This window comes from Methylocystis sp. (assembly GCF_050246715.1).
In the GTDB taxonomy this organism is placed as follows: Bacteria; Pseudomonadota; Alphaproteobacteria; order Rhizobiales; family Beijerinckiaceae; genus Methylocystis.
Map to the genome: position 1 here is coordinate 53938 of NZ_JBFWVN010000006.1, position 41985 is coordinate 95922.

A 41985-nucleotide genomic window follows, 5' to 3' on the forward strand; every position below is an offset into this window, starting at 1 on the left:
AAGCCCAGCGGGCGCATCACCCAAGTCATCGGCGCCGTCGTCGACGTGCAGTTCGACGGGCATCTGCCTGAAATTCTGAACGCGCTCGAGACGACGAACCAAGGCAACCGCCTCGTGCTCGAAGTGGCGCAGCATCTGGGCGAAAATTCTGTTCGCACCATCGCCATGGACTCGTCTGAAGGCCTCGTTCGCGGTCAGGAAGTGACTGACACCGGCGCGCCGATCTCGGTTCCGGTCGGCGACGAGACGCTCGGCCGCATCATCAATGTCATCGGCGAGCCGGTCGACGAAGCCGGTCCGCTCAACACCGGCAAGACCCGCGCGATCCATCAGCCGGCGCCCTCCTATTCGGAGCAGGCGACCGAAGCGCAGATTCTCGAGACCGGCATCAAGGTCGTCGATCTCCTCGCGCCCTACGCCAAGGGTGGCAAGATCGGCCTCTTCGGCGGCGCGGGCGTCGGCAAGACCGTGCTGATCATGGAGCTGATCAACAACATCGCCAAAGCGCATGGCGGCTACTCCGTCTTCGCCGGCGTCGGCGAGCGCACCCGCGAAGGCAATGACCTCTATCACGAGATGATCGAGGGCGGCGTCAACAAGAAGGGCGGCGGCGAAGGTTCGAAATGCGCGCTGGTCTACGGACAGATGAACGAGCCGCCGGGCGCGCGCATGCGCGTCGCGCTCTCCGGCCTCACCGTCGCCGAAGATTTCCGCGACCGCGGCATGGACGTGCTGTTCTTCGTCGACAACATCTTCCGCTTCACTCAGGCGGGTTCGGAAGTGTCGGCGCTCTTGGGCCGCATTCCCTCGGCGGTGGGTTATCAGCCGACGCTCGCGACCGACATGGGCGCGCTACAGGAGCGCATCACCACGACGACCAAGGGCTCGATCACCTCGGTGCAGGCGATTTACGTCCCCGCCGACGATTTGACCGACCCGGCGCCCGCCACCTCCTTCGCGCATCTCGACGCCACGACCGTGCTGTCGCGTTCGATCGCGGAGAAGGGCATCTATCCGGCGGTCGATCCGCTCGATTCGACCTCGCGCATGCTGTCGCCGGCGATCGTCGGCGAAGAGCATTATGACGTCGCGCGCAAGGTGCAGTCGACGCTGCAGCGCTATAAGTCGCTGCAGGACATCATCGCGATTCTCGGCATGGACGAGCTCTCGGAAGAGGACAAGCTCGTCGTCGCCCGCGCCCGCAAGATCGAGCGCTTCCTGTCGCAGCCCTTCCATGTCGCGGAAGTGTTCACCGGTTCGCCCGGCAAGCTCGTCGCGCTTGCCGACACGATCAAGGGCTTCAAGGGCCTCGTCGAAGGCGAATATGACCATCTTCCCGAGGCGGCTTTCTACATGGTCGGCTCGATCGACGAGGCGGTCGAAAAGGCCGCCAAGCTCGCCAAGGAAGCGGCTTAACTTTTTACGAAGCGTCATGGCCGGACTTGTTCCGGCCATGCGCTGATCGGTTTTCGTGGATGGCCGGGTCGAGCCCGGCCATGACGGGCTGGAACGCAGAGCGCCGTCGGAGAAAGTCATGGCCGCATTCCACTTCGAACTCGTCTCTCCCGAGAAGCATCTCTTCTCCGGCGAAGTCGAATCGGTCGTCGCGCCGGGCGCCGACGGCCAGTTCACCGTGCTCAAGGATCATGCGCCGGTGATGACCACGCTGAAGGCGGGCGTGGTGACGGTCGCCGGCGGCGACGGCAAGGTCGAGAAGCTTTTCGTGCGCGGCGGATTCGCAGACGTGAGCGCGTCCGGCTTCACTATCCTTGCCGAACAGGCGATTCCGCTGGCCGAAATCGACGTGGCCAAAGTTGACGCCGATATCCAGGACGCGCGCGAGGACATCGCCGACGCCAAATCCGATGACGCACGCCTCGCGGCGTCCGACAAGCTCGCTCAGTTGCAGGAATTGCGCACAGCGATCGGCGGCTGATTAACGGGAAGTCCTCGGCCGAAGTAAATAAAGCGCAATACGTCGGCGCCGTGGCGGTTTTGCAAAAATCAGCGTGAAAGCGTTCAGAGGGTGTCTTCAGCGGTACTTCCCTCCATAAAAATTATCTATCTGCTCAAGCAGATGCATGAATTCTGTGGGGGGAATGCCGCTCTCACCTTGAAACGGATAGTCATAAATAACGATCAAGCCAAGTAGAATGCCCAAGCTGGATTGATAAATTATCAGGGCGCATTGGGAGAATGCGTCTCTTTTGGTGAGCAACGCGAAATGAAGAACAAAGAGAAATTCAAGCAGCAATACTGCAATAAAAAATACGGCCGGCAATTGCGTGCCTCTGTTCTTAATTCTGAGATACCGCGCAGAAGCCGCCTCTTTCGTCAACGGTAGCAATTCCTCTTTTATCTTTTTCTCTAAAAGATTCTGCGGGGTGAATTTGAGTAACGAGTCAAGGAAGTCGTCGAAGAGTTGCTCTGTTTTCTCATCAATCTCATTTGTAGACATGTACTGCCACTCTCGGGAGATTACTGAGTTCAAATACTCTTGGAACTGAGGCTTGATTTGATCAGTTCCTTGGGAGGACAAAGGAACAATCGCCTTCTGGATCGCATAGAGCGAACGCAATTCATTATTTGTGATTTCCTTAATATTTTTGACAGTCGAAATGGATTGTATCAAAACGAAAATAAGGAGAACTGCATTGAGGGAGAGCGTCGTCCCAATGATCGTTACGCTAAAAAAAGAATTGCCATGCATGCCAATTCTATCAAACAATAGTTTGAGTGGATAGAAAAAAATAAAGCCAGAAATAATATAAAAAATCCAAACGACGCAAACAATGATCAGATCATTAAAACCATATAAATTTCCCATGACGCCGGCCATTCATTAACCCCAGTGAAAGCGCTAAAGCAGGAGATTCGCCGATAGTTCCAAGGATTAAATCGGCTCTGCTTTATGTGTAGCGATAGGGTTTCAAATATTCCGTCAATCTCCATAAAAAACAACAGCTTTGTCTGCAATTTGGAAAAACTCTCAACTCTCCGCCGCGCGCTCGCGCCTCAAACTGAGTTGAACCGTTCCAGCTCGTAAAATAAGCGATGATGGCGGCGCCGATTGCGAAACGTCCGAATGCAGAGCAATCTATGCCTCGTCCACCTCTTCGGACGGCGCCTGCTCCGCGAGCTCCTCTTCGATGATGTCGCCGCGCCGTTCTGTGGTCGCGAGTTCGGATCGCGATCGCATAACTTCGCGGATTGCTTCTCCAACTTCCGGATTTCGCTTCATCAGCGTCTGCAGATCATAGGCGTCGAGGATGAGAAGCTTTGTGCGGGCGGTCGCCCTCACGTCGGCAGTGCGCAACGTCTTTCGCAGCACGGCCATTTCGCCAAAAAACTGCCCTTCGCCGAGCCTGACATTGTCATGCGCCAATTCGACTTCGACCTGGCCTTCGGCAATGAAATACATTGAATGGGCAGGATCTCCCTTGCGCACAATCACTGCGCCGCGCGGGATGGACTGCGCCCGAAGGTAGCGCATGATTTCGGCGATCCCCGCCGCGTCGAGGCCGCGAAACAGCGGCACGCTTGCGACCATCGTCCACGTGACGACGAATTCGCGGCGGTGAATCTCTTCTGCGAAAGCAGTGGCGAGGATGCCTACCGGCAGACCCAACAGCAGGAATCCCGTCACCATGGCGAAAGAGGCGATGAGCTTGCCGATCACCGTGAGCGGAGTCACTTCGCCATAGCCTACGGTCGTCACTGTTTCGAGCGCCCACCACATGGCGTCGGGAATGGTGCCGAATTTTTCGGGCTGCGCATCATGCTCGGCAAGATGCATCGCCGTCGAATAGAAGAGCACCGCGCCAAAGAGAAGGATCAGCCAGGCGAGAAGCGCCTTGCGTTCCGCCTCGATCACCGCAAGCAATGTGCGGATGCCGGGAGAATAGCGCGCGAATTTGAAGAACCGCAGAAGGCGCAGCATCAAAAACACGCGAAGCTCAGTGGAAAAATAGAACGACAGATAGAAGGGCAGAAAGGCGACCAGGTCGATCAGCGCCCAGCCAGACTTGATAAAGGCGAGGCGCGCCGCCATCGGCGAGCGATCTGCGTAAAGCGCATGTTCGGGCGCGCACCAGACGCGCAAAATGTATTCGAGCGTGAAGGCGGCGACCGCGACATATTCGATCGCGTCGAAGACGACAGCAAAACGGTCGCCATATTCGGGCACCGATTCAAAAATGACCGAAATGACTGACAGCAGGATGAGCCCGATCAGCACACGATGAATGACTCGCGCCACATGATCATGGCTGCCGCCGTCGAGGACGACATGTACGCGGCGCCGCCACAAAGCCAGACCGCGCCGCCGGTCCGGTTCCTTCATGGCGCCGTCGCTTTTCCGCGCAGCGCGTCCTCGACGGAGGCGAGCGCCTGATCGATGGCGGTGGCGTCGGGGCCGCCCGCCTGCGCAAGATCGGGTCGGCCGCCGCCGCCCTTGCCGCCGAGCTTGACGCTGGCGACGCGAACGAAATCCACGGCGCTGTATTTTTCGGTGAGATCGTCGGTGACGCCGACGACAATGCCGGCCTTGCCGTCGGGCGAGGCGCTGGCGATGGCGACGACTCCCGAGCCGATCGCCTTCTTGGCGTCGTCGACCATCGACTTCAAGTCTTTCGCCTCGATGCCTTCGACCGCGCGCGCGAGAAGCTTAACGCCGCCAATGTCGCGCGGCTTTTCCGCGGCGCCGTCGCCAGCGCCGCCGCCCATCGCGAGTTTGCGCTTGGCGTCGGCGAGTTCGCGCTCGAGTTTCTTGCGTTCGTCGAGCAGGCTCGCGAGCCGCGTCGGCGCTTCTTCGACAGGCGCGCGCATCAGCGCCGCCATGTCGCGCAGCGCGCGCGACTGCGAGACGAGCTGGCTGCGCGCGCCCTCTGCCGTGCGCGCCTCGATGCGGCGCACGCCGGACGCCACCGCGCCTTCGCCGACAATCGCGATGAGGCCGATGTCGCCGGTGCGGGCAACATGGGTGCCGCCGCAGAGTTCGACCGAGAAGGGATGCGCGACGCCGGCGTCCGGCCGGCCCATCGAGACGACGCGCACCTCGTCGCCATATTTCTCGCCAAAGAGCGCGCGCGCGCCGGAGTGGATGGCGTCGTCCTGGGCCATCACCCGGGTCTCGACCGGCGCATTGTCCTGAACGATCTCATTGGCCAGCGTTTCGACCCGCGCCAGCTCCTCTTCAGTGAGGGGTTTTGGGTGGGTGAAGTCGAAGCGCAACCTGTCGGGCGCGACGAGCGAACCTTTCTGCGCAACATGCTCGCCGAGCACCTGGCGCAGCGCCTCGTGCAGAATATGCGTCGCCGAATGATTGGCGCGAGACTGTTTGCGCCGCTCGTGATCGACGTCGAGTTCGAGCGCCATGCCCGGCGCGATTTCGCCTTCTTCGACGACGCCTTCGTGGACGATGAGGTCGCCGAGCTTTTTCAGCGTGTTCTCGACGCGAAAACGCACGCCGCGGGCGCGCATCGCGCCGACGTCGCCGACCTGTCCGCCCGATTCGCCATAGAACGGCGTCTGATTGAGCAGGATCGCGCCGCGCCCGCCTTTCTTGAGCGAGAAGGCCTCGGCGCCGTCGTGAAGAATGGCGGTGACGACGCCTTCGCTCTTCTCGGTTTCATAGCCGAGAAATTCCGTCGCGCCGAGACGCTCCTTCAAGGCGAACCACAGCGCCTCGGTCGCGGTCTCGCCGGAGCCGGCCCAGGCCTTGCGCGCTTCTTCGCGCTGGCGCTCCATCGCCGCGTTGAAACTCTCCTTGTCGACCGAGATGCCGCGCGGGCGCAGCGCGTCCTCGGTGAGATCGAGCGGAAAGCCGTAAGTGTCATAGAGCTTGAATGCGGTTTCGCCGGAGAACTTGTCGCCCCGGCCGAGCGCCGCCGTCTCTTCGTCGAGGATCGCGAGGCCGCGCGCGAGCGTCGCGCGAAAGCGCGTCTCTTCGGTGAGCAGCGTGTCGGCGATGAGCGCCTGGGCCCGCACCAGCTCGGGATAGGCTTGGGCCATCTCCGCGACGAGCGTCGGCGCGAGCTTCCACATCAGCGGGTCTTTCGCGCCGAGGAGCTGCGCATGGCGCATGGCGCGGCGCATGATTCGGCGCAGCACATAGCCGCGGCCTTCGTTGGACGGCGTCACGCCGTCGGCGACGAGGAAGGCCGAGGCGCGCAGATGATCGGCGATGACGCGGTGGCTCGCGCCCTGCGGGCCGTCGACCGGCGCGCCGGTGAAATCGGCGACGGCGCCGGTCAGCGCGCGAAACAGGTCCACGTCGAAGACCGAATGGACGCCCTGCAGCAGCGCGGCGATGCGCTCCAGCCCCATGCCGGTGTCGATCGACGGCCGCGGCAGCGGCGCGCGCTCGCCAGGCGCGATCTGCTCATATTGCATGAAGACGAGATTCCAGAATTCGAGGAATCGGTCACCGTCTTCCTCGGGACTGCCGGGCGGGCCGCCCGCGACGCCCTCGCCCTGGTCGTAGAAGATTTCCGAACAGGGGCCGCAGGGGCCGACGTCGCCCATGCTCCAGAAATTGTCGGATGTCGGAATGCGGATGATGCGGTCGTCGGAGAAGCCGGCGATTTTCTTCCACAGATCATAGGCCTCGTCGTCGTCATGATAGACGGTCACGAGCAGTCTTTCGCGCGGCAGGCCGAGTTCGCGGGCGACCAGGGTCCAGGCGAGTTCGATGGCGCCTTCCTTGAAATAATCGCCGAAGGAGAAATTGCCGAGCATCTCGAAGAAGGTCAGATGCCGCGCCGTATAGCCGACATTGTCGAGGTCGTTGTGCTTGCCGCCGGCGCGCATGCATTTCTGCGCCGAGGCGGCGCGCGCATAGGCGCGCTTTTCGACGCCGGTGAAGACATTCTTGAATTGCACCATGCCGGCGTTGGTGAACATCAATGTCGGGTCGTTGTGCGGCACGAGCGGCGACGACGCGACTTTCTCGTGCCCATTGCGCGCGAAAAAATCGAGAAAGGCGGTTCGTATCTGGTTGACGCCACTCATGCGGTCACGGCTCGCGAATGCGCCCCTTTCGCGAAGCGGCGGCGCCGATGCGGGAGAGGCGTTTAAAACAATAACCTGGAGCGGCTTTTCGTTTCAACGAAACAGGCGGCGGTCCGAGGTTGCGGCGAAGGCTGCGGCAGGCGGCGCCTTCGCGCGTGCGCGATATGACAGTTTCGGCGGCAAACGGCAATGGCGGGAAACGCGCCGAACGATCGGCGCGCGGCGGTCGTTGGTCGCGACATACCCGAAGCCGCGGTCAGGCGAGATTCGGCCGAGAGTCGGCGACGAGGCCTATTCCTCGTCGTCCTGCGCCGCTTCGAGAATGCGTTCGGCGATCAGCCCGGCGTTTTCGCGGATCGCCTGTTCGATGCGCTGCGCCGCTTCGGGATGCTGCTTCAGATAAGTCTTGGCGTTCTCGCGGCCCTGGCCGAGCCTCTGGCTGTCATAGGAGAACCAGGCGCCGGATTTCTCGACGACCCCGGCCTTGACGCCAAGATCGATCAATTCGCCCATCTTGGAGACGCCTTCGCCATACATGATGTCGAATTCCACCTGTTTGAACGGCGGCGCGACCTTGTTCTTGACCACTTTGACGCGGGTCTGGTTGCCGATCGTCTCGTCGCGCTCCTTGATCGCGCCGATGCGGCGGATGTCGAGCCGCACCGAGGCGTAGAATTTCAGCGCATTGCCGCCGGTGGTCGTTTCGGGCGAGCCATACATCACGCCGATCTTCATGCGGATCTGATTGATGAAGATGACGAGCGTGTTGGAGCGGGCGATCGAGGCGGTGAGCTTGCGCAGCGCCTGGCTCATCAGCCGCGCTTGCAGGCCGGGCTGCACCTCGCCCATCTCGCCCTCGATTTCCGCGCGGGGCGTCAGCGCCGCCACCGAATCGACGACGAGCACGTCGACGGCGCCGGAGCGCACCAGCGTATCGGTGATCTCTAACGCCTGCTCGCCGGTGTCGGGCTGGGAGATCAGCAATTCCTCGAGATTGACGCCGAGCTTGCGGGCGTAGACCGGATCGAGCGCATGTTCGGCGTCGACGAAAGCGCAGACGCCGCCCGCCTTCTGCGCCTCGGCGATGACATGGAGAGTGAGGGTGGTCTTGCCGGAGGATTCCGGCCCGTAGATTTCAACTACCCGGCCGCGCGGCAGGCCGCCGACGCCAAGCGCGATGTCGAGCCCGAGCGAGCCGGTGGAAATCGTCTCGATCTCGACGGCCTTCTGGTTCTTGCCCAGCCGCATGATCGAGCCCTTGCCGAAGGCGCGCTCGATCTGCGACAAAGCGGCGTCGAGCGCCTTGGTCTTGTCCACGGACGTCCCTTCCACGAGGCGGAGGTTGGCTTGGCTCACGGCTGAAAATTCCTTCTGGCACGGTTACGTAGGCGCAGGCAATTGCTGCGAGGGCGCCAGCGCGTAAGCGGCGAGGGGAGAATGGCCGCGCTTGACCCTGACGCCAAATGTGCATGATTTGTTCTTTTTTGCCAAGTTCTTTTTTGTTCATAACGGGCGGGAGCCGTCGCCTTAGAAGGCGAACGGGCGCACTGGACGCAAAGGCGCAGAGCCGCATTATCGGCCGGCTCGCCTTGTCAAATATCGCCTCGGTCGTTTTGGAGTGCGCCGCCTCTATAGGAGTCGCGCCACTCGAGCGCTCGCGAAACGCGCCACCTTACAGCCGGCGTTCCCGGCGTCATGCCGCGCTTTCGCGGAATCGATGGCGCTCGCTTTCCATCGTCCCGCGACGACCGTGCTCCGTCCGACGACGATCGCCCATCCGCTGGCGCAGGGCGGAACCTAAATTCGAATGTCGCTAAAGGACTCGATGCGACGGGCGCCGACCGTCGCGGCTTCCTCTCTGTCCGCGTCCATCAACGGTCCGAAGTCCAGCTGCGTCAGTTTCGAAATGTCGGCGACCGACACCTGAAACACTTTGACGTCCTCGTCGGTGAATCTTTCTTCGATGCGATCAATGTTCAAAATTAAATTTCGCTGGCTCATGATGAACGCCAGGATTTTGAGTCCGTCATCCTCCCTGGTGACGAGAATTTTCCAAAAATACTTTGGTATGGGGAGGCCCCCAAACTTCGGATCCGTATGCGCGGGAGCGTTGGGATCGGGCAATTGGCTTCCCTCCGCGTCCGGCCCGTCGAATATTGGCCCATTCATGACGATGCCCTTTTCGCGATTGCGCAGCAATGTGTCGCGCGTGTAATCCTCAAGACCGAGCCACAATCTCCTTCCCTGATTGAACGAAAAGAATTGCGGCGAGCAATTGGTGAAGTGGAAAGAGTCGTTGCCGTGCTCTTTCGCTTCGTCGACGCTGCTCCCCCATGTCGCGTCGAGCCGCCGAACCAGATGGCCTCGATCGAACGGATTGGCGGTCCGGTCGGCCTCGAATGTCGATTGCCGGCCATAAAATTCATTGCCGGTCTGAAATGCGGCGTCGATCCGCGGATCGAAAAACCAAGAATCGCCCATGCGCCTGCCGACATCTTGCTGCTCGCTTGCGTCGATGTTGACGACGCTGAAAAATGCGAGCTTTCGCCGCTTGTTCATAACGACGCTGTAATTGAAATATTTCAGCTCCGACTGCGCGGCTTTTCCCTTGAGGGTCGCGACCTCCGATTTCAGAGAAGCGGGGATTTTTGGAAGCGGCACGCTAAATTTGCCTGAACCCAGAAAATTCGGCTGATATCCAGGCCGCGAGCCCAAGGTGGTTTGATCGATTGTCACCGCCTCCACGGTCAATGCGTCCAGAGCTGGGACGGGGATCGCATCGGCTTTGCCGGTCTCGACGGGGCTAATGGTCGCTTTCGGACTGGTCGCCGCCAATCTGCGTAGCTCGATCGGGATACGAAGGGGCACGACAAGGGAGGCTGTTTCGCCGTCGTCCTCGATCCACATTTCGGCGCGTTCGTTCTTCGCGGCGATTGGCGCCATGACAGACCTTTCGATCGTCGCTTGCGCGCGTTCTCCGCTTTCCAGCGCCGCCTTCACGAGAGGATGCGAACCCATGGAGGCCTTAAGGTCCGCAACAATTGAACTGACCCGCGCGCCTTCATTCGCGATCCAGTCGATCGCCGTTTCGTCCCTCGTCTGGTTCCAGACCGTGCCGTCGATGCAAAGGATTTCTCCTTTGGCGTTCTTTTTCGGGACGCCGCTGTGATGAAGCGCGACGACCTGCCAAAAGCGATTGAAGGCGGGCGATCCTGACGATCCGCTCGTTGTGTCGGTCATATACCAGACGAAGTCGCCGAAATATTTGAGGAGCTTATTCTCGCGGACGCAAATCTGCTTTGTCTGCCCGCCTGGATGCTGGATGATGGTGAGATATTCGCCCGGGTCGCCTTTGCCGGGGTCGCCGTTCAGCGGCAGCCAGCCCCAATCGGACAGGCTTCGTCCGCCGTTGCGCGAGACCGGCGCGACGGCGACGACGGAATAGTCCAGCTTGTCATTTGTGTAAAAGAGCTTTGCGGGCTCGAAGCCGAAATGCACGCTCGCTCGCTCCTGGCCGTCGAGATCGAGTTCGTAATCAAAATCGGCAATCGAGTTGACGGCGTCTTGGGCGGCGCCGAAGACATGATGATTGGTGATCAGGACGCCGGGCCCAATCAAAAAGCCGGAGGCATAGCCGAGCAGATTTGAGTTGGCGTCATTCAGCTGTATGCGGCATACGGCATGCGAGGCGCGGACGCCCTTGAGCAGATAATTGACGCTGTCGAGATCATTGCCGTTGATGATCCGCTCAAGGCCAATTTGCGCCCTTATCGGGTCGCCGTCATATTGCGCCAGAAGCTGGCGTCGGCGAACTTGGAGCTTGACGCCCGACATATCAATCGGCCGGCCATCGCCAAGTTTTTTATCCATTTCAGCTGGCGAAAAATCGGCTTTCTTGAAGCGTTGCTCGGAGGACGCCATGACAGAAGGCTTGATCAGCATATTTCTTGCTCCTGAAAATTTGACGATCCATTCCATAAAACAGCGCGCTGAGTGTTGTCCTAAACCGGACGCATATCAATAGCCTTGCCCAGCCAAGAGCGTTGGGCTGGAGGAGTCGGCGCTATATTTGAGCTATAACGCAATTATGCGTCCAACCGCTTCGAAACTCGCGGCGCGCGACAAGCGTGCTCGAAACGCATTAAGACGTCATGCGCCGTGAAATTCTCGCCTCCGCCCCTTCGCTCCCTCTCTTCCGCGAGCGGGCGCCGTGGTTTGGCGGCGATCTGCAGACGTTGCGCAACATCATCATCGGCGGACCGGCGGAGCTTCCCGGAGGCGAGCGGTTGCTGCTCGCCATGCCGGACGGCGACAGGCTCGCGGCGCGGCTCGATCGGCCGGCTTCAGATACGGGCGCGCCGCTGATCGTTCTGGCGCATGGGCTCGCCGGCTCCGAATCGAGCCTGCACGGAATCGCCACCGCGCGCTATCTCGTCGACGAGGGCTGGAAGGTGCTGCGACTCAATCTTCGCGGCTCGGGGCCGTCGCGTCCGACCTCCGGTGGCCGCTACCACGCCGGCAAGACCGAGGATCTGGCCGCGGCGCTGCGCGGCCTGCCCGCCGATCTCCTGCGCAACGGGATCGTGCTGATCGGCAATTCGCTCGGCGGCAATCTCGTGTTGAAATTCATCGGCGAGGGCGGCGATGATTTACCGATCCGCGCCGCTGTCGCGGTGTCGACGCCGATTGATCTCGCGGCGACCTGCGCGCGGATGATGGCGCCGCGCAATTTCGCCTATCATCGCTATATGCTCGATCAGATGAAGCGCGAGGCGCTGGCGCCGGACGCCGAACTCACCACGGCTGAGCGCGCGGCGATCGCCGGCGCGCGCAGCGTCTATGAATTCGACGACCTCTTCGTCGCGCCGCATTTCGGCTATCGGGACGCGCCGGACTATTATGAAGCCAACGCCGCGAAGAATTTCCTCGCCGGCGCCGCGCTGCCGACGCTGATCCTGCATGCGCTCGACGATCCCTGGATTCCGGCGGAATGCTATAAGGCGATCGACTGGTCGCGCCTGCCGATGATCGACGCCGTGATCGCGCAAGGGGGCGGGCATATGGGCTTCCATGACGCGGAGAGCCTCACGCCATGGCATGATCGCGTGACAGCGCAATGGCTCGCGCGGCAAGGTCTCGGCCCTCGAGGCCTGCTCAAGACGGAGTAGGGGCGGCGGAATGGATGCGCGCCAGACGATGCTGTTCGGCGATAAGGCCGACGACTATCGCGCCTTTCGCCCGCAATATCCGGATGCGCTTTTTTCCTTTCTGGCGGGCGTCGCGAAAGCGAACCGCCTCGCCTGGGATTGCGGCGCGGGGAGCGGGCAGGCGGCGTTGGGCCTGTCGCGCCACTTCGCGCGCGTGCTCGCGACCGATGAAGATTCGCGCCAACTCGCGCGCGCGCCGAAAGCGCCGAATATCGATTATCGTTTGGCGCGCGCGGAAGCCGATCTCGGCCTGCGCCAAGAGGTCGATCTCATCGCCTGCGCCTGTTCGATCCACTGGTTCGACCTTCCAGGATTTTATGAGAATGTGCGGCGCGCCCTGCGGTCCGAGGGAATCGTCGCGGCATGGACCTATGACTGGCCATGGACGCACATCGCGCCGATCGATGCGATTCTGAGCAGGCTCAAGGACGATATTCTCGGTCCCTTCTGGGGCGAGAACGCGTCGCTCTATTTCAATCGCTATGAAACGCTGCCGTTTCCGTTCAGAGAGATCGAAAGCCCGTGGTTTCATACGCCGGTCGCGCGCACGAAAGGCGAATTGGTGAACTTTCTCAGGACCTGGTCGGCGGTCGAGAAATACCGGCTGCGCCACGACCGCGATCCCTTGGCGCTGATCGATCAGGAGCTCGAGGACGCTTGGCGCGCGCATCCGCCGACTCTGCCGTTAGTTGTGCCGCTTTACATGCGCTGCGGCGTCAACGCGCCATAAGCTAAAGAATTGACACGCGCTATTCTGCGTCTCGCCTTGAACTTTCCCTAAATTTGCCCGTTTCGTGACGACGATGAGCAGATCGTCGCGTTGAGCCGATGCCATGTGTCTCCGTTAGGAGATCGTTCAGCATAAGGATTGCAACATGCTCGAGGCCGGCAGAATTTACAAAGTCACGACGCTCGTGAATAGCGAAGGCGCCTGGGACGAGGAAAGCGACCTTTGGACCGTCACGGCGGTCGAAGGCACCTGCGCCAAGCTCAGCAATGACGCTTGCGAGGATCGAATCGTCGATACCGCGTCCTGGAACTTCGTCAAAGCCGAAGCGGTCGAATAGCAGCGACCGAACGCTGAGCGTTACAGGGAACGGTTTGTTCCGGCGGGAATTGCGCTTCCGGCCGTCGGCCGCGCGTTGCGCGCACGTCGGGAATGGCCGGCAAGCCGGTTAGATTGAAATTGTATCGCCGGCGTCGCGGCTCGCTTTGGCGAAGGCGTTCGCCTTATCCTTGGATTAGGGCTGCTCCATCAACTCCTCCGCGGAAAGCCGCTCGAGCGCCTGTCGGCTCTTCTTCGACGCATAGCTTGGATAGGCAAGCCAAACGATCCCGGCGAGGCAGATGAATGTCATTGCGCCGAGCAGGAAGGCGTCGTTGAGCGCAAGGATTGCCGCCTGCTGACGGATAAGCTGCGCCGCCCGGCTCTGCGCGGCCCCGGGCGAGAGGCCCATCGCCTGCATGCGGTCCAGAAACGCGGTCAACAGATCGAGCGAGGCGAAGCGCCGGCCGCCGAATTGATCGGCAAGGTCGAGCTGATGGAACGGCGTTCGGCGGAAGAAGACAACGCCCAGCAGCGTAATGCCGAAAGCGCCGAACACCGTGCGCAGCATCGCCAGCTCCTCCGCCGCGCGGATCAGACGTTCGCCGGCAAGACCGGTCATGGCGAGGGTCGCGAGCGGCGCAAAGAACATCGCGAGCGAGAAGCCGAAAAAGAACATCGGCGTCGTCACATTGTCGAAAGAAGCGCTCTTGTCGTAATGGCCGAGCCAGACGAAAGTCACGGCGAAACCGGTGAAGTTGAAGAACGCGATCAGGCGCGCGTCGACATTTCTGGTCAGTTCATGCACCACGGCGGCGGCGGCCATCGCCAGAAAGATCATGGCGAGATAAACCATGCCGGCGAGCGAAGAAGTGTAGCCGAGCAGGAGCTGCAGTTGAACGACGAACAGGGAAAGCAGGCCCTGAATCACCAGAAAGCCGACCAGCGAACAGAATGTCGCGATCGCGAAATTGCGGTGCAGAAACAGTCTAAGGTCCAGCGCCGGCCGCCGTTCGCCGAACTCCCAGATGATGAACGTCGGAAGAGCGAGCAAAACGACCAAAAGCAGCCATGCGAGCAAGGGCGAGGCGAACCAGTCGAAATCATTGCCCATGTTGAGGATCGACTGCGCGCTGACAAAAACCGTCGCGAGCAGAAGAAAGCCGATCGTATCGAAGCGCGCGATGCGGCGCTCGAAGCCGCGCTCGTAAAATAGCGCCAAAATCACTGCCGCCACGGGCAAAACGACGACGACATTGGAATAAAACAGCCAGCGCCAATTGAAAAATTCGGCCCAGAAGCCGCCCATGAAGACGCCGATGGTGAAGGGCGCCATGCTCATGACGCCCCAAAAGCCGACGCCGAGCGTGCGCCGGTCATCGGGATATTGCGCGAGCGTCACCGACTGGGCGAGCGGCAGCGCGACGCCGCCGGCGAGACCGAGAAAAAAGCGCATGAGCGCAAAGAAGTAGATCGTTTCGCTCGCCGCGCACATCAGCGAGAGGATGGCGTAGATGACGAGCGCGCCGATCAATACGCGGTAGTCGCCAAACCGTCCCGAGAACCACCGCGACAACGGGAGACCGAGCGCAATGCCGATCATGTGGTCGGTCGTTGCCCAGGTGCCGTAGCTCGGCGTCACGCCCTGGAGGCTGCCGGCGGCGTAGGGCGCGAGCACCGTATAGCCGGGCACGTTCGAGAGCATGACGACATTGGCCGCGCCCGCCGCGCCGTTAAGCAGCAGGAAGCGCCAACCTTTCAGTCGCGTCGGCTCGTTCATGATCGCCTTGCTCCGCACGAGCGCTCCCGCCGGGCGGACTTAGGTGCTTTGGGAGGGCGCAACTTCATCTTTTTCTCGCCTTGCGCGTGCGACTCATTGCGCAAAACGACGCGGCTGTCACCACAGAGGCGAATGGCGAAAGGCGCCGCAAGCTTGTCAATGGCCCTCCAGATCGGCGATAAAGCCGTCTGGAAGGGGAGAAGGCGCGTGACGGGAATCTGGTTTCAGGCGGCGCTGATATTCGGTCTTGCGCTCATCTCCACGACGATTGCAGCGAGATTTCGAATCTCCACCGCCTTGACCGAAATCATCGTCGGCATGTGCGCGCGAACGATTTTCGCCGCGACCGTCGGCGCCGAAATCTTCAGCGCCCAGGAGCCATGGGTTAAGACGCTTGCCGGACTGGGCGCCATCGCGCTGACGTTTCTTGCGGGCGCCGAACTCGATCCCGTCGTTTTCAAGCTGAAGTGGAAAGAGGCGGCGGCGATCGGCGCTGCGAGCTTCCTTGCTCCCGCTATCGGCTGCTGGGCAGTCGCCCATTATCTTCTGAGCTGGGAGAATTCGCCGGCGCTGCTCGCCGGCATCGCGCTCGCCGCCACCTCGGTCGCCGTCGTCTATACAGTGATGATGGAATATGGATTCAACCGCACCGATTTCGGCAAGACGATTCTCGCCGCCTGTTTCATCACCGACCTCGGCACGGTCGTGACCCTCGGTCTGGTGTTCGCCCCCTTCACCTGGAAGACCGCTCTGTTTGTCGTCGTGGTCGGCGCGGCGTTTATTGGATTGCCGCGGGCGACGCCTGTGATCTTTGCGAAGTTCGGCGGACGCCCTTCCGAATTCGAGACAAAATTCCTGTTCTTTGCGCTGATGGCGCATGGCGCGCTCGCGACTTGGGCGGGAAGCGAGGGCGTTCTGCCCGCCTATCTCATCGGCATGGCGCTCGCTGGCTCGGTCGGCCGCGACCACGCGCTCATCCGCAGATTCCGCGCGGTCACCATCGGACTGCTGACGCCTTTCTATTTCATCCGGGCCGGATATTTTGTTTCGATCCCGGCCGTTCTCGTTGCGCCGCTCGGCGTCGCCGCCTTTCTCGCCGTCGAGATGGCGACCAAGGTGATCAGCGTCTATCCGGTCGCGCGCCGGTTCGGCTCGCCGCACAAGGACGCCATGTATACGACGCTGCTCATGGCGTCCGGTCTCACATTCGGCACGATTTCGGCGCTGTTCGGCCTGTCGAACAACATTATCGACGAAAGCCAGTATTCGACGCTGGTCGCGGCGATCATCGCGACGGCGATCGTGCCGACAATGATCGCAAACAGTCTTTATTTGCCGCGCCATTGGCTCCCAGAAAATGCGCCGCCGAGTCAATTGAGTGGCGCAGACCAGGAAACGGAGCCCGTTCTGGAGGGATAATTGCGACTTGATTCCCGGCGTTCACGATGCAATCAACGCCCCTTGTCGCTCGAAGGAGCGCGCCCGCTCCAGCCGCGCGCTTGCGCTCCGCATAACTTCGAAGCGCCGAAAAAAAGGAAGGATAAGGTGAATGCGCATCTTAGTGAGGTTATCGGCTCTGCTGGCGTTATTTGCGGTCGTGCCGACTTTCGCTCAAGGGACGGCAGAGCAGCGCGCGGCTTGCGAAAGCGATGCGCATCGCGTTTGTGACGCGTATATTCCCGACTCCATCGCCATCGAACGGTGCCTGAGAGCCAATGCGGGTTCGATCAGCGCCGCATGCCGCGCCGAGCTCGGACTCGCGTCAGCGGCGCCCGCGGGCGGCAAGCGGCGCAGGCGCTGAAAAGCGCGGCGCTAAGCATTCAGGTCGCGAGGGCGAGTCGATTCTCGGCGAGCCGCGCGGCCTCGGCGCCAGATAACATCGCGCCATTGAAGCCATGTTCGCCGCCGAACGCCGAGGCGAGATAGAGCCCGCCGATCGGCGTGCGCGGCGTGCGTGGAAATCCCATCAATATCGGCGCTTCGGCAGGCAGCGCCGCGAAGCCGTAGACCGCGCCTTCTGGCGTATTGAGATAGCTCGCCATCGAATAGGCGTTGAGCAGCATCCGGGTCGTCACCAGTCCGGAAAATCCCGGATAGTCGCGGTCGAGCGAGGCCTGTATGGCGTCGAGCCAGCGTTCGCGCCGCGCGACCGCTTCTTCGCGCGGCAGATCGCGCCAATTGTCGAGGCGATCGAGCCCGAGCACGCTGACGAGGATCGGCGGTTCGTCCCAAAGACCAGAGTCGACCGCGGTGAAATTGGCGATCGTATGGAGCGGCAGGGCGCCCTTGGGGTCTTCCGCCATCGCGCCCGCCCCGTCGCCATATTGATCGAAGCGGCGCATGTCCGGCGGCAGGACCACGGTCGTGAACTCAGTCAGCCCGACCGTCGAAGGTTTCGCGCTCAAGCCGAAATTCGCCGCAAACAGCGACGTCGAAACCTTGCGGGCGCCGAAAGCCTCTTCCACTTTCGCGCGCGCGGGCGCGTCCATCATCCCCGCCGCTTCCGAAGGCGCGCAATTGGCCATGACCACGCGCGCTTCAATGCGCTCCTCGCCCTGGCCGTCGCGCCGCGCGACATGGCGAATCGCGACGACGGCGCCGTCCGCGTCCGTCTCGATGGCGTTGACCAGTCGGCCCAGGCGCACGACGCCGCCCGTCTTGGTGATCGCCTTCGCCAGCTTCAGGCTCAACTGCCGCGAGCCGCCTTTGATATAGGCGCCGCCGGAGGCGATGTAGCCGCCCTGGGCGAGCGCGTAGAAAATCCACCACAGCCGGCGCGGATCGTCGCCGTAATAGGCGAGATTGGCCCCAAGCGCGCATTTTAGCGCCTCGCAGCCGGCGAAATCTCGCTCCATGATCTCATGCAAGGAGTTCTGCCAACCGGCTGCCGCCGGCGCGACCTCCCACAGACCGCGCGCGAATTTGGCGAAGGAGGCTTCCTCGCGCGCCTGTTTCAACGTCCACAGCGCGTCGTGGATTTGCTCGACTTCGCCGAGAAACCGTTGAATCCCCGCGCGCTTATCGGGGAATCGGTCGGCAAGCGCCTCATAGGCCGGACCAAAGCCGAAAGGCAGTTCGAAAGGCTCGCCGACCGGGCCGCCGCGCACCTTGTAGAGGGCGCCGGTTGGCAGAAATTCGATCTCGTCGAGTATCCCCAGCCGGCGCAGGATGTCATGCTTCACGTCGCGGGGATTGCGTGCGTCGGAGGTCTGGTGGAGCGACGCTTCAACGGTCAGCGGCCCGACCTTATAGACCGAGGCCGCGCCGCCCAGGCTGAAATTGCGTTCGAGCAGGCAGACGCTGTAGCCGGCATGGGCAAGCAGCGCCCCCGCCGTCAATCCGCCCAGTCCCGAGCCGATCACCACGGCGTCGTATTTTTTGTCGCTCATTCTCGAATCGTCATTTTTGCTGGAGGACGATCACTCTATCCCGCCCGGCGCCTCTGGCGAAAGTCGGCGGTCGGCATAAGATGGCTCCCAAGCCGAAGAATCTTTGGAAAATGAGGCGGTGGCGCATGGCCGACGAGAGCTTTCCCGTAACCCATACCGACGCCGAATGGCGCGCGCTGCTCACGCCCGAGCAATATCAGGTCATGCGCGGCCATGGCACGGAGCGCCCGGGCAGCTGCGCCCTCAATCACGAGAAGCGCGCCGGCGCGTTCAATTGCGCCGGCTGTAGCCAGCCGCTGTTTCAGTCCGGCGAGAAGTTCGAAAGCGGCACCGGCTGGCCGAGCTTCTTCGATCCGCTTCCCGGCGCGCTTGGCTCGACCGTCGATCGCAGCTACGGCATGGTGCGCACGGAAGTGCACTGCAGCCGTTGCGGCTCGCATCTCGGGCATGTCTTCAATGACGGACCACCGCCCACCGGCCTGCGCTATTGCATCAATGGCATCGCGCTCGACTTTCAGCCGGAATAGGGCCGAACGACTATTGACCATCGCGATGGGCCGATAGAGTCAAGGATGCGACGCTGACTGCGACAATTTTTTTAAGGGGCGCGTCTCAGCGACGCGCCGCCTGCTCGCCTGCAGGTCCTTCGGATAGGCAAGGATGGGACGGAACGGCGCCTCGCTGCGCGTCACGCGCCTCTCCAGACCCGCCGCATTAGCCTTTCGGATGTATGGGAAGCGTCATGATTCCTGTAACGAATGCGCGGATTCGGCGAAACGGAAGCGGCCCGCCGACGCCTATTCGATGGGGTGGTTGAAGTATAGGCGCGCGACCGGCTTGTCGAATAAGTGATCCAACTGGCGCGCGCCGTCGAGCGAGGGGCGACCGCATTGCGGCGCCGTTGGCGACGAGGCGCCGACTGCGGTTTTGCCGGCTTGACGAGCAATTTTGATTCCCGTCATACGGAATGTCCGCCATTGAATGTTTCAGTAAGCGGATTCAGTGCGCGTGTCGGCTTGTTGCGGCGAACGCGGGCCTTGATGCGCGGATTGGAGAAAACTACGGTCGCAAAATAAAAGGCTGCAGCCTGACATCGGCAGGATTTCAGCCCGGTCGACCGGGGAGCGGTTCGGCGGCGCCGACTCGTTTCTCCAGTGACCGAAATAACGAATTCTGGGCCCTGAGCGACGCTGGCCCGAGAGGGAGTGGACTGCATGTCAGAAAGGTCAGCCGCCGCGCCAGGCGCGAGCGGAAAAGACAATCAGCATCTTGCGCCGAAGTCCGACATCGAGATTTCGCAGGCCGCTAAGATGCGGCCAATCATTGACGTCGCCCGCGACAAGCTCGGCATCCCGGCCGAACATGTGCAGCCCTATGGCCATTACAAGGGCAAAATCTCCCTCGACTATATTTCCTCCCTCGCGGGCCAGGCCGACGGCAAGCTGATCCTCGTCACGGCGATTACGCCGACGCCCGCCGGCGAAGGCAAGACGACGACCACCGTGGGACTCACCGACGGTCTCAATTACATCGGCAAGAAAGCGCTGTGCTGTCTGCGCGAGCCGTCGCTCGGCCCGTGCTTTGGCGTGAAGGGCGGCGCGGCCGGCGGCGGCTATGCGCAGGTGGTGCCGATGGAGGACATCAACCTCCACTTCACCGGCGACTTCCACGCGATCGGCGCGGCGAACAATCTGCTCGCGGCGCTGATCGACAATCACATCTATTGGGGCGGCGAGCCTAAGATCGACTCGCGCCGCGTCTCGTGGCGGCGCGTCGTCGACATGAACGACCGCGCCTTGCGCTCCGTCGTGTCATCGCTCGGCGGCGTCTCGAACGGTTTCGCCCGCGAGGACGGATTCGACATCACCGTCGCCTCGGAAGTGATGGCGATTTTCTGCCTCGCCTCGGATTTCGCCGATCTGCAGCGGCGGTTGGGCGACATCATCGTCGGCCAGACGCGCGAGAAGAAAAGCGTGCGCGCCTCCGAACTTAAGGCGGCGGGCTCAATGGCGGCGCTGCTTAAGGACGCGATCGCGCCCAATCTCGTGCAGACTTTGGAGAACAATCCAGCGATCATTCATGGCGGCCCCTTCGCCAATATCGCGCATGGCTGCAACTCGGTCATTGCGACCAAGGCCGGTTTGAAGCTCGCCGATTACGTCGTGACCGAGGCGGGCTTCGGCGCCGATCTCGGCGCCGAGAAGTTCTTCGACATCAAATGCCGTAAGGCGGGCTTGACGCCTGACATCACGGTGATCGTCGCGACGATCCGCGCGCTCAAAATGCATGGCGGCGTCGCCAAGGACGATCTGAAGGCCGAAAATGTCGCGGCGGTCGAGAAGGGCTTCGAGAATCTGAAGCGTCATATCGGCAATGTCCGCAAATTCGGCGTGCCGGTGCTCGTCTCGATAAACAAATTCTCGTCGGACACCGCGGCGGAGATGGCGGCGCTCGACAAGCTCTGCAAGGCGGAAGGCGTCGAATGCGTCGTCGCCGACAATTGGGGCTCCGGCGGCGCCGGCGCGGCGGACCTCGCCAACGCCGTCGTCAAGACGATCGAGACGCAGCCCTCGAACTTCAAGCCGCTCTATCCGGACGACATGCCGCTTGCCGACAAGGTGCGCACGATCGCCAAGGAGCTCTACGGCGCCGCCGACATCTCCTACGACTCGAGCATCAAGGCGCGTTTCGCCGAATTGGAGAAGGAAGGCTTCGGCAAATTTCCCGTCTGCATCGCCAAGACGCAATATAGTTTCTCGACCGATCAGAACGCCAAGGGCGCGCCTTCGGGCTTCACGATTCCGATCCGCGAATTGCGTCTGTCGGCCGGCGCCGAGTTCATCGTGGCGGTGTGCGGCGACATCATGACGATGCCGGGATTGCCGAAGGTTCCTGCCGCCAACAACATCTATGTCGATGAGTCCGGCCGCATCGCCGGACTGTTCTAACCCATTCCCGGCGCCGCTGGCGCCGCGCCCTCCAAATCCTGCGGCTCGAAAGGAGCATAAGAAATGTTGAATTCCAGAATTCCCGGCAAGAATTTTCTTTTTGTGCCGGGTCCGACCAATCTTCCCGATCGCATCGTGCGGGCGATGGCGGTGGCCTCCGAAGACCATCGCTCGCCGACCTTTCCCGACCTGATCAAGCCGCTGTTCCCGGGTCTAAAGAAGGTGTTTGGCACCGAGAAGGGCCACGCCTTCATTTTCCCGGCTTCAGGCACGGGCGGCTGGGAAGCCGCGATCACCAACACGCTGTCGCCCGGCGACAAGGTTCTGGCGCAGCGCTTCGGCCAGTTCTCCCATCTGTGGATTGACCTCTGCAAGCGCCAGGGCCTGGACGTCATCGTGCAGGAGCGCGAGTGGGGCACCGGCAATGATCCGGAGCTGATCGAAGAGACGCTGAAGGCCGACAAGAATCACGAGATCAAGGCGGTTCTCGCCACGCATAACGAGACGGCGACCGGCGTCACCTCCGACATCGCGGCGGTGCGCAAGGCGATGGACAACGCCAAACATCCGGCGATGCTCTTCGTCGATGGCGTGTCCTCGGTCGCGTCCATGGATTTCAAAATGGACGAATGGGGCGTCGACGTGATCGTGTCGGGCTCGCAGAAGGGCTTCATGCTGCCGGCCGGGCTGCTGCTGATGGCGGCGAGCCCGAAAGCGATCGAAAAGGGCAAGACCAACAAGGGTCGCCGCGCCTATTTCGAATTCCAGGACATGATCGCCCAGAACGCGATCGGCTATTTCCCTTATACGCCCTCCGTGCCGCTGCTCTATGGCCTCAAGGAATCGCTCTCGATCCTGTTCGAGGAGGGCCTCGATCAGGTTTACAAGCGCCACCACCACCTCGCCGAGGGCTGTCGCGCCGCGGTCGCGGCATGGGGCCTCAAGTGCTGCGCGAAGGAGCCGAAGTGGAATTCCGACACCGTCACCGCCATTGTGGTGCCGGAAGGCTATAACGCCGCCAAGGTCATCGAGACCGCTTACAAGCGCTACAATCTCGCGCTCGGCGCCGGCCTCTCGGAAGTCGCGGGCAAAGTGTTCCGCATCGGCCATCTCGGTGATTTGAACGAGCTGATGCTGCTCGGCGCCATCGCCGGCGCCGAAATGGCGATGCTCGACAACGGCATCAAGGTGACGCCCGGCTCCGGCGTTGCGGCGGCGCAGGCGGTCTATCGCGCCAATCCGCTATTGAAGATGTAAGTCGGCAATAGGCAGTCGGCAGTCGGAGAATATCGACTGCCGAAGCCCGATTGCCGACTGCCGACAAGAATGAATGACGTGAGGGGAAACTGGGGACATGTCGCACAAAATCGTCTTTCTCGATCGCGAAACGCTGGACGCCAATGTGCGCAAGCCGAATTTTCCTCACGACTATACGGAACATGCGCAGACGGCGCCCGACCAGATCGTCGAACGTCTGAAAGGCGCCACGATCTGCATCACCAATAAGGTGCCGCTGCGCGAAGCGACGTTGAAGCAGCTTCCTGATCTCAAGCTGATCGCCGTCGCCGCGACCGGCACCGATGTGATCGACAAGGCCTATACGAGCGCCAACGGAATTGTCGTCTCCAACATCCGCAACTACGCCTTCAACACGCTGCCCGAACATGTGTTCGCGCTGCTCTTCGCGCTGCGCCGCAATCTGATCAATTACTATAATTCGGTGCGGCAGGGCCGCTGGGGCTACGCCAATCAGTTCTGCTATTTCGACTATCCGATCTATGACATCGCCGGCTCGACGCTGGGCATTGTCGGCTATGGCGCGCTCGGCAAGGAAATCGAAAAGCGCGCGGTCGCGCTGGGCATGAAGGTGCTGATTAACGACGTGATGGACCTGCCGAACAAGGTCGACGTCGCGACCATTCTGCGCGAAGCCGACGTCGTGACGCTCAACCTGCCGCTCACGTCGGAAACAAAGAACATGATCGGCGCGAAGGAATTCGCGTCGATGAAGAAGAGCGCCTGCATCATCAACACTGCGCGCGGCGGGATCATCGACGAGCAGGCGCTTGCCGACGCGTTGCGCAATGGCGTCATCGCCGGCGCCGGAATGGACGTTTTGACCGTCGAGCCGCCGAAGAACGGCAATATTCTTCTGGACCCGACGATTCCCAATCTCATCATCACGCCGCATGTCGCCTGGGCCTCGAAAGAGGCGATGCAGGTTCTCGCCGACCAGCTCGTCGACAATATCGACGCCTTTGTCGCCGGCAGCCCGCGCAATGTCGTGACGGGGTGAGGACGACGTGCCTCGCTTCCAACTGCCGCGTCATGCCCGCCCTTGTCGCGGGCATCCACGCGGCGCCGCTGCGAAGCAAAAAAATGTTGCGCAACGTCTCGGCGTGGATGGCCGGGACAAGCCCGGCCATGACGCGGCCTAAGGAAAGCCAATGACCAAAAAACTGCTTTTCCTGTTCGACACCGACCCGGTTCCGAGCGTGTTCGACACGGTGGTCGGCTATGACGGCGGCGCCGATCACATCATCGGCTATGGCGCCGTGACGCCTGAAAACGTCGGCGCGCTGGTCGACGGCTGCATCTACACGCGCGGGCCGAAGGAAAAACAAAATACCGCGATTTTCGTCGGCGGCGGCTCGATGACGGCCGGCGAAGCCGTGTTCAAGGCGGTGAAGAAGCGCTTCTTCTCGAATTTCCGCGTCTCGGCGATGCTCGATTCGAACGGCTCCAACACCACCGCGGCGGCTGGCGTGGCGCTGCTCGCCAAGGCGAGTCCGCTCAAGGGCAAGAAGGCGGTGGTTCTCGCTGGCACCGGCCCGGTCGGTATGCGCGCCGCGGCGATGCTCAATATCGAAGGCGCCGAAGTCGCCATTACGTCGCGTCATAAGTCTCGCGCTGAAGCGGCCGCCAAGGCCATCGAGGAGCGCTTCAGCTTCACGCCCGTGGCGATCGAAGCCGCCGACAACGCCGCGCGCGCGGCGGCGTGCAAAGGCGCGCAGATCGTCTTCGCGGCGGGCGCCATCGGCGTGCCGCTGCTTGACGAGAAGGACTGGCAGAACGATTCGACGATCGAGCTTATCGCCGACTGCAACGCGCAGCCGCCGCTCGGAATCGGCGGCGTTGAGGCGACGGACAAGGCTAAGGAGCGCCACAACAAGATCGTCATCGGCGCGCTGGGCCTCGGTGGGCTCAAGCTCAAATTGCATCGCGAATGCGTCGGCAAGCTGTTCGAGGCCGCCGACCAGGTGTTCGACTGCGAAAACATTTACGCGCAAGCCAAAGTGCTCGCCTGAGCGAGGAAAGATATGAGCGCCAAGAACGATACGATCGGAAAATTCCTCGACGAACTCGCAAGTGACGCGCCGACTCCCGGCGGCGGCGGCGCGGCGGCGCTGTCCGGCGCGATGGGCGCGGCGCTGGTTTCGATGGTGTGCAATCTGACGATCGGCAAGAAGAATTACGAAGCGGTGTCGGCCGATCTTCAGCAGACCCTCGCCAAGGCCGAGAAAGTGCGCGCCGAACTGACGGCGGGCGTCGATGAAGACGTTGTCGCCTTCAATACGCTGATGGGCGCCTATGGCCTGCCGCGTGGCACGGATGAGGAGAAGGCCGCGCGCTCGGCGGCGATCCAGGCGGCGCTGAAGGAGGCGACGCTGGCGCCGTTGAAGACCTGCAAGGTCTGCTACGAGGTCATCGCTCTGTCGAAGGAAGCAGCCGACAAGGGCAATCTCAACGTCATCAGCGACGCCGGAGTCGCGGTGCTCGCCGCCAACGCCGGTCTGCGCAGCTGCGCGCTCAATGTCTTCATCAACGCCAAGGCGATCAAGGACCGCGACTTCGCCGAGACGCAGCTTGCCGAAGTCAATGCGCTGCTCGCCAAAGCCGCCGCGGAGACTGAAGCGGTCTATGACACGGTCAAAGCCAAGATCGGTGGCTGAGGAAGCCGCGCTGAAATTGCGAGGAGAGGACTGAAATGGACGTCCACGAGTATCAGGCCAAGGAAATTCTGGCGAGCCACGGCGTCGATATTCCGCCGGGCACGGTCGCCTTCAGCCCGGACCAGGCGGTTTACGCCGCGACTGAGCTCGGCGGCTCGCATTGGGTCGTCAAGGCGCAGATTCACGCCGGCGCGCGCGGCAAGGCGGGCGGCGTCAAGCTCTGCCGCACCTATCACGAAGTGCAGCAGGCGGCGCGCGATCTTCTCGGCAAGCGGCTCGTCACCGCGCAGACCGGGCCTGAGGGCAAGCCGGTGCAGCGCGTCTATGTCGAAGTCGCCGATCCTTTCGAGCGCGAGATTTATCTCGGCTATGTGCTCGACCGCAAATTGGAGCGGGTGCGCGTCATCGCGTCGAAACATGGCGGCATGGAGATCGAAGAGATCGCCAAGAACACGCCCGACGAACTGCTTCAGGTGATCGTCGAGCCCGCCGTCGGCCTGCAGCAGTTTCAGGCGCGCGAACTCGCCTTTCAGCTTGGGCTCAATCTCAAGCAGGTGTCGCGCGCGGTCAAGACGATCATGGGCGCCTATCGCGCCTTCCGCGACAATGACGCAACCATGCTCGAGATCAATCCGCTCGTCGTGACCAAGGACGATAAGGTGCTCGCGCTCGACGCGAAAATGTCCTTCGACGACAATGCGCTGTTCCGCCGCCGCAACATCGTCGACATGAACGACCCTTCGCAGAGCGATCCGCGCGAGGCGCAGGCGTCGGAGCATGCGCTCAACTACATCGGTCTCGATGGCGAAATCGGCTGCATCGTCAATGGCGCCGGCCTCGCCATGGCGACGATGGACATGATCAAGCACGCCGGCGGCAATCCGGCGAACTTCCTCGATGTCGGCGGCGGCGCTTCGCCGGAGCGCGTCGCGACGGCCTTCCGCCTCGTTCTGTCCGATCGGCGCGTGAAAGTCGTGCTCGTCAATATTTTCGCCGGCATCAATCGTTGCGACTGGGTTGCGCAGGGCGTCGTTGACGCGGTGCGCGCTGAGAAGATCGAGGGCGTGCCGCTCGTCGTGCGCCTCGCCGGCACCAATGTCGAAGCAGGCAAGAAGATCATCGCTGAGAGCGGCATTCCGATCATTCAGGCCGACACGCTGGCCGAAGCCGCCGAAAAAGCCGTCGCCGCCTATAAGGGCGCCAAGTAAGCGCCGGAGAACGACACATGAGCATTCTCATTGACGAAAAGACGCCGATCCTGGTTCAGGGCATCACCGGCGACAAGGGCAGCTTTCACACCAAGGAGATGATCGACTACGGCAGCAATGTCGTCGCCGGCGTCACGCCCGGAAAGGGCGGCAAGACTCATCACGGCGTGCCGGTGTTCGACACCGTGCGCGAAGCGGTGCGCGAGACCGGCGCGCAGGCGTCGATCACCTTCGTCGCGCCGGCCTTCTGCGCCGACGCGATCATGGAGGCGGCCGACTCGGGCGTTCGCCTGATCTGCTCGATCACCGACGGCATTCCGGCGCAGGACATGATGCGCGTGAAGCGCTATTTCTTGCGCTTTCCGAAGGACCGTCGGCCGATGATGGTCGGGCCCAATTGCGCCGGCATCATTTCGCCCGGCAAGGCGATGCTCGGCATCATGCCTGGCCATATCTACAAGCAGGGCAATGTCGGCCTTATCTCGCGCTCCGGCACGCTCGGCTATGAAGCGGCGTCGCAGCTGAAGGCGCTCGGACTCGGCATCTCGACCTCGGTCGGCATCGGTGGCGATCCGATCAACGGCTCGTCCTTCCTCGACCATCTGGTGCTCTTCGACAAAGACCCGGAGACCAAGGCGGTGCTCATCATTGGCGAAATCGGCGGTCCGCAGGAGGCGGAGGCCTCCGCCTGGATCAAGGAGAATTTCTCCAAGCCGGTGATCGGCTTCGTCGCGGGCCTCACCGCCCCGAAAGGACGCCGCATGGGCCATGCCGGCGCGATCATTTCGGCGACCGGCGACAGCGCCGCAGAGAAAACCGAGATCATGAAATCCTACGGCCTGACCGTCGCGCCGAGCCCGGCCGAATTCGGATCGACCGTCGCCAAAGTATTGCAGAGCGCCTGAAGGATAGGACCGACGCCGGCGCCGCCGTGCGTCGACGTCTGCACTCATGTCGCGAGAGCCGTTCGTCTCAGACGCGCGAGCGCCTAAGGAGTCTTGATGACCGCCGAGACCCAGACTTTGAGGAGCACGTCTTCGACTGGCCTGCCGTCGGCTTATGCGACTCGTTCGGTCACCGAAGCGTCAGCATTCCTTCGCGAGCAATTGCTCACCGTCATCCACCGCCACACGCCGGAGATCGAAGCCGTCGTACGCGACTCCAAGGCGGGCGCGGGTCTCGAGCCGCGGCAGATGGCGCGCGCGCTTCAGGCGCAGGGCATTCTGTTTCAGCTCGTCTCGATCGCCGAGCAGGCCTACGCCATGCGCCGGCGCCGCCGGATCGAACGCGAAAAAGGCCACGACAAGCTGCTCGGCACCTTCGACTATGTGTTGTCGAGCGCGGCGGCGTCAGGCGTCGCGCCCGATGAGATTCGCGCGCAATTGCAGACGCTGCGCATCCGTCCGGTCATCACCGCCCATCCGACCGAGGCAAAGCGCGTCTCGATCCTTGAAAAATATCGCCGCATCTATCTGCTGCTGCGCGAACTCGAATCGACCCGCTGGACCGACCGCGAGCGCGAAGCGCTGGTGAAATCGATCTATGATCAGATCGAGCTTCTGTGGCTCACCGGCGAATTGCATCTCGAAAAGCCCACCGTCGATCAGGAAGTCGCCTGGGGCCAGCACTTCTTTCACGAGAGCATTTTCGATCTCGCGCCGGAGCTGCTGTCGACCTGCGAACGCGCGCTAAGACGCCACTATCCCAACGAGACGTTCGAGATCGCGCCTTTCTTCCAATTCGGCTCCTGGATCGGCGGCGATCGCGACGGCAATCCTTTCGTGACGAATGACGTCACGCGTCGCACGATGCGCGAAAACGCTTCTGCAAGCTTGAATTACTATCGAACGCGCGTCGTCGACCTTGCGCGCATGTTGTCGATCAGTCAGCGCGCTGCCGACATTCCTGCGTCATTCCGTGAGGAACTCGCTGAACGTCTCGCCGCTCTGCCGGACGGCGCCGCGATCGAAGCGCGCAATCAGAACGAGCCCTATCGACAGTTCGTGTCGACGATCCTGCGTAAGCTCGACCAGACGCTGCGCGCCGTGACTGGCGAACCGGCGAGGGGTCCGCGCTACGCGAGCGCCGACGATCTCATCGCCGACCTGCTCGTGCTTGAAAAGGCCCTAATCGAAGCCAAAAGCGATGCGCTCGCGACCGATCTCGTGCGACCGCTGCGCCGCGCGGTGGAAATCTTCCGATTCAGCACGGTGCGTCTCGACATTCGACAGAACACGACGCGCACGACGCAGGCGCTCGAAGAATTGTGGCGCCTCAAGACCGGCGGCGAAACCCCGCCCGATCTTGAAGCCCCCGAATGGCGCGACTTTCTGCTCGCCGAACTCGCCAAGCCCCGCACGGCGCCGGTCCCGCGCGAAAAACTTTCCGCCGATGCGCGAGACGTCATCGAAATGTTCGAGGTCGTCGCCGAAATGCGCATGCAGCTCGACCGTGAAGCGTTCGGCGGTTTCATTTTGTCGATGACCCGTTCGGCGGTCGACGTTCTCGGCGTCTACCTCCTCGCCAAGGAGGCAGGCCTCTTCCTCGACGAACCCGGAATCGAGATTCTAACGCTGCCGATCGTGCCGCTCTTCGAGACGATCGGCGATCTGCGCGCCGCGCCGGCGATCATGCGCGATCTCTTGCAAGTGCCGGTCGTGCGCCGCTCGACGCGCTGGCAGGGCAATCTGCAAGAGGTGATGATCGGCTATTCCGACTCGAATAAGGACGGCGGCTTTCTGTCGTCGAACTGGGAGCTCTTCAAGGCGCAGGCGCGCCTCACGCAGGTCGGACGCGAGCAGGGCGTCGCCATCGCCTTCTTCCACGGACGCGGCGGCTCGGTCTCGCGCGGCGGCGCGCCGACCGGCCATGCCATCGCGGCCCAGCCGGCGGGCTCAATCCGCGGCCGCTTCCGCGTTACGGAACAGGGTGAAGTCGTCTCGTTCAAATACGCCAATCGCGGAACGGCGGCCTATCAGATGGAGCTTCTGGCGTCGTCAGTCTTCCAGCATGCGCTGAAATCGGAGCGCGAGGAAGCGCTGGCGCCGCACGCGGAATTCGACGAGGCTCTCGAAGAGATTTCCGGCGCCTCCTTCGCGGCTTATGCGAAATTTATCGGCGACCCAGGTCTTGTCGCCTATTTCCAGGCGGCGAGCCCGCTCGAAGAGATTTCGCTGCTCAATATCGGCTCGCGGCCGGCGCGACGCTTCGGCGCGAAAAGCCTCGCCGATTTGCGCGCGATCCCCTGGGTCTTCGCCTGGGCGCAGAACCGCCATTCGATCACCGGCTGGTACGGCGTCGGCTCCGGGTTGAAGAATTTCGTCGACGTGCGCGGCGAGCGCGGCCTGGAGCTGTTGCGCCGCATGTTCGAAGATTCGCGGATGTTCCGGTTGATCATCGACGAGGTCGAGAAGACGCTCGCGCTGGTCGATCTTTCGATCGCCAAGCAATATGCCGGACTGGTCGCGGATGAAGCCGTGCGCATCAAAATCTTCAAGGAGATTGAAGACGAATTCGCTCTAACGCGCGAGATGGTGCTGCGCGTCGCGGGCGGCGTCGAACTGGCGGATCGCTTCAAGGAATATCAGGCGCGGCTGTCGCATCGCCTGCAAACTATCAACGAGGTCAATCGCGAGCAGGTGGCGCTGCTTCGCCGGTTCCGTGAGGCAAAGGACGAAGCGGAGAAAGAGGCTGTCAAAGTGCCTCTGCTGCTGTCGATCAGCTGCGTCGCCGCCGGCTTAGGCGCCACAGGCTAATTCAACAGGAAGGGGTAAAGATATGAGCTTCACTTTAATCGAGCAGGCGACGCCGCGTCTCCATCGTTCGGAGCTTGCCGTGCCGGGCTCCGCGCCGGGCATGTTTGAAAAGGCCGCCCAGTCGAAGGCCGACCAGATCTTTTTGGATCTTGAAGACGCGGTCGCGCCCGACGACAAGGAGCAGGCGCGCAAGAACATCATCCAGGGCCTCAATGACATCGACTGGGGCAAGAAGGTGATGACGCTGCGCATCAATGGTCTCGACACGCAATATTGCTATCGCGACGTCGTCGACGTTCTCGAAAACTGCCCGCGCCTCGACATCGTGCTGATCCCCAAGGTCGGCGTTCCGGCCGACGTCTATGCGATCGACATGATGATCACGCAGATCGAGCAGTTCAAAAAGCGCACCAAGCGGATCGGCATCGAAATCCTGATCGAGACCGCGCTCGGCATGGCCAATGTCGAGGCCATCGCCCAGTCGTCGAAGCGCCTTGAGGCAATGTCCTTCGGCGTCGCCGACTATGCGGCGTCGACCCGCGCCCGCACCACCGTCATCGGCGGCGTCAATCCGGATTACGGCGTGCTCACCGACAAGGACGCGAGCGGCAATCGCGAATATTACTGGGCCGATCAGTGGCATGCGGCGCAGACGCGGATGATGGTGGCCTGCCGCGCCTATGGCCTGCGTCCGATCGACGGCCCCTTCGGCGACTTCGGCGATCCGGACGGCTATATCGCCGCCGCCAAGCGCGCCGCGGTGCTCGGCTATGAAGGCAAATGGGCGATCCATCCGTCGCAGATCGAACTCGCCAATCAGGTTTTCACGCCGTCGGAAGCGGAAGTGAACAAGGCGCGTCGCATCCTCGACGCGATGGCGCAGGCCGCCAAGGAAGGCAAGGGCGCTGTCTCTCTCGACGGCCGCCTGATCGACATCGCCTCGATCCGCATGGCCGAGGCGCTGATCGAAAAGGCCAACGCAATGGCGGCGTAAGAAGGCGGAACGTTGGGCGCTCCCTTCTCCCGCAAGCGGGAGAAGGGAGAAACAGCGAATTGTGAACGGACTTCGAAGCCTATGTCCCAAGACGACCGCCACCTCCTTCGCGCCATGTTCGACGCCGCCGTCGGCGCCGCGTCGCCTGCCGTATGCCTGCCGCCGCATCTTGCAAAGATCGCGCCGCCCAAAGGCCGCACGATCGTCGTCGGCGCCGGCAAGGCGGCGGCCTCCATGGCGGCGGCGGTCGAGGCGCATTGGAGCGGTCCGCTCGAAGGGCTTGTCGTCACGCGCTATGAGCATGGCACGCCGACGAAGCAGATCGAAGTGATTGAAGCCTCGCATCCTGTGCCGGACGCCGCCGGCCGCGAGGCGGCGAAGCGCATTTTGCAGAAGGTGCAGGGGCTTTCCGAAGACGACCTTGTCCTCGCGCTGATTTCCGGCGGCGGTTCGGCGCTGATGGCGCTGCCTGCCGATGGCGTCACGCTTGAAGAAAAGCAGGCGGTGAACAAGGCGCTCTTAAAGAGCGGCGCGAATATTTCCGAGATGAATTGCGTCCGCAAACATCTCTCGGCGATCAAGGGCGGGCGTCTCGCCCGCGCCGCCGCGCCGGCGCGCGTGGTGGCGCTGATGATTTCCGACGTGCCGAATGACGATCTTTCGGTGATCGCCTCCGGCCCCACGGTTCCCGATCCGACGACGCGCGAAGACGCGCTCGCCGTCATCGCCAAATATAAGATCGACGCGCCGCCCGCCGTGCTCGCGCATCTGCAAAAGTCGGCATGCGAAACGCCCAAGCCAGGCGACGCCATTTTCGAAAAGGTGCAGAACATTCTCATCGCCACGCCGCAGGGTTCGCTCGACGCGGCCGCGGCGGTCGCCAAATCGGCGGGATTCACGCCCTGCATTCTCGGCGATCTTGAAGGCGAGTCGCGCGACGTGGCGCTGGTGCATGCCGGCGTCGCGAAACAGATCGCAATCCACGGTCAGCCTTTTGAACCGCCGGTCGCGATCATCTCGGGCGGCGAGACGACAGTCACTGTGCGCGGCAAGGGGCGTGGCGGACGCGACGCCGAATTCTTGCTGGGTCTGACGTTGGCGCTCGAAGGCTTCGGCGGCATAGCGGCGATCGCCTGCGACACCGATGGCATCGACGGCAGCGAGGACAACGCCGGCGCGATCATGACCGCGGATTCATTCGCGCGCGCGAAGCAGGCGGGCGTCGATCTGAAGGCGCTCTTCACCAATAATGACGCCTACACCGCTTTCGAGAAGCTCGGCGATCTCGTCGTGACCAAGCCGACGCGCACCAACGTCAACGATTTTCGTGCGATATTGGTACCAAAGCGGGTGTGAGGACGCATCAGGCCGAATGTCATTCCCGAAGCGCGCGATCGGGAATCCAGAAAGAAACAATCTTTCGCGACGTTGCTCTGGATTCCCGGTCAGGCCTTCGGCCTGCCGGGAATGACAAGCTCGCGCGCCGTCATTGCGAGCCGAAGGCGAAGCAATCCAGAATCGCGCTCGGCGGCGCTGGATTGCTTCGTCGCTGCGCTCCTCGCAATGACGATCGCGAGCGCTCGGTCAGCGAACCTTCTCGGCGAGCCAGATTTTGATGAGCGACTGGTAGGGAACGTCGCGCTTGTTGGCGGCAATCTTGATCTGCTCCAGCAGACCGACAGGAAGCCGCAGAGAAATCGACGTTGTCGAAGGCTTGAGATTGGGCATTCGAACGCGTTTGGCCTTACTCCAGTCGACATGTTCCGCCGAGTCGTGACTTTCCCAATAAGCGCGCTCATCTGCTTCGGTTGCGAAAGTTGGAATAGGCTTAGTCGTCTTGCTCATAGCGTAATCGTTCCTTGCGGCTCATGTCGCGCGCCGAGATCACTCGAATGCGCGTCCCGTTCGAGCGGAGCGTGAATGTGACATGCAGCAGTCGAGATGCGTCCGTTCGGCCCAGAGCGTGATAGCGCGGCTCCCTCTCAATATGCGCCAAATCGTCGGGCACGATCAGCGGTTCATTGACGAAAATCTGTTCGGCCTCCGCTTGGCTGACACCATGTTTTTCTTGGCTTTTTCGGGCGTTGCCGTCATCCCATTCGAACCCGACGACATGTTCGAAATTGACCATCTTTGTATATGTCCATAATATACAGAAAAGTCAATAAAGCGTAGATGCGGCATGTTGCGCCAGCAGAGCAACGCGCCTAAAGGAAGCGCCATGAACAAGCCCTTAAGCCCGCAACCCTTCGATCCGCGTGGCGCGGCGGCGATGTTTGAGCGCTATCGTCGCGACGATTCGCCAAAGCCGACGCAGTGGAACGACACGCTCGATCTTATTCTCGCGCATCGTTCGCATCGCAATTTTCTGCATCAGCCGCTGCCCGAGGGCGCGTTGGAGACGATCGTCGCCGCCGCGCAGTCGGCGTCGACATCTTCCAATCTGCAAGTCTGGAGCGTCGTCGCCGTTGAAGACGAAGCCCGCAAGATTCGTCTCGCCGATTTCGCCGGTGGACAAAAACATATCCGCGACTGCCCGCTCTTCCTTGTCTGGCTCTGCGATCTCGCGCGGCTGGAACATCTCGGGCGCGAGAAGGGGCGCGACGCGGCGGCGCTGCCTTATCTCGAAATCTTTCTCACCGGCGTCGTCGACGCCGCGCTCGCCGCGCAGAACGCCGTCACCGCGCTCGAATCGATCGGTCTTGGCTGCTGCTATATCGGCGCCATGCGCAACAAGCCTGAAGACGTCGCCAAGGAATTGAACCTGCCGCCGAATGTCTTCGCCGTTTTCGGCATGGCCGTCGGCGTTCCCGATCCCGCGGCCAAGGCCGCGGTCAAACCGCGCCTCGGACAAGGAGCGGTGCTTCATCGCGAGCAATATGAATGGGGCGACGCGCAGCGCGAAGCGATCGAGACGCTCGATGCGAAGTTCAAGGACTTCCAAAAGGAGCAGGGCCTACCGGATCAGGGTTGGATTCGCCAGGCGCTGTCACGGGTGCGCGGGACGGAGGTGCTGAGCGGACGCGACCGCATGCGCGCGGCCTTAAATGCGTTGGGCTTCGCCCTTAAGTAAGCGGCGACAAAGGGGCAGGCTGATGGACGCTCATGCGACGAACGCCTATTCAGGCGAGATTTTCGATCTCTGGGACACTTATAAGAAAGTCGTCGTCAAGGATTTGATGTTCCACGCCGCGCTCAGCGCGGATGTCGAGCGCGCCTTGCGCGCGCGCTTCCAAGGCGGCGACTTCTCCTTGCTCGATCTCGGCTGCGGCGATGCACAAGTCTTCGCGCCCATTCTGCGGCGCATCCCGCCGGCGAGTTACAAGGGTGTCGATCTTTCCGACACGGCGTTGGCGCTCGCGGCCGAAAATCTCAAATCTCTGCCATGCCCTGTGCAACTCGAGCATGGCGACATGCTGTCGGCGCTCTCAGGCAGCGAGACCTATGACGTCATCCACAGCAGTTTCGTGCTGCATCACCTCGCGACCGAGGATAAGGCGGAGTTTTTCCGCCGTGCGGCGCGTGCGCTGGCGCCGCGCGGCGTGCTGCTGCTCGTCGACACGATGCGCGAGGAGAACGAAACCCGCGCAGACTATCTGAAACATTATTTCGAATGGATCGAGAAGGATTGGGAGACGCTGTCGCGCGCCGAAAAGGATGCGGTTTACGAACATGTCTCGACCAGCGACTATCCGGAGCCATTGTCGCTTCTGGAGCGGCAGGCGCGCGAGGCGGGTCTTACGCGCCTGGCCGCCGATATCCCGCATCGTTGGCATCATCTGATGCGCTTCGTACGGGCCTAGCCGATGTCGGAAGCGGCGGTCGCCGCCCCGCCAAAGGAGCGCGCGGCTCAAACAATCGACGCCGACCGCGTCGTCGCCAAGGCGGCGCGGCGACTGGTCCCCTTTCTCGTGACGGCATTTATCGTCGCCTATCTCGACCGCGTGAACATCGGCTTCGCGGCGCTGACGATGAATGGCGAACTTGGTTTCACGCCGGAATTCTTCGGCTGGGGCGCCGGCATTTTTTTTGTCGGCTATTGCCTGTTCGAAGCGCCGAGCAATTACATCATGCACCGCGTCGGCGCGCGAATCTGGATCGCGCGGATCATGGTCAGCTGGGGCGTGGTTTCGGCGCTTACCGCCTTCATCTGGAATGAGGCGAGCTTTGTCGTTCTGCGTCTGCTGCTCGGCGTGATGGAAGCTGGTTTTGCGCCGGGCGTCATTCTCTATCTCACCTATTGGATTCCCGCCGCGCAACGCGCGCGCGTGCTCGCCGGCTTCCTCATTGCAGTGCCGGTGTCGAGCGCGATCGGATCGCCGATCTCCGGAGTCATTCTGGCGGCGATGGACGGCGTCGGCGGGATCAGCGGCTGGCGATGGCTGTTTCTGATGGAGGCGTTGCCTTCGATCATTCTCGGCGTCGTCTGCTTCTTCTATCTGCCTGACGGACCGCAGTCGGCGAAATGGCTGACCTCAAGCGAGAAAACGTCTCTGCGCGCCGCGCTCGAGAAGGATGCAGGACAAGACCACGGCGACCACTGGCGCGCGCTCAAGGACATGCGCGTTCTTCTTCTCGGCGTCGCTTATTTTGGAATCGTCATTGCGCTCTATGGCTTGGGCTTCTGGCTGCCGCAAATCATCAAGTCGTTCGGCTTTGGCGTCGTCGCCACGAGTTTGCTGGCGTCGATACCCTATGTTTGCAGCGCATTCGCGATGTGGGCGTGGAGCCGCAGCTCAGATCGCCGGCGCGAGACCGTCGGCCACACGGCGCTTGCCGGCGTCATTGGCGCTGTGGGGTTGGCCTGCGCCGCCTATGCGCCGACGCCCTTGCTGTCGATGATCGCGCTGTCCGTCGCCGCCGTCGGCGCGATCGCGGCGCTGCCGACGTTTTGGAGCTTTACGACTCTGGCGCTCGGTTCGGGGGATGGCGTCATCGGCGTCGCGGTGATTAACTCGATCGGCAATATTTCGGGCTTCGCCGGCCCCTACCTCGTCGGCCTCATCAAAGGCGCGACCGGCGAATTTTCTGACGCGCTGCTCGCGCTCGCCTTGGGGCCGTTGATTACGGCGCTCCTGCTTTGGCGGGCGCGGCGTGCAGCGAATAGTAAATATCCAGCGCGCGGCGTTTAAGCTCGTCGACGGTGATCTCTTCCTTGCGCGTCGAGAATACCCAGACATGGCCGAAAGGATCGCGGACCGTTCCGCTGCGATCGCCGTAGAACATATTTTGCGGCCCGCAGATTTTGGTCGCGCCGGCTTCGATAGCCTTGATGAAGATCGAATCAACGTCCGGCACATAGACATTCAAACTGATTGACGACCCGCCGAGCGCTCTTGGCGACGTCAGCCCGCTCTCTTCATAGACATCGGAAAGCATGACGATCGAATCGCCGATCATGATTTCGGCATGGGCGATGAGACCATTGGGGAGTTCGACGCGGACGCGCTCCTTGGCGCCGAAGGCGCTTTTGTAATAGTCGAGCGCCTTCGCTGCGCCGGAGATGCAAAGATAGGGCGTCACTTTGCTGTAAGGCGCCGGAACCGATTTGTCGGTCATGTTTTTCCCCCAACTCTGCATCGCCCCCTCCGCATTAAGTTAACGCGCTCAGGCTCAAGGCAAGGGGGCGGCTCCCTACAATCCTTCGATCGTCTCGCGTTTGATCTCGAGTTCCAGCCATTCCTCCTCGGCAGCCGCGAGTTCCGACTCCACCATCGCGAACATTTCGCTCGCCTTGGCGAATTTCGGCGCGTCCTTCTCGTAAAGCTCAGGATCGTCCAGCAGCGCCTGAAGCTTGGCGCGTCTCGCGTTCAACTCCTCGATCTTGCTCGGCAGAGTCGCGAGCGCATGCTGTTCCTTGAACGAGAGCTTCAGTTTCGTCGCCGTCTTCTCGCGCGGCGCGGGCTTTTCTTTGGTCTCCCGCGCCGGCGCCGTCACGTCCCGCGACTCGACGCCCTTGCCGCGCTGCGCGACCATGTCGCTGTAGCCGCCGGCATATTCGATCCAGCGGCCGTCGCCGTCGCTCATCAGCACGCTCGTTGCGACGCGATCGAGAAAGTCGCGGTCATGACTGACGACAATGAGCGTGCCGGGATAATCGGCGAGCATTTCCTCCAGCAGATCGAGCGTTTCGAGATCGAGGTCGTTGGTCGGTTCGTCGAGCACGAGAAGATTGGAGGGCTTGGCCAATGCGCGCGCCAGCATGAGGCGTCCGCGTTCGCCGCCCGACAGCCGGCCGATCGGCGTGCGCGCCTGTTCGGGCTTGAACAGAAAGTCCTTCATATAGCCGATGACGTGACGCTGTTCGCCATTGATCTCGATCGTATCGGAGCCGCCGCCGGTCAGCGCGTCTTGCAAGGTGGTTTCAGGATCGAGGCTCGCGCGGTTTTGTTCGAGCGTCGCCATGTCGAGATTAGCGCCGAGCCGAACCTTACCGGCGTCAGGGGCGAGCGCGCCGGTCAGGAGATTGACCAGCGTCGTCTTGCCGGCGCCGTTGGCGCCGACGATCCCCAAACGGTCGCCACGCAGAATGCGCGTCGTGAAATTCGCGACGATGACGCGTTCGCCGAATGATTTGCCGATTCTGATCGCTTCGATGACGAGTTTGCCGGAAAGCTGCGCCTCGCTTGCTTCAAGCTTCACGTCGCCCGTCGGCATCACGCGGTTGCGCCGTTCGGCGCGCAGATGATGCAGGCCGGCAAGCCGCTTCATATTGCGCTTGCGCCGGCCGGAGACGCCATGTCGCAGCCAATGTTCCTCGGCGACGATTTTGCGCTCCAATTTGTGCTGCCGCTTTTCTTCTTCCTCCAGCTCGCGGTCGCGCCAGGCCTCGAATTCCCTGAAGCCGCGCGCCAGATGGCGGGTGCGGCCGCGATCGATCCACAGCGTTTCTTTGGTCAGATCCTGAAGAAAGCGGCGGTCGTGGCTGATGAGCACGAGCGCCGAGCGCAGACCGGCGAGCTTTTCTTCGAGCCACAGGATCGTCGGCAGGTCGAGGTGATTCGTCGGCTCGTCCAGGAGCAGAATGTCGGGTTCGGGCGCGAGAACGCGGGTGAGCGCCGCGCGCCGCGCTTCGCCGCCCGAGAGGCGCGCGGGGTCTTCATCGCCTTGGAGTCCCAGATCATTGAGCAGCGTCCGGGCGACGTGGGGATCGTCCAACGGTCCGAGACCGGCTTCGACATAGGCGATGGTCGTGGCGGAGCCGGAGAAATCCGGCTCCTGCGGCAGATAGCGCAATGAGGCGCCGGGCTGAAGAAAGCGCGTCCCGCCGTCGGGCTCGATTTCGCCGGCCGCGATTTTAAGAAGCGTCGATTTGCCGGAGCCGTTGCGGCCGACGACGCAGAGCCGAGCGCCGGGCGCGACGGTTAGATCGGCGCCGTCGAGCAGCGGCTTGCCGCCAAGCGTCAGGGTGACGCCTTGCAGGGCGAGAAGGGGCGGCGGAGGCATGCAGCCTTAGCAGTGTCTTACGGACATGAGATAGGCTTTTTCCACGCGGCCGGGCTGCTGTCACCCCCTGCGTTGGCCGTCGTCCTCGGAGCAACCACGATGCCCGCTACAACCGAGCAAATTCATGCCGGACAGGCGATCTACACGCCCAAAATGCTCGCGATCTACGACGTGCTGGTGCTCGGCCTGTCCAATCGATGGGTATGGAAATGTCCAACGTCGCGGGCGCTCGTCCACTATGATCGGCATGTCAGCAGCAATCACCTCGATGTCGGCGTCGGCACCGGCTATTTTCTCGATCGCTGCCGCTTTCCGACTCCGACGCCCCGTATCGCGCTCATGGATCTAAATCGCGACGCGCTGCAATTTGCGGCGCGGCGCATCGCGCGCTACCGACCTGAGCTCTATGTGCGCAATGTACTGGAGCCAATCGAATTCGACGGCGCCAAATTCGACTCGCTTGGCGTGAATTATCTCCTTCACTGCCTGCCGGGCGATATGGCGACGAAGGCGCGCGCCTTCGATTTTCTGTCGCCCTTGCTGTCACCAGGCGCGGTTGTCTTCGGCTCGACCCTGCTGCAGGGCGGAGTTGCGCGCAGCTTTGGGGCGCGGAGGCTGATGAACTTCTATAATTCGAAAGGCACATTCTCGAATACGCAGGACGATTTGGAGACGCTGACCCGCGAACTCGAAAAACGCTTCAGCGCGGTGAGCGTCGAAACCGTCGGCTGCGCCGCGCTTTTTTCCGCAACTGTGAAGGGATCAGACGTCTAACCCCAACGCGTGGCGCACGCGGGCGGAATAGCCGTAGAGATCGGGGCGCAGCACGAGGCGCCCGCCTTCATCGACATAAGCGGTGAAATATTCGATGTGGATCGGCAGCGGCTTTGAGAGATTGATGTAGCGCTCGGAGCCGCCGATCAGTCGGCGCACGCGGCTTTCCGACCAGCCGCTGCCCGGGCCGAGCACGGCTTCGGCGAGGGCAAAAGGCGCGTCGACGCGCATGCAGCCATGGCTGAAGGCGCGATGCGACGCAGCGAACAGATGGCGCGACGGCGTATCGTGCAGATAGACCGAGAAGTCGTTGGGGAACATGAATTTGATGCGGCCCAGCGCATTGCGCTCGCCGGGCGGCTGGCGGACGACGAGCTTGCCGCCGCGATAGGAGACGTTGAAGCCGCTCGCCGCGATCGCGGCGGGGTCGCCATTGGCCTTCGGCAGCAGTTCCTTGTTCAGGATCGACGGCGGCACGTTCCAATAGGGATTGACGATGATGTATTGCAACGCGTTTGAGAAGATCGGCGTTGGCGTCGTCTCCTTGCCGACGATAACCCGCGTTCGATGCGTCACTTCGCCGTTGCGGACGACGGCGAGTTCGAAATCGGGGATGTTCACTTCGACCCGCTCGTCGCCGAGATCGCGCGGCAGCCAACGCCAGCGCTCCATATTGGCGATGATTTCCGCTTCGACGCGCGCGGTCGAAGCTTTGGCGAGCGCGGCGGCGCGGCGCCGCTTGGGTTTGCCCGCAGGCGGCAGAGCGTCGCTTTGCGAGACGCTCTCGGCGGCCGCGTAGAGTCTGTCGGAAGCAGGCGCCGCGGCGCGTTGCGCCCTCAGCTCGATCAGCTTTTCGCGCAACTGCTGATAGCCGTAATGCGCAGGGTTATAGGCCTGCAGCGCATCGCCCGCCGTTTCGCCGGCGCCGGCGATGTCAGCCACGGCGAGCGTCGGGTCGGGAAGGGCGGTCTTCGCGCCGACGAGCTTCGAGATGCGCTCGGGGTCGATCCGGGACCCGCGCGCCTGCAGCGCATAGGCGGCGACCGCTTCCGAGAGGGCGAGTTCGCCCGCCGCGGACGGCGCCAAACTTTCGGCGTCGGGCGTGGCATAGGCGCGAAGATCGAGAGCGTCGTCCGCGGCATGCGCGAGCCGCGCCAGCGCCGTTTTCGCCGAAGCGCGCCATTCGCCATTCTCGATCCAGAAGGGCGCGAAACTTTTAGTCGCGTAAGCCGCGGCCAACGCCGCGCGCAGGCGGCGGCGCTCCGGCGTTACAGCAGACTCGCCAGCCCAGGCGTCGAGCGCCGAGGCGAGGTCGCGGTTCTCCGCGGGCTGAAGGCTCCAGGCCAGGCCGAGCGGGTCGGTGGGCTGTGCGGGCGCGGCGCGTAGTTCGGCGTCGAGCAGCGCCGCAGCGGGCGCGGCGTCTGCGACGGCGAAACCGGGATCGTTCAAAGGCGCGCGTGTCGGAACCCGCTCCACGCCATAGAGTGCGACGAGCGGCGGCGGGTCGAAGATCTCAGCGCGGCGGGGCGGTTTTTGATCCGCGCGCGCAGGAGCGGCGAGCGCCAAAACGGTCGCGACCGCAACATAGAAAATTCGCCCGGCTTTTCCGCCAGCAGTCATAGCTCGTCCTCTCGCGAACCTCGTGTGGCGAGGTCTGCGCGTCTTTTGGGAGAAAATCTGTGCGACGGCGCAAGCGCAAGGCGCTCCGCCAATGCTTCGACGTAAAGGTAATGCGCGGCGCCGGTTTTGTGAATCCGCGACAACCCGCCGGCGCCGCTCAGACGCTGAAAAAGCCGGACTGTTGCGGCCACGCTACAGTCGCGCCGGGCGATGGCGGGGAGAATGCGAAAGCGCTACGATTTGGCGTCGATCCGTGAGGCCCCGATGAAGCCCTATATCGTAATTGTCCATAAGGACGAAAACAGCGCCTACGGAATGACCTTTCCAGATGCACCGGGATGTTTTTCCGCCGCCGACGAGATCGACGATATTTTCGCCATGGCCGCCGAGGCGCTGGCGCTTTGGGCGGAGGGGATGCGCGAGGACGGAAACTCCATCCCGACGCCGCGCCTGCTTTCCGAATTGAAGTCCCATCCTCGATGGGCGGATGATTTCGCGAACGCGGCTTTTATCTTCGCTATCGATCCGCCTTCCCGTCGACCGATCAAGCGGCTTGACGCAATGGATGATGTTCGATGAGCGCGACCATGTAGCGCACAATGTCCTCCGCGATTTCGGTATCGCGCTTCAATTCGGTCAACACGCGTGGCGGCGGAACCTCCTCGCCGTGTTCTTTCGCGACATCGATCCACAGAGCGAGCGCTTCGGCGGCATTCATCATCACCTCATCCAGTCGCCCGTGAAGAACGCGATTTAAGCGGCGATTAGTCGGCGATTTGAGGCGTTGGCGTCGTCGAGGACGCTCAGGAACAAGGCCCACAGAAGCGCCAGCCATGCGAGCAGGCGGCGGAAGTT

Annotated in this window: 35 protein-coding genes (1 of these 35 only partly in view); 22 read left to right on the top strand and 13 right to left on the bottom strand. The window is 62.2% G+C overall.

Annotated features, from left to right (window positions below):
- Both atpD and AB7I51_RS04510 read left to right on the top strand, forming a co-directional pair.
- Positions 1–1416, top strand: partial view of a F0F1 ATP synthase subunit beta gene (atpD, locus tag AB7I51_RS04505; RefSeq protein WP_428402980.1) — the 3' portion only. The gene continues 12 nt to the left of window position 1, outside the view; 1416 of the gene's 1428 nt are visible here — the last part of the coding sequence; its start codon lies off the left edge, out of view; it ends in the stop codon at positions 1414–1416.
- A 118-nt stretch (positions 1417–1534) separates the two neighbouring features.
- Positions 1535–1936 (top strand): F0F1 ATP synthase subunit epsilon, encoded by a 402-nt coding sequence (locus AB7I51_RS04510; protein ID WP_428402981.1) that lies wholly within the window; start codon positions 1535–1537, stop codon positions 1934–1936.
- Positions 1937–2032: 96 nt separating this feature from the next.
- On the opposite strand, the gene AB7I51_RS04515 is transcribed toward AB7I51_RS04510, so the two are convergent.
- The 5 genes from AB7I51_RS04515 to AB7I51_RS04535 form a co-directional block, all read right to left on the bottom strand.
- Entirely contained in the window at positions 2033–2839 is an 807-nt protein-coding gene (locus tag AB7I51_RS04515; RefSeq protein WP_428402982.1) for a hypothetical protein, read from the bottom strand.
- Positions 2840–3097: 258 nt separating this feature from the next.
- Positions 3098–4342, bottom strand: a complete 1245-nt coding sequence (locus AB7I51_RS04520; protein ID WP_428402983.1) for a cyclic nucleotide-gated ion channel — start codon at positions 4340–4342, stop codon at positions 3098–3100.
- Positions 4339–7011, bottom strand: a complete 2673-nt coding sequence (gene alaS / locus AB7I51_RS04525; RefSeq protein ID WP_428402984.1) for an alanine--tRNA ligase — start codon at positions 7009–7011, stop codon at positions 4339–4341. Before alaS ends, AB7I51_RS04520 begins: the two co-directional genes overlap by 4 nt.
- Before the next feature lie 291 nt (positions 7012–7302).
- On the bottom strand, positions 7303–8367 hold the full coding sequence (recA, locus tag AB7I51_RS04530) for a recombinase RecA (protein WP_428402985.1): 1065 nt from the start codon (positions 8365–8367) through the stop codon (positions 7303–7305).
- Between the two features lie 441 nt (positions 8368–8808).
- Positions 8809–10953 carry a DNA/RNA non-specific endonuclease gene (locus tag AB7I51_RS04535; protein ID WP_428402986.1) on the bottom strand — a complete coding sequence of 715 codons (2145 nt, stop codon included), beginning with the start codon at positions 10951–10953 and terminating at the stop codon, positions 8809–8811.
- A gap of 209 nt (positions 10954–11162) precedes the next feature.
- Between AB7I51_RS04535 and AB7I51_RS04540 the strand changes: the two genes are divergently transcribed.
- The 3 genes from AB7I51_RS04540 (at position 11163) to AB7I51_RS04550 (ending at position 13285) form a co-directional block, all read left to right on the top strand.
- Positions 11163–12179 (top strand): YheT family hydrolase, encoded by a 1017-nt coding sequence (locus AB7I51_RS04540; RefSeq protein WP_428402987.1) that lies wholly within the window; start codon positions 11163–11165, stop codon positions 12177–12179.
- A gap of 10 nt (positions 12180–12189) precedes the next feature.
- A complete protein-coding gene (locus AB7I51_RS04545) occupies positions 12190–12948 on the top strand; it encodes a class I SAM-dependent methyltransferase (RefSeq protein WP_428402988.1) in 759 nt (252 codons plus the stop codon).
- A gap of 145 nt (positions 12949–13093) precedes the next feature.
- Positions 13094–13285 carry a hypothetical protein gene (locus tag AB7I51_RS04550; RefSeq protein WP_428402989.1) on the top strand — a complete coding sequence of 64 codons (192 nt, stop codon included), beginning with the start codon at positions 13094–13096 and terminating at the stop codon, positions 13283–13285.
- A gap of 174 nt (positions 13286–13459) precedes the next feature.
- Here AB7I51_RS04550 and AB7I51_RS04555 read toward each other — a convergent pair whose 3' ends face one another.
- Positions 13460–15043, bottom strand: a complete 1584-nt coding sequence (locus tag AB7I51_RS04555) for an MFS transporter (protein WP_428402990.1) — start codon at positions 15041–15043, stop codon at positions 13460–13462.
- A 159-nt stretch (positions 15044–15202) separates the two neighbouring features.
- Here AB7I51_RS04555 and AB7I51_RS04560 point away from each other — a divergent pair, with 159 nt between their 5' ends.
- A complete protein-coding gene (locus AB7I51_RS04560) occupies positions 15203–16462 on the top strand; it encodes a cation:proton antiporter (RefSeq protein WP_428403014.1) in 1260 nt (419 codons plus the stop codon).
- 401 nt (positions 16463–16863) lie between these two features.
- Here AB7I51_RS04560 and AB7I51_RS04565 read toward each other — a convergent pair whose 3' ends face one another.
- Positions 16864–18432 (bottom strand): phytoene desaturase family protein, encoded by a 1569-nt coding sequence (locus tag AB7I51_RS04565; RefSeq protein ID WP_428402991.1) that lies wholly within the window; start codon positions 18430–18432, stop codon positions 16864–16866.
- Between the two features lie 125 nt (positions 18433–18557).
- On the opposite strand from AB7I51_RS04565, the gene msrB reads away from it, so the two are divergent.
- From msrB to AB7I51_RS04620, 11 genes are all read left to right on the top strand, one after another.
- Positions 18558–18959 (top strand): peptide-methionine (R)-S-oxide reductase MsrB, encoded by a 402-nt coding sequence (msrB, locus tag AB7I51_RS04570; RefSeq protein WP_428402992.1) that lies wholly within the window; start codon positions 18558–18560, stop codon positions 18957–18959.
- Positions 18960–19646: 687 nt separating this feature from the next.
- A complete protein-coding gene (locus AB7I51_RS04575) occupies positions 19647–21380 on the top strand; it encodes a formate--tetrahydrofolate ligase (protein WP_428402993.1) in 1734 nt (577 codons plus the stop codon).
- A gap of 63 nt (positions 21381–21443) precedes the next feature.
- A complete protein-coding gene (locus AB7I51_RS04580) occupies positions 21444–22637 on the top strand; it encodes an aminotransferase class V-fold PLP-dependent enzyme (RefSeq protein ID WP_428402994.1) in 1194 nt (397 codons plus the stop codon).
- Positions 22638–22734: 97 nt separating this feature from the next.
- Complete coding sequence (locus tag AB7I51_RS04585) at positions 22735–23676, top strand: D-2-hydroxyacid dehydrogenase (RefSeq protein WP_428402995.1); 942 nt, start codon at positions 22735–22737, stop codon at positions 23674–23676.
- A gap of 151 nt (positions 23677–23827) precedes the next feature.
- A complete protein-coding gene (locus tag AB7I51_RS04590) occupies positions 23828–24688 on the top strand; it encodes an NAD(P)-dependent methylenetetrahydromethanopterin dehydrogenase (RefSeq protein ID WP_428402996.1) in 861 nt (286 codons plus the stop codon).
- A 12-nt stretch (positions 24689–24700) separates the two neighbouring features.
- The gene (gene fchA, locus AB7I51_RS04595; RefSeq protein WP_428402997.1) at positions 24701–25333 is read left to right on the top strand and encodes a methenyltetrahydrofolate cyclohydrolase; all 633 of its coding nucleotides are present in this window, start codon (positions 24701–24703) and stop codon (positions 25331–25333) included.
- A 35-nt stretch (positions 25334–25368) separates the two neighbouring features.
- Positions 25369–26541 carry a malate--CoA ligase subunit beta gene (locus AB7I51_RS04600; protein ID WP_428402998.1) on the top strand — a complete coding sequence of 391 codons (1173 nt, stop codon included), beginning with the start codon at positions 25369–25371 and terminating at the stop codon, positions 26539–26541.
- A gap of 17 nt (positions 26542–26558) precedes the next feature.
- Positions 26559–27446 (top strand): succinate--CoA ligase subunit alpha, encoded by an 888-nt coding sequence (gene sucD / locus AB7I51_RS04605; protein WP_409980068.1) that lies wholly within the window; start codon positions 26559–26561, stop codon positions 27444–27446.
- A gap of 96 nt (positions 27447–27542) precedes the next feature.
- Positions 27543–30296 carry a phosphoenolpyruvate carboxylase gene (locus AB7I51_RS04610; protein ID WP_428402999.1) on the top strand — a complete coding sequence of 918 codons (2754 nt, stop codon included), beginning with the start codon at positions 27543–27545 and terminating at the stop codon, positions 30294–30296.
- A 22-nt stretch (positions 30297–30318) separates the two neighbouring features.
- Positions 30319–31290 carry an HpcH/HpaI aldolase/citrate lyase family protein gene (locus AB7I51_RS04615; RefSeq protein ID WP_409980066.1) on the top strand — a complete coding sequence of 324 codons (972 nt, stop codon included), beginning with the start codon at positions 30319–30321 and terminating at the stop codon, positions 31288–31290.
- Between the two features lie 81 nt (positions 31291–31371).
- Positions 31372–32646, top strand: a complete 1275-nt coding sequence (locus AB7I51_RS04620; RefSeq protein WP_428403000.1) for a glycerate kinase type-2 family protein — start codon at positions 31372–31374, stop codon at positions 32644–32646.
- 228 nt (positions 32647–32874) lie between these two features.
- Here the strand turns inward: AB7I51_RS04620 and AB7I51_RS04625 are convergent, their stop codons facing one another.
- On the bottom strand, positions 32875–33135 hold the full coding sequence (locus AB7I51_RS04625) for a BrnA antitoxin family protein (protein WP_428403001.1): 261 nt from the start codon (positions 33133–33135) through the stop codon (positions 32875–32877).
- Entirely contained in the window at positions 33119–33421 is a 303-nt protein-coding gene (locus tag AB7I51_RS04630; protein WP_428403002.1) for a BrnT family toxin, read from the bottom strand. The genes AB7I51_RS04625 and AB7I51_RS04630 overlap by 17 nt, the downstream gene beginning before the upstream one ends.
- Before the next feature lie 90 nt (positions 33422–33511).
- Between AB7I51_RS04630 and AB7I51_RS04635 the strand changes: the two genes are divergently transcribed.
- Genes AB7I51_RS04635 through AB7I51_RS04645 form a run of 3 tightly spaced genes read left to right on the top strand, consistent with a single transcriptional unit; the run spans position 33512 to position 36422 of the window.
- A complete protein-coding gene (locus tag AB7I51_RS04635) occupies positions 33512–34363 on the top strand; it encodes an NADPH-dependent oxidoreductase (protein WP_428403003.1) in 852 nt (283 codons plus the stop codon).
- A 22-nt stretch (positions 34364–34385) separates the two neighbouring features.
- Complete coding sequence (locus AB7I51_RS04640; protein ID WP_428403004.1) at positions 34386–35093, top strand: class I SAM-dependent methyltransferase; 708 nt, start codon at positions 34386–34388, stop codon at positions 35091–35093.
- Positions 35094–35096: 3 nt separating this feature from the next.
- Entirely contained in the window at positions 35097–36422 is a 1326-nt protein-coding gene (locus AB7I51_RS04645) for an MFS transporter (RefSeq protein WP_428403005.1), read from the top strand.
- Here AB7I51_RS04645 and AB7I51_RS04650 read toward each other — a convergent pair.
- Both AB7I51_RS04650 and AB7I51_RS04655 read right to left on the bottom strand, forming a co-directional pair.
- On the bottom strand, positions 36355–36849 hold the full coding sequence (locus tag AB7I51_RS04650; protein ID WP_428403006.1) for a VOC family protein: 495 nt from the start codon (positions 36847–36849) through the stop codon (positions 36355–36357). The genes AB7I51_RS04645 and AB7I51_RS04650 overlap by 68 nt on opposite strands.
- Before the next feature lie 75 nt (positions 36850–36924).
- Entirely contained in the window at positions 36925–38736 is a 1812-nt protein-coding gene (locus AB7I51_RS04655; RefSeq protein ID WP_428403007.1) for an ABC-F family ATP-binding cassette domain-containing protein, read from the bottom strand.
- A 99-nt stretch (positions 38737–38835) separates the two neighbouring features.
- Here AB7I51_RS04655 and AB7I51_RS04660 point away from each other — a divergent pair, with 99 nt between their 5' ends.
- Positions 38836–39510 carry a class I SAM-dependent methyltransferase gene (locus AB7I51_RS04660; protein WP_428403008.1) on the top strand — a complete coding sequence of 225 codons (675 nt, stop codon included), beginning with the start codon at positions 38836–38838 and terminating at the stop codon, positions 39508–39510.
- On the opposite strand, the gene AB7I51_RS04665 is transcribed toward AB7I51_RS04660, so the two are convergent.
- Positions 39499–41130 carry a L,D-transpeptidase family protein gene (locus tag AB7I51_RS04665; protein ID WP_428403009.1) on the bottom strand — a complete coding sequence of 544 codons (1632 nt, stop codon included), beginning with the start codon at positions 41128–41130 and terminating at the stop codon, positions 39499–39501. The genes AB7I51_RS04660 and AB7I51_RS04665 overlap by 12 nt on opposite strands.
- A 222-nt stretch (positions 41131–41352) precedes the next feature.
- Between AB7I51_RS04665 and AB7I51_RS04670 the strand changes: the two genes are divergently transcribed.
- A complete protein-coding gene (locus AB7I51_RS04670; RefSeq protein WP_428403010.1) occupies positions 41353–41709 on the top strand; it encodes a type II toxin-antitoxin system HicB family antitoxin in 357 nt (118 codons plus the stop codon).
- On the opposite strand, the gene AB7I51_RS04675 is transcribed toward AB7I51_RS04670, so the two are convergent.
- Positions 41675–41851 carry a hypothetical protein gene (locus tag AB7I51_RS04675; RefSeq protein ID WP_428403011.1) on the bottom strand — a complete coding sequence of 59 codons (177 nt, stop codon included), beginning with the start codon at positions 41849–41851 and terminating at the stop codon, positions 41675–41677. The two genes, AB7I51_RS04670 and AB7I51_RS04675, sit on opposite strands and share 35 nt — an antisense overlap.
- Between the last annotated feature and the right edge of the window lie 134 nt (positions 41852–41985).

Excerpts from the sequence above, each read along its gene's own strand:
- AB7I51_RS04590 (WP_428402996.1), top strand. The coding sequence starts at position 23,828 with ATGACCAAAAAACTGCTTTTCCTGTTCGACACCGACCCGGTTCCGAGC.
- AB7I51_RS04565 (WP_428402991.1), bottom strand. The coding sequence starts at position 18,432 with ATGAGCGACAAAAAATACGACGCCGTGGTGATCGGCTCGGGACTGGGC.
- AB7I51_RS04650 (WP_428403006.1), bottom strand. The coding sequence starts at position 36,849 with ATGACCGACAAATCGGTTCCGGCGCCTTACAGCAAAGTGACGCCCTAT.
- sucD (WP_409980068.1), top strand. The coding sequence starts at position 26,559 with ATGAGCATTCTCATTGACGAAAAGACGCCGATCCTGGTTCAGGGCATC.
- AB7I51_RS04610 (WP_428402999.1), top strand. The coding sequence starts at position 27,543 with ATGACCGCCGAGACCCAGACTTTGAGGAGCACGTCTTCGACTGGCCTG.
- AB7I51_RS04625 (WP_428403001.1), bottom strand. The coding sequence starts at position 33,135 with ATGAGCAAGACGACTAAGCCTATTCCAACTTTCGCAACCGAAGCAGAT.
- AB7I51_RS04510 (WP_428402981.1), top strand. The coding sequence starts at position 1,535 with ATGGCCGCATTCCACTTCGAACTCGTCTCTCCCGAGAAGCATCTCTTC.
- AB7I51_RS04515 (WP_428402982.1), bottom strand. The coding sequence starts at position 2,839 with ATGGCCGGCGTCATGGGAAATTTATATGGTTTTAATGATCTGATCATT.
- AB7I51_RS04600 (WP_428402998.1), top strand. The coding sequence starts at position 25,369 with ATGGACGTCCACGAGTATCAGGCCAAGGAAATTCTGGCGAGCCACGGC.
- alaS (WP_428402984.1), bottom strand. The coding sequence starts at position 7,011 with ATGAGTGGCGTCAACCAGATACGAACCGCCTTTCTCGATTTTTTCGCG.
- AB7I51_RS04645 (WP_428403005.1), top strand. The coding sequence starts at position 35,097 with ATGTCGGAAGCGGCGGTCGCCGCCCCGCCAAAGGAGCGCGCGGCTCAA.
- AB7I51_RS04615 (WP_409980066.1), top strand. The coding sequence starts at position 30,319 with ATGAGCTTCACTTTAATCGAGCAGGCGACGCCGCGTCTCCATCGTTCG.
- AB7I51_RS04630 (WP_428403002.1), bottom strand. The coding sequence starts at position 33,421 with ATGGTCAATTTCGAACATGTCGTCGGGTTCGAATGGGATGACGGCAAC.
- AB7I51_RS04665 (WP_428403009.1), bottom strand. The coding sequence starts at position 41,130 with ATGACTGCTGGCGGAAAAGCCGGGCGAATTTTCTATGTTGCGGTCGCG.
- AB7I51_RS04545 (WP_428402988.1), top strand. The coding sequence starts at position 12,190 with ATGGATGCGCGCCAGACGATGCTGTTCGGCGATAAGGCCGACGACTAT.
- AB7I51_RS04585 (WP_428402995.1), top strand. The coding sequence starts at position 22,735 with ATGTCGCACAAAATCGTCTTTCTCGATCGCGAAACGCTGGACGCCAAT.
- AB7I51_RS04580 (WP_428402994.1), top strand. The coding sequence starts at position 21,444 with ATGTTGAATTCCAGAATTCCCGGCAAGAATTTTCTTTTTGTGCCGGGT.
- AB7I51_RS04620 (WP_428403000.1), top strand. The coding sequence starts at position 31,372 with ATGTCCCAAGACGACCGCCACCTCCTTCGCGCCATGTTCGACGCCGCC.
- msrB (WP_428402992.1), top strand. The coding sequence starts at position 18,558 with ATGGCCGACGAGAGCTTTCCCGTAACCCATACCGACGCCGAATGGCGC.
- AB7I51_RS04550 (WP_428402989.1), top strand. The coding sequence starts at position 13,094 with ATGCTCGAGGCCGGCAGAATTTACAAAGTCACGACGCTCGTGAATAGC.
- AB7I51_RS04575 (WP_428402993.1), top strand. The coding sequence starts at position 19,647 with ATGTCAGAAAGGTCAGCCGCCGCGCCAGGCGCGAGCGGAAAAGACAAT.
- fchA (WP_428402997.1), top strand. The coding sequence starts at position 24,701 with ATGAGCGCCAAGAACGATACGATCGGAAAATTCCTCGACGAACTCGCA.
- AB7I51_RS04635 (WP_428403003.1), top strand. The coding sequence starts at position 33,512 with ATGAACAAGCCCTTAAGCCCGCAACCCTTCGATCCGCGTGGCGCGGCG.
- AB7I51_RS04555 (WP_428402990.1), bottom strand. The coding sequence starts at position 15,043 with ATGAACGAGCCGACGCGACTGAAAGGTTGGCGCTTCCTGCTGCTTAAC.
- AB7I51_RS04540 (WP_428402987.1), top strand. The coding sequence starts at position 11,163 with ATGCGCCGTGAAATTCTCGCCTCCGCCCCTTCGCTCCCTCTCTTCCGC.
- AB7I51_RS04535 (WP_428402986.1), bottom strand. The coding sequence starts at position 10,953 with ATGCTGATCAAGCCTTCTGTCATGGCGTCCTCCGAGCAACGCTTCAAG.
- AB7I51_RS04660 (WP_428403008.1), top strand. The coding sequence starts at position 38,836 with ATGCCCGCTACAACCGAGCAAATTCATGCCGGACAGGCGATCTACACG.
- AB7I51_RS04670 (WP_428403010.1), top strand. The coding sequence starts at position 41,353 with ATGCGAAAGCGCTACGATTTGGCGTCGATCCGTGAGGCCCCGATGAAG.
- AB7I51_RS04655 (WP_428403007.1), bottom strand. The coding sequence starts at position 38,736 with ATGCCTCCGCCGCCCCTTCTCGCCCTGCAAGGCGTCACCCTGACGCTT.
- AB7I51_RS04675 (WP_428403011.1), bottom strand. The coding sequence starts at position 41,851 with ATGATGAATGCCGCCGAAGCGCTCGCTCTGTGGATCGATGTCGCGAAA.
- AB7I51_RS04560 (WP_428403014.1), top strand. The coding sequence starts at position 15,203 with ATGGCCCTCCAGATCGGCGATAAAGCCGTCTGGAAGGGGAGAAGGCGC.
- AB7I51_RS04520 (WP_428402983.1), bottom strand. The coding sequence starts at position 4,342 with ATGAAGGAACCGGACCGGCGGCGCGGTCTGGCTTTGTGGCGGCGCCGC.
- AB7I51_RS04640 (WP_428403004.1), top strand. The coding sequence starts at position 34,386 with ATGGACGCTCATGCGACGAACGCCTATTCAGGCGAGATTTTCGATCTC.